Source organism: Staphylococcus sp. EG-SA-10 (assembly GCF_017151945.1).
In the GTDB taxonomy this organism is placed as follows: Bacteria; Bacillota; Bacilli; order Staphylococcales; family Staphylococcaceae; genus Staphylococcus; species Staphylococcus aureus.
This window is the reverse complement of record NZ_JACVZJ010000003.1, coordinates 173,015-218,943: the sequence shown is the minus strand read 5'-3', so window position 1 is coordinate 218,943 and position 45,929 is coordinate 173,015. Positions and strand designations below refer to the sequence as shown.

At 30.7% G+C, this 45,929-nt stretch carries 51 protein-coding genes (1 of these 51 cut by a window edge); 44 read left to right on the top strand and 7 right to left on the bottom strand.

Translation table 11 applies throughout. The annotated features are described in order from the left end of the window. The first annotated feature begins 189 nt into the window (after nt 1-189). The 31 genes from IDG45_RS04565 (at nt 190) to IDG45_RS04420 (ending at nt 26,940) form a co-directional block, all read left to right on the top strand. Nucleotides 190-381, top strand: a complete 192-nt coding sequence (locus IDG45_RS04565) for a hypothetical protein (RefSeq protein ID WP_000584491.1) — start codon at nt 190-192, stop codon at nt 379-381. 31 nt (nt 382-412) lie between these two features. Beyond that, entirely contained in the window at nt 413-2,287 is a 1,875-nt protein-coding gene (locus IDG45_RS04560) for a DNA primase family protein (protein WP_000276481.1), read from the top strand. A 304-nt stretch (nt 2,288-2,591) separates the two neighbouring features. Beyond that, entirely contained in the window at nt 2,592-3,083 is a 492-nt protein-coding gene (locus IDG45_RS04555) for a sigma factor-like helix-turn-helix DNA-binding protein (protein ID WP_000933402.1), read from the top strand. A 432-nt stretch (nt 3,084-3,515) separates the two neighbouring features. After that, nucleotides 3,516-3,806: an HNH endonuclease gene (locus tag IDG45_RS04550; protein ID WP_000870118.1), complete on the top strand. Its 291-nt coding sequence runs from the start codon at nt 3,516-3,518 to the stop codon at nt 3,804-3,806. Nucleotides 3,807-4,124: 318 nt separating this feature from the next. Beyond that, the gene (locus IDG45_RS04545; RefSeq protein ID WP_000868798.1) at nt 4,125-4,457 is read left to right on the top strand and encodes a hypothetical protein; all 333 of its coding nucleotides are present in this window, start codon (nt 4,125-4,127) and stop codon (nt 4,455-4,457) included. Next, a complete protein-coding gene (locus tag IDG45_RS04540) occupies nt 4,441-6,084 on the top strand; it encodes a terminase TerL endonuclease subunit (protein ID WP_046463075.1) in 1,644 nt (547 codons plus the stop codon). Before IDG45_RS04545 ends, IDG45_RS04540 begins: the two co-directional genes overlap by 17 nt. 15 nt (nt 6,085-6,099) lie before the next feature. Beyond that, nucleotides 6,100-7,236, top strand: a complete 1,137-nt coding sequence (locus IDG45_RS04535) for a phage portal protein (RefSeq protein ID WP_000523761.1) — start codon at nt 6,100-6,102, stop codon at nt 7,234-7,236. Further along, nucleotides 7,236-7,922 carry a head maturation protease, ClpP-related gene (locus IDG45_RS04530; RefSeq protein WP_000394245.1) on the top strand — a complete coding sequence of 229 codons (687 nt, stop codon included), beginning with the start codon at nt 7,236-7,238 and terminating at the stop codon, nt 7,920-7,922. The genes IDG45_RS04535 and IDG45_RS04530 overlap by 1 nt, the downstream gene beginning before the upstream one ends. 26 nt (nt 7,923-7,948) lie before the next feature. After that, a complete protein-coding gene (locus IDG45_RS04525) occupies nt 7,949-9,118 on the top strand; it encodes a phage major capsid family protein (RefSeq protein WP_000152780.1) in 1,170 nt (389 codons plus the stop codon). A gap of 21 nt (nt 9,119-9,139) precedes the next feature. Further along, nucleotides 9,140-9,445 carry a hypothetical protein gene (locus IDG45_RS04520; RefSeq protein WP_000406284.1) on the top strand — a complete coding sequence of 102 codons (306 nt, stop codon included), beginning with the start codon at nt 9,140-9,142 and terminating at the stop codon, nt 9,443-9,445. Then, nucleotides 9,420-9,764, top strand: coding sequence for a phage head closure protein (locus IDG45_RS04515; RefSeq protein ID WP_000744618.1), 345 nt, complete (start codon nt 9,420-9,422; stop codon nt 9,762-9,764). The genes IDG45_RS04520 and IDG45_RS04515 overlap by 26 nt, the downstream gene beginning before the upstream one ends. Then, nucleotides 9,748-10,086, top strand: coding sequence for a hypothetical protein (locus IDG45_RS04510; RefSeq protein ID WP_000114215.1), 339 nt, complete (start codon nt 9,748-9,750; stop codon nt 10,084-10,086). The genes IDG45_RS04515 and IDG45_RS04510 overlap by 17 nt, the downstream gene beginning before the upstream one ends. Continuing rightward, complete coding sequence (locus IDG45_RS04505) at nt 10,086-10,523, top strand: hypothetical protein (RefSeq protein ID WP_000072314.1); 438 nt, start codon at nt 10,086-10,088, stop codon at nt 10,521-10,523. Before IDG45_RS04510 ends, IDG45_RS04505 begins: the two co-directional genes overlap by 1 nt. 5 nt (nt 10,524-10,528) lie before the next feature. Beyond that, nucleotides 10,529-11,212, top strand: coding sequence for a hypothetical protein (locus IDG45_RS04500; RefSeq protein WP_000213868.1), 684 nt, complete (start codon nt 10,529-10,531; stop codon nt 11,210-11,212). A 27-nt stretch (nt 11,213-11,239) separates the two neighbouring features. Next, nucleotides 11,240-11,590, top strand: coding sequence for a hypothetical protein (locus IDG45_RS04495; protein WP_000021684.1), 351 nt, complete (start codon nt 11,240-11,242; stop codon nt 11,588-11,590). A 47-nt stretch (nt 11,591-11,637) separates the two neighbouring features. Continuing rightward, nucleotides 11,638-11,862 (top strand): hypothetical protein, encoded by a 225-nt coding sequence (locus IDG45_RS04490; RefSeq protein WP_000159313.1) that lies wholly within the window; start codon nt 11,638-11,640, stop codon nt 11,860-11,862. Nucleotides 11,863-11,919: 57 nt separating this feature from the next. After that, nucleotides 11,920-16,101 carry a phage tail tape measure protein gene (locus IDG45_RS04485; protein WP_031927625.1) on the top strand — a complete coding sequence of 1,394 codons (4,182 nt, stop codon included), beginning with the start codon at nt 11,920-11,922 and terminating at the stop codon, nt 16,099-16,101. A 2-nt stretch (nt 16,102-16,103) separates the two neighbouring features. After that, a complete protein-coding gene (locus tag IDG45_RS04480; protein ID WP_000571592.1) occupies nt 16,104-16,862 on the top strand; it encodes a phage tail family protein in 759 nt (252 codons plus the stop codon). Next, the gene (locus tag IDG45_RS14060) at nt 16,859-18,388 is read left to right on the top strand and encodes a phage tail spike protein (protein ID WP_000639777.1); all 1,530 of its coding nucleotides are present in this window, start codon (nt 16,859-16,861) and stop codon (nt 18,386-18,388) included. Before IDG45_RS04480 ends, IDG45_RS14060 begins: the two co-directional genes overlap by 4 nt. A gap of 63 nt (nt 18,389-18,451) precedes the next feature. Beyond that, a complete protein-coding gene (locus tag IDG45_RS13850) occupies nt 18,452-20,260 on the top strand; it encodes a gp58-like family protein (protein ID WP_078098684.1) in 1,809 nt (602 codons plus the stop codon). 29 nt (nt 20,261-20,289) lie between these two features. Further along, the gene (locus IDG45_RS04470; protein ID WP_000569801.1) at nt 20,290-20,700 is read left to right on the top strand and encodes a hypothetical protein; all 411 of its coding nucleotides are present in this window, start codon (nt 20,290-20,292) and stop codon (nt 20,698-20,700) included. A gap of 34 nt (nt 20,701-20,734) precedes the next feature. Then, nucleotides 20,735-21,049, top strand: a complete 315-nt coding sequence (locus tag IDG45_RS04465; protein ID WP_000665466.1) for a hypothetical protein — start codon at nt 20,735-20,737, stop codon at nt 21,047-21,049. Next, the gene (locus IDG45_RS04460; RefSeq protein WP_000435147.1) at nt 21,033-21,416 is read left to right on the top strand and encodes a phage holin family protein, TcdE/UtxA-related; all 384 of its coding nucleotides are present in this window, start codon (nt 21,033-21,035) and stop codon (nt 21,414-21,416) included. Before IDG45_RS04465 ends, IDG45_RS04460 begins: the two co-directional genes overlap by 17 nt. A 64-nt stretch (nt 21,417-21,480) precedes the next feature. Beyond that, a complete protein-coding gene (locus IDG45_RS04455; RefSeq protein WP_001140245.1) occupies nt 21,481-22,401 on the top strand; it encodes a peptidoglycan recognition protein family protein in 921 nt (306 codons plus the stop codon). A 476-nt stretch (nt 22,402-22,877) separates the two neighbouring features. Continuing rightward, complete coding sequence (locus IDG45_RS04450) at nt 22,878-23,075, top strand: helix-turn-helix domain-containing protein (protein ID WP_001793526.1); 198 nt, start codon at nt 22,878-22,880, stop codon at nt 23,073-23,075. A gap of 193 nt (nt 23,076-23,268) precedes the next feature. Then, on the top strand, nt 23,269-23,772 hold the full coding sequence (locus IDG45_RS04445; protein WP_001019311.1) for a hypothetical protein: 504 nt from the start codon (nt 23,269-23,271) through the stop codon (nt 23,770-23,772). Nucleotides 23,773-23,784: 12 nt separating this feature from the next. After that, nucleotides 23,785-24,099, top strand: coding sequence for a hypothetical protein (locus IDG45_RS04440; RefSeq protein ID WP_000459699.1), 315 nt, complete (start codon nt 23,785-23,787; stop codon nt 24,097-24,099). After that, complete coding sequence (locus IDG45_RS04435; RefSeq protein ID WP_000907423.1) at nt 24,099-24,527, top strand: protein-export chaperone SecB; 429 nt, start codon at nt 24,099-24,101, stop codon at nt 24,525-24,527. Before IDG45_RS04440 ends, IDG45_RS04435 begins: the two co-directional genes overlap by 1 nt. 403 nt (nt 24,528-24,930) lie before the next feature. After that, nucleotides 24,931-25,140 carry a helix-turn-helix domain-containing protein gene (locus IDG45_RS04430; RefSeq protein ID WP_000997672.1) on the top strand — a complete coding sequence of 70 codons (210 nt, stop codon included), beginning with the start codon at nt 24,931-24,933 and terminating at the stop codon, nt 25,138-25,140. A gap of 254 nt (nt 25,141-25,394) precedes the next feature. Then, on the top strand, nt 25,395-26,735 hold the full coding sequence (locus IDG45_RS04425) for a minor capsid protein (RefSeq protein WP_001065796.1): 1,341 nt from the start codon (nt 25,395-25,397) through the stop codon (nt 26,733-26,735). A 10-nt stretch (nt 26,736-26,745) separates the two neighbouring features. Continuing rightward, nucleotides 26,746-26,940 (top strand): hypothetical protein, encoded by a 195-nt coding sequence (locus IDG45_RS04420; RefSeq protein WP_001217295.1) that lies wholly within the window; start codon nt 26,746-26,748, stop codon nt 26,938-26,940. Between the two features lie 561 nt (nt 26,941-27,501). Here IDG45_RS04420 and IDG45_RS04415 read toward each other — a convergent pair. Continuing rightward, nucleotides 27,502-28,527, bottom strand: a complete 1,026-nt coding sequence (locus IDG45_RS04415) for a threonine aldolase family protein (protein WP_000622699.1) — start codon at nt 28,525-28,527, stop codon at nt 27,502-27,504. A gap of 268 nt (nt 28,528-28,795) precedes the next feature. Between IDG45_RS04415 and IDG45_RS04410 the strand changes: the two genes are divergently transcribed. From IDG45_RS04410 to IDG45_RS04385, 6 genes are all read left to right on the top strand, one after another. Then, on the top strand, nt 28,796-28,993 hold the full coding sequence (locus IDG45_RS04410; RefSeq protein WP_000435070.1) for a hypothetical protein: 198 nt from the start codon (nt 28,796-28,798) through the stop codon (nt 28,991-28,993). 57 nt (nt 28,994-29,050) lie between these two features. After that, a complete protein-coding gene (gene cls / locus IDG45_RS04405; protein ID WP_001160610.1) occupies nt 29,051-30,532 on the top strand; it encodes a cardiolipin synthase in 1,482 nt (493 codons plus the stop codon). A gap of 171 nt (nt 30,533-30,703) precedes the next feature. Beyond that, nucleotides 30,704-31,606: an ABC transporter ATP-binding protein gene (locus IDG45_RS04400; RefSeq protein ID WP_072433387.1), complete on the top strand. Its 903-nt coding sequence runs from the start codon at nt 30,704-30,706 to the stop codon at nt 31,604-31,606. Then, nucleotides 31,581-32,312 (top strand): ABC transporter permease, encoded by a 732-nt coding sequence (locus tag IDG45_RS04395; RefSeq protein ID WP_042907942.1) that lies wholly within the window; start codon nt 31,581-31,583, stop codon nt 32,310-32,312. Before IDG45_RS04400 ends, IDG45_RS04395 begins: the two co-directional genes overlap by 26 nt. A gap of 3 nt (nt 32,313-32,315) precedes the next feature. Continuing rightward, complete coding sequence (locus IDG45_RS04390) at nt 32,316-33,407, top strand: sensor histidine kinase (protein WP_000670291.1); 1,092 nt, start codon at nt 32,316-32,318, stop codon at nt 33,405-33,407. Further along, entirely contained in the window at nt 33,404-34,006 is a 603-nt protein-coding gene (locus IDG45_RS04385) for a response regulator transcription factor (protein ID WP_000623461.1), read from the top strand. The genes IDG45_RS04390 and IDG45_RS04385 overlap by 4 nt, the downstream gene beginning before the upstream one ends. A gap of 112 nt (nt 34,007-34,118) precedes the next feature. Here the strand turns inward: IDG45_RS04385 and IDG45_RS04380 are convergent, their stop codons facing one another. Beyond that, nucleotides 34,119-34,307, bottom strand: a complete 189-nt coding sequence (locus IDG45_RS04380; protein WP_001027143.1) for a hypothetical protein — start codon at nt 34,305-34,307, stop codon at nt 34,119-34,121. Between the two features lie 138 nt (nt 34,308-34,445). Here IDG45_RS04380 and nucI point away from each other — a divergent pair, with 138 nt between their 5' ends. Further along, complete coding sequence (gene nucI, locus IDG45_RS04375; RefSeq protein ID WP_000841351.1) at nt 34,446-34,979, top strand: thermonuclease NucI; 534 nt, start codon at nt 34,446-34,448, stop codon at nt 34,977-34,979. 140 nt (nt 34,980-35,119) lie between these two features. Here the strand turns inward: nucI and IDG45_RS04370 are convergent, their stop codons facing one another. Next, on the bottom strand, nt 35,120-35,974 hold the full coding sequence (locus tag IDG45_RS04370; protein WP_000011833.1) for a hypothetical protein: 855 nt from the start codon (nt 35,972-35,974) through the stop codon (nt 35,120-35,122). Between the two features lie 330 nt (nt 35,975-36,304). Here IDG45_RS04370 and IDG45_RS04365 point away from each other — a divergent pair, with 330 nt between their 5' ends. After that, the gene (locus tag IDG45_RS04365; protein WP_001803470.1) at nt 36,305-36,880 is read left to right on the top strand and encodes a hypothetical protein; all 576 of its coding nucleotides are present in this window, start codon (nt 36,305-36,307) and stop codon (nt 36,878-36,880) included. A gap of 53 nt (nt 36,881-36,933) precedes the next feature. Here the strand turns inward: IDG45_RS04365 and IDG45_RS04360 are convergent, their stop codons facing one another. Next, a complete protein-coding gene (locus tag IDG45_RS04360; RefSeq protein ID WP_000868645.1) occupies nt 36,934-38,316 on the bottom strand; it encodes an aspartate kinase in 1,383 nt (460 codons plus the stop codon). A 190-nt stretch (nt 38,317-38,506) separates the two neighbouring features. Between IDG45_RS04360 and IDG45_RS04355 the strand changes: the two genes are divergently transcribed. The 4 genes from IDG45_RS04355 to IDG45_RS04340 are packed head-to-tail and all read left to right on the top strand — an operon-like array spanning nt 38,507 to nt 42,631. Continuing rightward, entirely contained in the window at nt 38,507-39,787 is a 1,281-nt protein-coding gene (locus IDG45_RS04355) for a homoserine dehydrogenase (protein WP_000735864.1), read from the top strand. 5 nt (nt 39,788-39,792) lie between these two features. Continuing rightward, nucleotides 39,793-40,854, top strand: coding sequence for a threonine synthase (thrC, locus tag IDG45_RS04350; protein WP_001255462.1), 1,062 nt, complete (start codon nt 39,793-39,795; stop codon nt 40,852-40,854). Between the two features lies 1 nt (nt 40,855). Beyond that, nucleotides 40,856-41,770, top strand: coding sequence for a homoserine kinase (gene thrB, locus IDG45_RS04345; protein ID WP_000073175.1), 915 nt, complete (start codon nt 40,856-40,858; stop codon nt 41,768-41,770). A gap of 57 nt (nt 41,771-41,827) precedes the next feature. Beyond that, nucleotides 41,828-42,631 (top strand): Cof-type HAD-IIB family hydrolase, encoded by an 804-nt coding sequence (locus tag IDG45_RS04340; RefSeq protein ID WP_000186308.1) that lies wholly within the window; start codon nt 41,828-41,830, stop codon nt 42,629-42,631. A 327-nt stretch (nt 42,632-42,958) separates the two neighbouring features. Here IDG45_RS04340 and IDG45_RS04335 read toward each other — a convergent pair whose 3' ends face one another. The 3 genes from IDG45_RS04335 to IDG45_RS04325 all read right to left on the bottom strand — a co-directional run bounded on the left by IDG45_RS04335 (nt 42,959) and on the right by IDG45_RS04325 (nt 44,945). After that, entirely contained in the window at nt 42,959-43,273 is a 315-nt protein-coding gene (locus IDG45_RS04335; protein WP_000580201.1) for a hypothetical protein, read from the bottom strand. Further along, entirely contained in the window at nt 43,248-43,352 is a 105-nt protein-coding gene (locus IDG45_RS04330) for a hypothetical protein (RefSeq protein WP_001791424.1), read from the bottom strand. Before IDG45_RS04330 ends, IDG45_RS04335 begins: the two co-directional genes overlap by 26 nt. A 138-nt stretch (nt 43,353-43,490) precedes the next feature. After that, nucleotides 43,491-44,945, bottom strand: a complete 1,455-nt coding sequence (locus IDG45_RS04325; RefSeq protein ID WP_031927632.1) for an amino acid permease — start codon at nt 44,943-44,945, stop codon at nt 43,491-43,493. Between the two features lie 203 nt (nt 44,946-45,148). On the opposite strand from IDG45_RS04325, the gene IDG45_RS04320 reads away from it, so the two are divergent. Next, nucleotides 45,149-45,929: the 5' portion of a catalase gene (locus IDG45_RS04320; RefSeq protein ID WP_000082539.1), read on the top strand. Its footprint extends 737 nt past the window's final position; the window shows 781 of its 1,518 coding nt (coding positions 1-781); its start codon is at nt 45,149-45,151; its stop codon lies beyond the right edge, outside the window.

The following is a 45,929-nucleotide window of genomic DNA, read 5'->3' as shown; positions in this document are numbered from 1 at the left end:
AGGCTATATCGTCTGTTTTTTGATAGTAATAATAAATTAATAAAAGTATTTAAAAAAGATTAATGAAAAGTTTTTGCAATTTTTAAAAATATTAGAGATAAGTATATTTAACGATATGGACTACAACATTATTAATTCTTTAAAGCTAGTGTAAAAGCTAGCTTTTATTTAGGAAGAAGTGAACATCAAATGATCATTAAGAATTTTAATGAAGCAACAATAACGGCAGATGCTGTTGATAAATTAAAAGAATTTCATAAAGAAATAGATAATAAATTAACAGTTCATGAATTTAATGAGCTATTAAAATTTTACCAAAATGTTTTATTACGAATTGAGAATGAAACAATTACAGAAGTAGATCATAGAATGAGTGAATAAGAAGTTAATAAGTAATGAAAGGAGGGAACACATGTATAAAGGTTATTTAAAATCAAAAGGAAAACGTACGATTACTAAATTTAAAAAGAATACAGATGTATTACTAAATTATAAGCAAGCACGATCATTAAAAAGTTTCGTTGGTGTATTAGATGATGACTATATCATGATTGATGTCGATGATAAAAATGAAGCAGAAATTTTATTAAATATTATTGAAGATGAACAAATTCATTGTAATATTTTAGACACTGATAACGGTATGCATTTTTATTTTAAAGGTTATAACATGACTACCAATAAAACTAAAAATTATACTGCCATTGGAATCCTGTGTGATTTTAAATTAGGTTGTAGAAATAGTTGCGACCCTTTAAAAATAGATGGCCAATTTAGAAAATGGATAAAAAGAGTTGAAGATGACCAATTAGATGAATTGCCAAAATGGTTAGAGGCTTCGTTTAAAACAGATCCAGGATTTTCAGAACTTGGAGAAGGTGATGGACGTAATCAAACACTGTTCAACTATATTCTGAAACTCCAACAAATCGCTTTTAGTAAAGAAGAAATTAGAAATACAATTCGCATTATTAATAAACATGTTTTATACGAACCGATTTCAGATAAAGAATTAGATATTGTGTTAAGAGATGATGCATTCTTAAAAGAATCATTCTTCATAAAAGGTAAATTTCAACATGACTTATTCGCTAAATATTTAATATCGGAGTATCACATTATTAGAATATCTGATATTTTACATATTTATTTAGATGGCGTTTATTCTGATAAACAAGCTGATTTAGAAAGAGTGATGATTAAACATATTCCAGGACTTAAAAAGATGCAACGTCAAGAAACGTTAGCCTATTTACAATTGCAAGCTGAAACAAAAGAGTTATCATCAGTAAACTATATCACTGTCGCAAATGGCATTTATGATTTATACACAGACACAGTACAACCTTTCACACCTGAAATTATTGTTAAAAATAAAATACCTGTGCCATTTATACCAAATAGTTATTCTCAAGTAACTGATAAAACATTTAATAAGTTGGCAGTGAATGATACTGAACTAAGAGATTTGTTTGAAGAAATATTAGGATATGCTTTATTTAGAAGGAATGAATACGGTAAATTTTTTATTCTTACAGGTGGGGGGAGTAATGGTAAATCCTCATTTTTGAAAATTTTACGTGCGTTAGTTGGAGAAAATAACACATCAAGTGTAGCACTTAAAGATTTAAATGGTCGTTTTAAGACTGCAGAATTATTTGGTAAGTTGGTTAACTTAGGTGATGACATTGGTAAAGGTTTCATCAAAGATAGTGCAGAACTCAAAAATTTAGCGACTGGTGAAACGTTAGTAGTTGAACGTAAAGGTAAAGATCCATTTGATTTACGTAATTATGCAAAGCTAATATTTAGTGCGAATGAAGTACCTAGAATTGATGATAAAACTGATGGATTGAACAGACGACTAATGATTGTACCTTTCAAAGCAAGATTTACGAATACAGATATTGATTATGATCCATTCATCATAGATAAGCTATTGTCTCAAGAATCATTACAATATTGTTTGGTTATGGCTATTAATGGACTAAAAAGATTAATTAAAAATAACCGCTTCACCAAGCCTAAATCAGTAACAGCAGAAATAGAAGCATATAAAGAGAGAAATAATCCTGTTTTAGCATTTTTAAATAATGAAGAACCTAAGTTAGAAAATGAATCAACTAGAGATATATTTGCACAATATAGTGAGTATTGTGTCGAATATGGCTATAAACCTGTAAGTAGAATAGTTTTTGCAAGAGAAGTTTGTAGTTTAAAAAAGATGACTACTAAGAGAATAAGGGTAGATGGTGAACGTAATTATATATTTGTCCCATTTATCTAGGACAAATATTAAGTATCTAGGACACTATCTGGGACGCCTGAAAACCTATTTATATCAAGGGTTTGAACGATTTAATTTAATAGTTGTCCTAGATGTCCTAGATGTTTTTAATTTCTTTTATAGGAAAGAGTTATATAAATAATATATAAATAAAAAGAAATACTATATATATCTGGGACACCTGAATTAGCTTAAAAGCTTGATATAATAACATTTTACCTGTCCTAGATGTTATTTTTATCTAGGACAAAACTAATAATCTTAGTATATAATTACACTATAAGTATAAAATGAGGTGCGTTTAATGTTAAATTTGTTGATGTCGTATCTTTTAAGTAAGAATAACGTGTTAAAACGAATACGAAATTTAATGCAGCACAATGTTATAGACATTAATGAACTTGCATTAAATAGACAAATGTTAAGTGATATAAATTATGTGATCGAATGGATAAGAGAAGGTCATGAACCAAATAAATATAGTGCTATAGACAAACGACAATGCTATTTAGTTAATCATGAAACTATAGAAAAAATGATAGATGTATCAATGTATCAGAAAAATGGAACAGAAGAATATCATGACTACATTCAAGATGTAAATCATAAAGCATATTATGCATTGATGAAACTGACTAAACAAGAATTAGAAATATTTTTAATGCACAAATGTGAGAATTTAAGTTTAAGTGAAATAGCGGATCTATTAAATATTAGTAAAAGTTCTACTCAAAGTTATTTAAAGAGAGCTTTAAATAAAATTGAAGGTGAAAAAGGACAAAATTTATTTTTATAAATTGTGCCATACGTTTGATACATTAGTGAGGTAGTTATTTTTAAACTATCTCACTAATGTGATTCTCATGTTTGATGTCCTCCTTTTTAAAAGGTGTTTTCTCCCTTGAACGTCCGATAGAAAAATCGGGCGTTCTAATTTTTTTAACTATGAGAATTATGGATGCTCGTAAAATTATACCTATTCAAAATTACCCATCAGATTTTTTATACGTCGTATAAAATATACTGGTGGTTTTTTATATACCTCAAAATTTAATAATGATAATTAAGAAAGATAATTTACATTGTTGAAAGATGTAATTAAATAATCTAAGTATATAGTTGATTAAGAATTAGATTAAATACATTTTAAGTCATGAGTACTTTAATCGTTTGTTTAATTACAAGTTTTAATATTTAAATTACTTATGTTGTGTGAGGTGATATGTGAATGAAGGTCTATGATACTAAAGATAAACGAAATAAGTTCTATCATAGTACAAGTTGGAATCAATTAAGAATGAAAGCTTACTTACGAGATAATCGTGAATGTCAACATTGTAAACGTGAGGGCAAGGTAGTGAAGGGACAGAACGTTCATCATATCAAGCCTATAGACCAAAGACCTGATTTAGCATTGGATATTAATAACTTAATAACTTTATGTATTGATTGTCATAATAAGGTTCATGGTCGTGTATATGGTGGAACACGTAAGCAATGGAATGATGAACAATGGTAATTAAGTAATTATCTCGTAAGTAACATCCAATGTATAGATAGCATTGAATATAGATCATCTAACAAATTGATTTTCTAAATTAATAATTGAAATTTAGATTTTGTTTTCTTTTGGAAACATTATTGTATTAACTTACTTGATTAATGATTAGATTTAATTATTTTTATTTTTTTAAAAAATATTTTTAGATAAAATATTCTAAATTTTAAGTAAGACCCCCCGGTCAAATTGATTTACGTTTTTGAATTTTTTCTTGAGCGGGCGTGGGGTCGTTTTTAGCACACGAAGACAATTTTTGAATTTTAAGGGGGGGTCACATTGAAGGTAAGTCTAAAAACTTTAAAAGAAAGTATGCTGAAAGACGTTGATGAAACTGACTTGTTTACAATTGAAAAGATTGACCGATATATAACCTTAATTCAAAAATATCGCCAATTAATAACTGCAATTAACAAGGAAGGCATAACAATTACTGTTAATAATGCTTCTCAAAAATTTACTAAAACACATCCTGGAATTTCTGACCTAATTAATTTAAATAAAAACTTGATTATGTTAGAGGAGTCAATAAGAACACGTTCCATTAATAAAGTTTCTAATGCTAAGCCACAAATTAAATCATTGAGGGATAGAATTGCTGGAAGTAAATAAATACGTAAAGCACTACATTGATTTATTCAAAGAGGGCAAAGTATTATTTAATAAAGAACGTATTCAACTTATAGATTATTTAGAGAAATATATTTTTCCTAGAGATGATATTTACTTTGACGATGAAGCAATTGAAAATTTGTGTAATTTCGCAAGAGAATTCTATTTTGAATTAGACGATTTTCAAAAATTTATTAGTGCTTTTTTATTTCTATACTACAAGGAAGATAATGAAAATTTTTACGACCAATTTTTTATAATGGGTGGTCGTGGTGTTGGTAAGAATGGCCTTGTATCTGTATGGGCACACTATTTTTTAAGTGACTATAATCCAATTAATGAGTATGATATTTCTATTGTAGCTAACACTGAAAAGCAAGCTAAAACCTCATTTATGGAGATATACAATTGTATAGAACGTAATAATCTAGATGAATATTTTAGAAAAAATTTAAAAGAAATAACAGGAAGAGCAACCAACAGTAAACTGCAATACCATACTTCTGCGCCAAAAAGTAAAGATGGATTAAAAGATGGTATGGTTGTTTATGATGAAATTCATAGAATGGAAGGCTATTACGTTATAAACGTTTTTGGTTCTGGATTAGGTAAAAAAGATAATGCTCGAGAAATCTTTATAGGTTCTAATGGACATGTTAGAGGTGGCGTCATTGATGATATGTTAGAAAGAGCTAGTAAAATTTTAAGTGGGGAAGTACTAGATGATAACATGTTTTGTTTCTTGTGTAAGATAGATGATGCTAAAGAAGCAGATGATCCAAATGCATGGGAAAAAGCTAACCCACAATTTTCTGAACCGATGACACCATATGCTAAAAGATTATTTAAACGAGTGAAGAAAGAACATCAAAAGCTTTCTAACAATTTAAAATATCGAGCTGAATTCATGGCGAAACGAATGAATTTTCCAGAAACAGACTTGACTGAATCTGTAGCAACTGCAGATGAAATATATCATGCAAATGAAGATATACCTGACCTCTTACATAAAACATGTGTAGGAGGTTTAGATTTTGGGTCTGTCCGTGACTTTACTGCTGTCGGTTTATTATTTAGAAAAGGTGATGATTATTTTTGGTTAACACATTCATTTGCTAGAAAAGAATACTTAGATAAAGCAAACTTGAAACCACCTATACAAGAATGGGCTGAAAAAGGATTATTAACAATTGTTGATGAACCTACTATAGATCCAAGGCATGTTGTTAACTGGTTTGTTAAGATGCGAGAATTATATAACATTGAAATAATTGTTGCTGATATGTATAAGTTGGATATTCTTCGTCCGTTATTAGAAGCGGAAGGATTTGAAGTGTATGGAATAAGAAGACCATCGTCTATTCATGGTTTGCTTGCGCCACGTGTTGAATCACTATTTGCTAATAATAATCTTTATTGGGGAATCAATCCATTAATGAATTGGTATACGTTTAATGTATTTAAGAAAGTTACTAAAGATGGCTCGATTCAATATTTGAAAAAAGATGAGCATCGTAGAAAAACTGATGGTTTTCAAGCATTAATTCATGCCTTATATAAAGCGTCAGAAATACTCACGGATGACATTGATTTCTTTTTAGATGAAATTGAATTTACAAATTATTAGAAAGAAGCGGGAGTAATGGGATTGTTAAGTGATTTATTTAAATCCAATCGTAAAACTGCAGAGCAATTAGGTTTATCGATAGTTTCAGCAAGTAAAAAAACGCATATTAAACGTTTAGCAATAAATAGTTGTATTGAATTAATTGCTAAAACTGTTAGTCAAGTAGAATTTAAAATTAAAGATAATAATAAATACACTAAAGATTCGATGTACTATAAGTTAAACGTAAAGCCGAATATTAATGAATCTGCTACTCAATTTTGGCAAAAAGCAATATATAAATTACTTTATGATAATGAATTATTAATTATTCAAAATGATTCAGAAGACTTATTAGTTGCAGATTCTTATCAAGTTACTGAGTATGCGCATGTCCCAAACATTTATAGTCAAGTACGAATTGGTGACTTTGAATATACTAGAACATTTAATTCTAATGATGTAATTCATATTAAATATAATAATGAAAATTCAGAGTCGATTTTGAATGAACTATATGGTGATTATGGTGATTTATTTGCTAGATTTATAGAGTTCCAAATGAGGAAATCTCAAGTACGTTCAATTGTTAAGATTGATAGTAAATGGGGGAACGATAAAGAACGAAGAGCGAAAGTAAATAAATTCATTCAAGATATCTATCAGAATTTTAAAGATAAATCATTTGCAATTGTTCCTGAGCAAGAAGGTATTCAATATAAAGAACAAACTTTGTCACAGGCAGCTAATAGTGTTGATGATGTTGATAAAGTTGGTAAACAGTTTTTAAATAACTGTGCTATTAAATTTGGTATACCAGTCCAATTATTAACAGGAGATATTGCAGAAGTAGATCAGAACATGAAGCGATTTATTAAAATGACTATAAAGCCACTACTGCAACTAATAGTTACAGAATTAAATGCTAAATTATTTGATGAAAAACAATACTTAAATGATTCGAAAATTATAGCAAATACGTTACCAATAACGTTTGACAGTATTTTTGATATGGCTAATCAAATTGATAAATTAGTCGCTAGTAGTGTATTTGTTGGTAATGAAATAAGACGTGAATTAGGATATGAAGAAAGTAAAGATGAATTAATGAATGAACATCTAGTAACTAAAAACTATCAAACTTTAAAACAATTGAGAGAAGGTGTGAGTTAATGGAATTTGGTAAATTTGAGCATGCTTTTTTTAATCAAACTAATGAAAGCAAGGATGAACATATATTAGTCATTTCTGGTGCCATTGGAGAAAGTAATTATTTCTATGATGCGACAAGTGCAAAAGATGTAAGAAATGCGCTTAAGAATGTAGAAGCTAAGACAATTCGAATTAAATTGAATTCACCAGGTGGTGATGCATTCCAAGGTTTAGAAATTTACAACTACATTAAGGATTTAGATGCACATGTTATCGTAGAGGTTACTGCATTAGCAGCAAGTGCAGGATCTATCATTGCAATGGGGGCTGATGAAATTATCATGAGGACTGGTTCAACAATGATGATTCACAATGCTTCAACGTTTTGCTATGGAGATAAAGAAGAAATGCAAACTACTTATGATAGGTTAGAGAAAATAGATTCATCAATTGTTGATGTCTATGTTTCTAGAACAGGATTAAGTAAAGAAGAAGTTAAGGAGTTGTTAGATAATGAAACATGGTTTACAGCATCTGAAGCAGTTGAAAAAGGCTTTGCAAACTCTTATGAGACTAAAGAGAAAGATAATGGCATGAAGGTAAAACAAGATTTAAACACAAATATTAATAATGAATTAGTAAATCAAGAAGTGAAAGATGAGTCTAATGTGAATACAAAAGACTATCTTAAAACACTTCTTTTTTAATATAAATTTTTAGGAGGTTATGTATTATGACTATTAAATTTAATAAGTCTGAAAAATTTATTAATGCTAAAAAAGCATTTGTTGCGTCATTAACGAATAGCGAGTTAAAAGAAGAAGAGAGAGAGGAAATTGTTTCTAATTACGTGCAAGCTTTGTCGGATGATGTAGCTAAAACGATTCAAAATGATGTTAATACACAAATAGCAGATAATGCAATTTTAGCAGCACGTGGACAATCAACTTTAACATCTGAAGAAGTAAGATACTTTAATCAAGTTGCTCAAGAAGGTTTATTTAAAGAAGAAAGAGCTTTACCGGTAACATTTATTGATAAAGTATTTGAAGGATTAATTAAAGAACATCCGTTTTTAAATGCATTAGGTATTACAAACATGGGCGCTGTTACTGAAATTATTACTGTAGATCCAAAAGGCGCGTCAGTATGGGGTGATTTATTTGGTGACATTAAAGGTCAAGTAAATGCAGCATTCGGTAAAAAACGTTTTAATATTCTAAAGTTAACAGCGTTTGGTGCTATTCCAAAAGACATGTTAGTTTTAGGTCCTAATTACATTGCAAACTATATGGAAAAACTTTTGGCAGAGGTAATGGCTACAGGTTTAGAATGGGGCTACATTAATGGTAACGGTTCTGCACAACATCAGCCAGTTGGTTTACTTAAAGATGTTGCTGAAAATGGTGGCGTAACTGATAAGGTTTCTAAAGGGACGTTAACATTTGCACCTGGACAAACAGTTGTTAATGAAATTAAGGATGTAAAGAAAGTACTTTCTAAAAATGCTAATGATGTTAATCGAAAAATTGATGGTAAGGTAGTTCTAGTTTTAAATCCATCAGATAAAGCAGATGTTGATGCTACTTCAACAGTTTTAACAGCAAATGGTACATATGTAACAGTAATCCCAGGTGGATTAGATATTGTTGAGAGTGAAGTATTAGCTGAAAATAAAGCTTTATTCTTTGTTAAAGGACAATATATTGCTGGTGCAGGTGGAAAAGCAAGTTTACAAGCTTATGATGAGGTATTAGCAATGGAAGATGCACGACTTTATATCATTAAACAGTATGCGAACGGTTTACCTTTAGATAACAATGCAGCCGCTGTATATGATTTGAACATTAATACAACTGGCGCAAGCACAACAACTTCGAGAAGAAGTAATTCAGCATCATAATAACAAAGGTGGTTTCACGCGATGGAGATTTCAAATGACATATTAGAAAAGCTAAAAAATCGATTGCATATTTTGGATGAAGAATCAGATGAAAATTTAATTGAGATGATTGTTTCCTCAATAGTTAAATTAAAAAATACATGTGGTGAATTTGATATTAATTCAAATGAACAAGCGAGAGAGTTAGTGTTTGAGCGTGTGAGATACATTTATAATGACGTTCTTGAACATTTTGAAAGAAACTTTGCGCGTGAAATTACTGATTTACAAATGCGATTGTTTTTTGAAAGTAGTGAAGAGAATGAAGAAACAAAATCAGACGTATAATGATGGAATTTTAGAACTTTTAGTACAACAAACACTGTATGATCGTTATCATACAAAAATTGGAAGTGACTATTCAACATTTAAAAGATTTTGGTTCAGAAAACTAGGTATTACTTCTGAAGAGCAATATTTTGCTATGCAAGTAGATACAGTTGTGATAATGCGTGTAGCGATTTCTAAAACTACAGATATTAATAGTCATATGAAAGTGAAAATTAATGGGAAAGTTTATGGCATCTCTCGTGTTTATCATAATTATAATAAAAATGAAACTGAATTAAGTTTGTTTGAGGTGGTTAAAGATGAGCGTAAAAAGTAGAATTTTTGAAGCATTAGAACCACTAAATATTAATATTGCTCATGGCTATTCGGATGACATGACATTACCCAAAATCATTACAAATGTCATCAGTCATAGAGCAATTCGTTTATCAGATAGAAAACATTATAGACATGTTAAATATCAGATTAGTTATTTTGACAAGGTACCTAGAGATGTTGAAGATGATGAAATATTAATTTCTATAATGAATGCACTTGAGAATGCTAATCTTGTTACGAATGAATGGACTGAAATTGTTGAACCAGATGAAGATACAGAAGAAACTATTTTCCATTACATTTTAGAGGTATGTATTTAATGAGTAATACATTTGGTTTTGAAGATGCAATTATAGATTTAGAACGTTTGTCTACTAGAGTAGATTCAATTCAAAAGAAAATATATGAAGAAGCTATAGAAATTCGAGATGACGCACGGAATATTGCTACTGGATTAGGATTGCATAAAAGTGGTAAAGGTGTGTCAGGTATTGAAATAGAAAAAGTAAGTAACGGTGTTGAAATTGGATGGATGAATCGTCCAAATTTCCATCTTTATTTTCATGAATTTGGATTTCATGCAACAGGAAGAAAGAGTGGCAAACGATATTCTTCACGTAGCAGTAAAGGTAAGCGTAAAAGAAATTATAAAAAAGGTACAACATATATTCCACCTAAACCGCATTTAAGGCCGGCATTTGATAGAGGCAAAGAAAAATTTGAAAATAACATTAAAAAATTTGTAGAAGGAGAATGATAATTATGACTACAACTTTTGAAAAGAAAGCATTATTAACTGGTATTGGAAATGGGTTTTTTCAAATTATGACAACTGAAGAAACACCAACTACTGCACCAGTGTATGATAGTAGAGTTTTTGAGGTTCCCTCATTAGATAAGTTGAAAACAAAACTTGAATATAAATCTAAAGACATTTATTTATCTAGTGCGTTACATAGTGTTTTAGGAAAAGCATCTAAAGCGACGATTACGTTGGACGCAGGATATTTACCTGATGGATTTGAAGAAGAAGTATCAGGAGCAACAAAGTTAGCTGATGGTGTATATGGTATGGGCGGTAAAGGCACTAAAAAATACTTTCGCTTCGCATTTCCAATGATTGATGAAAATGGCGAAAAAATTATTATTAACTTCCCTAAATGTCAAATTCAACCTACCGATTTAAACGTTGAATCTCAAGCTGAAGACAAAAAAGAACAAATGCAACAATTTGACATTATTGCTATGCCATTAGCAACAGGAAAAGAAGAAGAGTCTAACATCTATTACAAAGCTGATTTACGTAAAAACAAAACATTAGATGAACGTAAGTTGTTAGAAAAAGGATTCTATAACAAAGCAGGTTTAACAGAATTGAATAAAAATACTGATACCTCATCAACAACATCTGCATCAACGACAACATCAACAAATAGAGTTTCTTAATAACTTGGAAGGTAAGGAGTTAAATACATGAGTATCTTTAAAACAAAACTAAAAACTTTTGAATCTAGTATTACTGGAACAAAAACATCATACAACGTTAACACTGCATTTTGGTTATATCTTGAAGAAGATTTTGGAATTAAGCAAGGCGATCTATCGAATTTGTATGAAACTGAAAACAATCTTACTACTGCTAAAGTTGTTGTATGTATTCTTAAAGCAAACAAATTTGAAACAACATTAGAAGAAGTATTAGAGAATACAAATGAGATTGAACTAGCTCAATTTATTATTGATTTCCAAACAGCATTATATGATGTTGATGATAATCAAACAAAAGAAGCAAAAAACAAAAGTGAGGGAAAGTCAGACCAATAATTCATAATTGGGACTTTCTTTTTTATTGCGCGAAAACATACTTCCATATGACAAAAGAAGAGTTTTTATATGAGTATGATTTAGCGACTATTTATATGCTGATAAACCAGCATAATGAACAACAATATAAAAATAAATTGGTCGGAAGAGTCTTCTTATCAGATGAATCATTTGAAGAGTTTGAAAGAAATCTGAGGGAAGCAAAACAAGAAAATGACAATATAGAATCTAATTCAGAATACAAGGAAGTGAGGGCTGTAGAATTTTTATAGTAAGTGCTATAGATATTTTATAGCCCTTTTTATTTTCAAAGAAAGGAGGATGAAAAGATGCCAGAATTAAAAAGAGCAGGTGTTAAATTAACAGCTGATGGCACAGCGCAATATAAAGCTGATTTAAAAAGTGCTACTGCTGCATTGAGACAAATGGCTGAAGAATCAAAAAGGAATGTTGTGGCATTAGGTAACAATGCATCAGCATCTAAAAAATATGGTTTAGCTATTAAAGATTTAGGAAATACAGCAAAGCTAGCACAAGCTAAATTAAATGTATTGCAAGATAGGCAAAAACAATTATCAGAATCATCTCGTATTTTTGCTAGTGAAATTAATAAGTTAGAAAATAAAATGAAAACTGCTAAGGGAGATACTACAGAACTAAGTAATGCTTTAGCCGAATTACGTTCAAAAGAATCACTGAATAATGCAGAACTTCATAAATTAAATGCAACAATCGCTAGAACTGAAACACAAATGATTAAAGCTAAAAATGCAGCAAGTCAAATGATAGATGAATATCGTAATGCGGGTGGTCGTTTTGCAGATGTATCTGAAAAATTAAAAACTGTAGGTAATAAATTTGATGATGCTGGAAATAAAGCGACAAATTTAGGCAAGACTATGACGACAAGAGTAACGACGCCAATCGTTGCAGGTTTCGGTTATGCGACAAAGGCATATATTGATTTTGACAATCAAATGAACCAGATGAAAGTACAACTTGATGATGGTTCGCAATCTGCTAGTCAATTGAAATCTCAAGTTGAGGAATTAGGGAAATCATCTCAAAATATGGCTAAAGAATATGGTGTGGCTGGTGCGTCTATACGTAATGGTATGAATGAATTGATAAAGAAAGGTTTTACTTTTAATCAAGTTTCAGGAGCAATGCCTAGTATTTTAAAAGCTACAGTTGCATCTGGAGATGATTTTAATACTGTAATGAATGTATCTTCAAATGTGCTCGAGCAATTTGGTTTGAAAGTAGATGACACAAATCAAATGTTAACAAATACGGATAGAGTTACATCAGTATTAACATTTGCAGCAAATAAAACATCAGCCGGATTCAGTGATTTAGGTGAAGCAATGCAAAATGTAGGTCCTATGGCAGCAAATAATAATCAGTCACTAGAAGATATGGCATCAACATTAGGTATTTTGGCCAACCGCGGTATTGAGGGTGGCGAAGCGGGTACCTACTTGATGAATGCACTTCAAAATTTAGCTACACCAACTAAAGAACAATCTAAAGGATTAAAAGAATTAGGTGTTTCTGCTTTTGATGCTAACGGTAAAATGCGTGCATTCCCTGACATACTAAGTGACATTGAAAAAGCAACTGCGGGTATGAGTGATGAACAGAAAAATGCTGCGCTCAATACAATTTTTAATACACAAGCAATGAAAGGTATTAACCCCCTCATTCAAGCCGGTTCTAAATCTATTAAAGATTTATCTTCAAGTACAAAAGATGCATCTAAATATCAAGATGAATTAGCTAAAAAGATGGGTGAGTCTGCTTCGAAAAATGTCGATAAAATGAAAGAGTCATTTAAAGTATTGGCCGAAACAATTGGCGCTAAAGTTTTACCACATATCATACCTTTAATTAATAAAGCTACAGAATTAGCGAATAAATTTGGTGATTTAGATGGTAAAACAAAAGATACGATTGTTAAAATTGCAGCATTAGCGGCTGCAGTAGGACCTCTATCTTTAGGATTTGGGGGCATACTTAGAAGTATTGGTGGTGTGGTTCGAGGTGTTGGTAGTCTTGCACAAGGTTTTGGAAAGCTGACTTCTAGTACTGCTAAAATCACTAAAGGTGCAGGGAAAGCAACAACTGGTGTGAGTAAAATAGGTTCAATGGCTAAAAAAGTTGGCGCATTGGCACCATTATTAAGTAATCCATATGGATTAGCTTTTGGAGCAATTGTAGGTGCATCTGCAGGAGTAGGATATTTAATTTATAAAGAATTACATAAAGATGATGAAAATCATAAAACAGCTGTCAATCAAACTAAAGGTAAATATGAAGATTGGTATAAAACGATAACTAGTGGAGCAAAAGATGCGTCAGGTTCACAAAAACAAATACAAGATGCGACAAAGAAAACTGGAGAAACCTATAAAGAAGTAACTGAGCGTCTGAAAAAACAAAATACTGACGTGCAAGAAACAATGAAAAAAGGTTGGGATGGATACGAGAAAAAGATTGAAGGATCTAGCAAAATATTTATGGGCATTGCTAAAGATACTACTAAACATATCGAAGGTCTTAAAGAAAAATTAAAAGATTTAGGTTTAGATAAAAAAGATATTGACAATGCAAAACAAAATTATGAAAATTACGCCACAATGTTAGGCAATACATTTACAGAATTTGCTAAAACGGCTGAAAAAAGTAAAGTAGTTACTAGAGAAACAGCATCCGCAACTATTGAAGCTACAAAAAGAGTTACTGATGAAGTAGTCAATAGTTTGAATAAAGAGAAAGAAGAGAAATTAAACAAGCTTAAGCAGGACCAAGAATATGGAATTTTAACACAAGAACAGTATCAATCAGAAACACAAAAAATCAATGATGAGTATGGAAAACGTGTTAAAGCTTTACAAGATAATCAAGAGAAAATAAGAAATATTATGGCTAATGCTGCGCAAGAACATAGAAAATTAACATCAGATGAAGTAGCTAGTGTTACACAAGCTTATTTAAAATTATCAGAATCAACAGGTCAGGCTATTACCGATAACACAGAAGCACAAAAATTCTTTAGTGAGAATTTACAACAAATGTTAACGGATAGTGGTTTAGCAGCACTCAAACATGCTGATATTATCAGTAGTAGTACTGAGGACAGTATTAAAAAGGCTAAAAGTACAGAAGAAGCCATGAAGATTTTAAAGAAAGCTTTAGAGGATTATGATAATAAAGATGTTAAAGAGAAAAAAATCAAAGCTAAAGATGAAACTAGTGAGGAAGTTAAAAAGGCTAGTGAAGCTGTTGATAAACATAATGAAAAAGAAGTTAAAGAAAAAGAGCTAAAAGCAAAAGATAAAACGACAGAAGAAGCGAATAAAGCAAATAAATCTTTAGATGAATATATTAATAAAAAAGTTGATGAAAAAGTATTAAAACTTAAAGATGAAACGAAAGAAGCTAAAGACAAAGCCAAAAAAGCTATTGAAGATTATAACAATATTAAAGCAGACATTAAGAAACTTAAAGCCAAAGACGAAGCGTCAGAAAAGACGATTAAAGCAAAAGAAAAAATTATAGACTACAATAAAAAACAAGCAGATAAAAAAATACTAAAAGCTGAAGATAAAGTAAGTGATTTAACAAAAAAAGTAAAGAAAGCTTTAGAACAAATAGATAAACTTGAGATACAAGTGAAAGAATTAAAAGCTAAAGATGAAGCGTCAGCAAAAGCGTTTGAAGCTAAAGGTAAGCTAGATGACTTCAATAACACAAAAATGGCCACGAAAAATTTAGAAGCATCCGGAAACGCTAGTCCTTTCACAGATGAAGCGCAGGATAAACTTAACATTTTTAATTCGACTGGAATTCCAACAAAAGTATTATCAGCAACCGGAAATGCTACACCTTTTACTGGTATAGCACAAAGTGCCATTAATTTATTTAATAGTACAGGTATACCAACCAAACATTTACCAGCTACAGGTAATGCGAAAGCATTTACTGATGATGCAAAGCATGCTGTAGATCGTTATAACTGGACTGATATTCCAGAAAAAAGCATCCATGTTTCATCAAATGCAGTTGAGCAATCTAATTCAGCAATAGGTGCTTTGAATTCCATCCCTCGTTTTATTAGATCTACAATTAACGTTGTGCGTAATTTCTTTAATAATGAACATGCGCAAGGTGGACATATAGATGCGTATGCTGAAGGTGGTAATATTCAATCTCATTCTGTACCAGGTACTTATACAGGAATTGTTGGAGAAGCAGGACCCGAAATATTTAGTGTTAACAGAGGGAATGTTACGATCACGCCATTAAACAGTAGGGAAAAAATGCGAGGTATTGAAGGTGTACTTCAAGATTACACGGGCGGTAAAAATTCAAACGCTGGCGTTGTTGTTAATATTAATTTGAATGACATGGTTGTTAAAGAAGAAGCGGATGAAAACAGATTAATTAATAAGATGGAACAACATTTAAAACGAACCCTTGCAGAACAGCAAATGATAGGAGGTGCATAATTTTGATTGAATTAAATGCTCTAGAATACAATGGCAGAAAAACGAGTGAATTTCCATTTAAAGTATTTGTTGAAGTGAATGATGGTATAAATATCCCTCAACGAAAAACAAAAATTATTACTACGGATCAAATGCATGGTGCATATGTAAAGACGAGTGATAATTACAGTACGATAGAGAAAAAGTATAAATTTTATGTATTAGCTGATTCTTTAATTGAAATTGCACCTCTTTTCAAATGGCTAAATTCTAGAATGAGTGAAAGTGATTCAAGTAGTAAAGTGAATTATCTAAAGCCATTTGACAACCCTGAACGGTATTACCGTGTTTTAAAAGTAGATGTTGGTCGTGCAGAAGTTGATGATTTTGGTGGATATGAATTTGATGTTGTTTTTACATGTCAACCATTTAGTTTTATTGATGAAGACACGAATGAAACAGCCCAAATTATTTTCCCAAATCAAAAAGTAATAGATAATCAAAGTGGCATTCATATGTACCCTCGCTTAATTATTGAAACTACCGATAATGAACGTGCAATTATTAGTATTGGTGATGAAAACATAACGATTAAAGCACCGAATTTATATCTAGAAGTTGAATGTTTTCCGGGGAGACAGAATGTAAGCGATAGATTCGGATTACAAAACGAGTGTATGATTGGAGAATTTTTTAAAATCCCACCAGGACGTTCGGGCATTAGCGCGACACCAAATGTCAGAAGTATAATTATAAATTGTAGATGGGGTGAATTAATGTGATTTACTTACAAAGTAATGATTTAAACTGGAATGGTTTACCCTTATCACAAAGTTATGATGATGTTATTGAACATGAGTTGAATGGTATTTATAAATTAACTTTTAAAATTCCAATTAATGAATCTGGCCAACATAAACTTATCGAAAAAAATAATTTAATCAAAGCGAGCGAACATTTCAGGGAAAATGGTTTTAATATTTTCAGAGTTAAATATATAGATAAAGAAGAGGATTATGTACAATATACGGCATATCAACTATTGTTTGATTTGTCTAAAAAGTACATTAATCCTCTTGTTGTTGAAAATACATTACCATTAGACGCCTTAAGGTTATGGGTTCAATCATTCAAAACGCCACCAAATTTATCAGTTAAATATTGGAGTAATGTAACTAATAAACAAGTACGTTATCAATCGTTTACTAAAGAAAATGACAAAGATCGTTATGCTTTAAATGTATTATTTGAAATGGCGAAGCAATCAAATTTAGATTTAGACTTTAATGTTGATAGAATTTCTTTTGGAAGATTAGGCACTGACACACAGTTTATTTATACGACAAATAAAAATATCACTTCATTTTCTCAAGAAGAAAATTATGATGACGTTATTACACGTGTTACAGTTACTTCTAAATTTAAACCAGATGTTGATAGAGAAAAAATAAAACAACAACAAACTAATGAATTGAATGCATTAAAAGAACAACAACAGGTATATAATAAACAAATTGCAAGTGAAAAGCGTAGACAACGTATGGAACGTGAAATTGAGTCTAAAATTCGTAAACAAGAACTTAAAAAGATGAATTTTGAAGCTCAAAAACATAAGAAGTACAAATCAATGGTTCATGAAGAATTTAAGAGTGCTGAGCAAATACGACAAGAAATTCAAGCTAAATATGATAACCAACAAGCTAAAATTGAACATGAAAAGCTGATTGCAAAACAACATGCGGATATGCAAAAAGCTGAAATCCAAAAATTGAAAGCAAAACACAAAGATGATTTATCTGCAATTAATGAGGATATTATTTTATCAGTTACGGTAGATAGTCCATTTATTAATGATTACCCTGAAATTTATGAAGAGATTATTGAAAATAATGAACTTAAAACAATTGATGAATTAACTAATTACGCAGAAGGTTATTTTAGTAAGCAACATGTTGATTTTCCTAAAATATCAATAAAAGTCGGGTTGGATGTGTTGCAAAATGAGCAGGTGCAATTAGGCGATACCGTTATTGTTAGATATCTAACACATGATGTTGACCAACGCCAAAGAGTAATTGCAACAAAATATAGTCCCATGAAAAAAGAATTCATTGAAGTAACTTTTGGAGATAAAACTGAAAGTTATGTATATCAAAGTAATACAGTTAGTTCAAATACGACACAATCGATTTTGCAAAATTATAAAACTTCAGATGACATTGAAGATGTTAAGAACGAAATGAACTATTATTATGTAGAGTTAATAAATAAAGAAAAAGAAAATTTTAACAATCATTTGGAATACTAAACGGGATTAATAAGAGACGATATAAATACTTATAAGCAGACGATAGACGGCAGAGTGAACGTGATGAGTGCTAATTTTGATGATCAATTTAATTCTCTTAATAGTACGCTTGAAACGAACTCAAATAATACAACGTTAGCTCTAAATCAATTACAACAAAATGTGAGTACACAATTTAGTCAAATGCAGTCTACAAATAACGCAAAGTTATTAGAAGTGAAAAGTGAATTACTTCAATATACTAATTCTAATTACAATCAAGCTAATGATAGAATTAATCAAATTAATCAAAAAGTTGATGATTTTAAAGTTGGTGCAGTTAATTTACTAAAAGGAACAGCAAATTATACGACGCCTTTTAATCATTCTATTATAGAAAATTCAGGGAGAATTGTAGACGGTTACTTATATTCTTCTGATTTTAGTAGTAGCGCCGGCCGTTTATGGCAAACGAATCAAGTTGTTAAATTACTGCCGAATACCGATTATGTACTTAGCTATGATGCTTTTTCAAAATCAAATATCGGGACAGCGTATACACCTATTGAAATTTTAAGTGAGGATGGCAGGGATTTAGTACCAAAACAGTATCTTCATACGATAGATACGTATAAACATGTTACTAATACTAAACAACGAATGACATTTAAATTCAACACAGGTAATAATATATATTTCCGCTTTCATTTCACGTCTGAAAGTGTTAATTCTGTTGTATACATTGGTAAAATCCAATTGGAAAAAGGTACAATTGCAACTGATTGGTCACCGAATATAAAAGATGTTGAGGCGGAAATAAAGGTTGTTGCGGATAGTATTACTACAAAAGCACTTGAAGCGGTTCGCGGAGATATCCAATATTTAAGAACAAATATTCTTGATACGAATACAATTGAGGCTAATATGCTAAAGGTTGATAATGCTTTTGTTAACAAGCTATTGTCAAATAATATTTTAGTTAATCGATTAACAGCTAATTCGATATTATCAAATGTGATTAAAACAAAAACTTTGGAATCAGTTTATCAAAATGTGGGTGAGTTGAGGTCTCGATTAATTACTACAAATAGTATTAGTGCAAATGCGATTAACGTTGATAGTGCATTAATCCATAAACTAGTGTCTGATGATCAATTTGTTAATATTTTGACAGCAAGAAGCGCATTTGTAGATTGGATTAAAGCAATTGACATTGATGCAGGACGTATTCGAGGTGGTTTGATTAGATCTAGAAACGAACGTATGTTTTGGGATTTAGAGCATAATAATTTTGATTTTTATGATGGCTCAGTTACTAACTATTACGGCTCTTCTAGAATAGTGTTTCATACTACGGATAACAGTATTTATCAAGGTTACAATGGCACGTGTGCATTTTTGAATTTTACTAAATCAGCTGGGGATAATTACCCATCTGTAGTAATGGGAACTAGTGGGGATTTAATTGCTAGTTCAACTACAGGGCATTTTTCAGGTATAAAATGTCACACAGCAAAAGCGGATAAGGTTTATAATTTATCAAAAGTTGATGTCATAGCTGACCAAGTATTATTCGACAGTCATGGGGGTAGTGCTGACACTGGCGGTTGGACTTTAGAAAATTTCAGAGTACCTTCTGTGCATAGTAATGTCAGAGCGTTTTATGGTAACAATCCTGCTAATTATAAATATGAATTAGGACAAAGAGAATATAAATTCAGAACTTTATGGACTGAAGGTATAAATGACACGTTAAGAGTGGTAACTTATCCCGGTACAATAACAGGGATAATGAGTGATAACGAGAGATATGGTATTCAAATAGCTAATTATGATGTCTACGTTTTAATTAATGGGCGTAGAGTATCATTAAAACAATTAGTTGATCGTTAATAATAATTCATTTTAAGGTGGTTAATTGAATGATTGAGATTAAGAATTCGGACTTAGTGAAAACTAGGTCTTTTTTATATGGATTAAAACTTAAACCGAAATTATCAAGACACAGAACAAAATTTATTAGATTGCTAGACAATAAAATTGAAGATTTGACCAATGCATCTAATGAATTAATTCAACAATTTGCTAAGAAGGATAATCAAGGTAATCCAATAGTTAAAGATAATTTAGTTGAATTTGATGATATAAATAAACGTATACAATTCGAAAAAGAAGATAGAATACTATTCAATGAAATTTCAAAAATTGATTTGAGTGAATATCCACTAGTAAAAGATGCGTTAAAACAATCATTAAACGAATTAGATATTGTTTTAGAGAAAGAAGAAGCTGAAACCTATGAACTATTATGCAATTTGTTTGATGTTGATTAATAGATTTTAAATTAAATGATGGAGTGTGAGTAACATGAAAGAAACAAGATTTTATTTAGTAAGAGTGTATGTTGGACAAAATGGGGAAAGGGAAAGTCAAAAATTAAGATATAGTGCTTACGCCTTTACTTTTAACGGTATACCAGAAGGCGAAACACCAACATTTTACGACACAGAAGCAGATGCAACGGCAATTGCAAATTCGTTAAATTTAATTTATCGACTATCAAATGTGAGCAGTTTTGTAGATGTGTACAAAGAAGAAGTTAAAGTTACAAAAGTTACAGATAATGACCCAGTTGCTAATAATCAAGTTGATGGAGGTGTAGAACATGGAACAAATCAATAATATAGAAATTGAAAGTTTTTCAAGTTTATTCTATACAGGTTCTTGGACAATTATTGATATATTAATTCTTTTAATCGCTTTGGATATTTTAAGTGGTGTAATAAAAGCAATGCGAAATCATAGCTTAAAAAGTTCAATTGCAAATTTAGGATTAGCAAAAAAGATTTCGATTTTTATTGTAATTATTGTTGCGAATATTGCAGATTTATTTTTTAAGGCAGACGGTGTGATTGTAAATGGAACAGTCTCATTTTATTTATTTGGTGAGGCGATTAGTGTTGTCGAAAATTGTGCAATTATTGGTGTACCAATTCCAGATGTTTTAAAAAAGCGTTTAGGTGTAATTGAAAATCAAAATGAAAAGTAAACAACGAAAACAAAGCGACTAAGTAAGTCGTATTTTTTATGTCAAAATTTAAGGAGTGATATTTATGGCAAAGTCATATTTAGGTAATTGGAATGGTGTTGACGTTTATACGGATTTTATTCCATTTGGAACAAGACGAACTGGGCAAGCTTTGGATACAGGTAAGCCAATTTTTGCGGTATATCATGATACGGGGAATCCGGGAAGTACTGCACAACAAAATGTGAATTATTACAAAAGTACCTACTTACAAGATTGGGCATCAACAGCATCTGCGCATTTCTTTGTAGATGATAAAGAATGTATTATTTGTGTACCATTAGATGAAAAGGCATGGCATGTGTTATATGATACACCGACAGATAATTATTACTTTGGTGACGATGCAAATGATGCAGCATTTGGTGGCGAATTATGTTATTTCGAAGATGATAGAGAGCGTTCATTAAAAGCATTAGATAATTTCGCAAGAGTATTTGCTACTTTAGTAGATTCATGGGGTATTAATCATTGGCATAAATGTCCAGGTCATCAGGACATTCAAGCTGATAAGCGTGACCCAGGTAACGCATTACAGGCATGTGGTTATGCTCGAGATGATATCGAGGTAATTGATAACTTAGTGCAACGTTATATTGATGGTCTAAATGAGGTTGATACAAATGAAGTTGTAAATCAACCAAGTGATGATGATATCATTGAAAAGAAACCAGTAGGATGTCAACGCATTAAAGTTTGGTCAGAAGAACCATATTACAGAGGTACAATTAAGTACGATGCTTCATTACGTCAACGTGCAGGCAATAGCTTTGATAATTATAGCTTTGCATACGAAAAAGATGTGCTTGAAGCGGGTTCAATTGTATATATTTATGAAGAAATTCAAGACCCACAAGGCAATATTTGGTGTAGAACTTATTCACCAAGTAATAATGGGTGGGTACATAAACATACGATTGAAGTAGATGAAGAATATAAAGATTAAATCAAAGTGCAGTCAGAAATGGCTGTCTTTTTTTATGTAAATTGATAATTTGTAGGTGCTTCAAATATGTTGTGTTGTAGTTGAAAAAATTTGTAATTTTCTGAAAAAATACTGAAATAGCTTTACTTTATAGTTCAAATGAGTTATAATGTTATTGTAGTTAATTTGAACTACAAAAAAATTACTGGAGGTGAAGAGATGAGGCGAAAAAAAGAATAAAAAAAGAACGTCGCGAAAATGTTGAGTACTATTTGAAAATAGGGACTTTCATACTACTACTCATTGAATTCATTCGCAGAACGTTCTAAGGTAAGACCCCGAAATGGGGTTCTTACCTCTCATTATAAAGGAGGTAACACTATATGAAAAGAGAAACAAAACAAAAAATATCTTTTTGTTTATCAATCGGTATTTTCATTTTAGTTATACTACTATTGATATTCTAAAAAATTAAAAATTTTCGCCTCATCTAATTTATGAATTGCTATGATGAAATATTCAATACAATCAAAAAGTTGATAGAAAACAAAGAGATATCGAGTTATCAAATTAATAAAGATACTGGGATAAGTTACGGTAATATTAATGCTATGCGCCGTGGAGAAAGAAGAATAGAAAATTTAAGCTTAAAGAATGCAAAGATCTTATATGAATATGCTAAAAAGGTATTATAATATAACTACTTTTCTGGTAACTAATCCCGCTATTTAGAGGATTTAATTTTAAAAAGTGGTAAAAAACTGACTACGTATATATAATAACCTTTTTATTATCGTTGGTTGTTTTTATACTAATTCTTATTGACTAATATAGATAGTAAGTATAATATTATTGTGTTTTATATCTTCAGAAAGATGGGGATGCAGTTTGAATATCGAAATAAAAGGCTATCACGGTACTACAAAAAGTGCGGCTAATCTAATAATTAAAAACTCTACCTTCAACAAATCGTCTAAAGTAAATGAATGGTTAGGACATGGTGTTTATTTTTATGAGTTAATTGAAAAAGCCCAGTGGTGGAGTAAAAATAAAAATGAACCAGTTATCATTGAAGCTCCTATATCGGTTCAAGAAGATAAATTAGTGAATTTAGATAAGCCTTCTGAAGAAGATAAATTTGGAAGCTTCATACAATCCATAGAAAAGCAAGGAGGTTTTGTTTTTAGTAGTGATAAAATAATTAGAAGATGTCAAATTACTACTATGTATATGCAATATGTAGAAGCTAAAGTTATTATGGCAACTCTTCCATCTACTAACAAAAAATATAAAGAAGAGTTTAGTAGAATTGGATATGAGAGAACAGAAAAACAAATTTGTGTGCATGATACAACATGTATAGTGTATAATAAATTAAGAGTCGTTGAGTAAGGAGGAATCATTATGTTTGATATTAATAAAGTAAAAAGAATTGCTAAAGAAGTAGGTGTGGAAGTAAATCCCTTAGAAGCAATGGGCAGAAAAGGTTTGTTTTTTAGAAATGAAAATGGTCAGCTAGAAAAATGGGACGCTATCACTGAATTAGGTTTAAAAGATAATAATACTCAACACTCAAATTATTATAGTAACTTTTTTGACAAAAGTTTTTATACTAATAAAGTACATGGATTTAATAAATCACCATATCGTAATACACAAAGTAATTATTCGATGAATGAAAAAATTAATAAACAAACACTTATCTCGGAGGCAGCATAATGGCAGGAATAAGTTTTATTAATTATATAGTGGACACTATGTATTACAAAACAAATCCTAATTTTGATGCAGAAAATACTATAGAAATTTCAATAAATGAAGAAGTTTTTGCGGACATTGATATTAGTAAAGAAGAAGATGTGGCGATTATAACGTTACAAGCTAAACTTAAAGAAACAAGTGATGTGCCTTTTTCATTTGATGCAAGTATAGTGGGGTATTTTGAATATAATTCTGAAGAATCAGATGGTATTCAATTTAAAGAATTTTTAAAAACTAATGCAATAGCGATATTATTTCCTTATTTAAGATCTATTGTAAGTGAGTTAACTGGCAAATCTAATAGATTTCCTAGTTATAATATGCCTGTAAGAAACATTGCACATGAAATCGCCGAGAAAGGTAATATAAATATTACAGAGGGTTAATAACTATTAACTTATATTTTGAAAAACCGTACCTAAAATGGTATGGTTTTTTATATTTTTTTACAATTATAGTAGATGTACGTATACTAATAGGTGTATAATGTATATATAAAGTTCAAGGAGGTGAAAGTGGTGACGAAAGTGAAGGGAATAAAAAAGCTCAAATGTACCAAATTGTTAATCTTAATAAATCTCTACTTTATAAAGATTGAATGGACATTCGAGCGTTAATGAGTCAGGAGGGACTTCCCCTCCTACAATTTAATAATAATACTTTCTTCACCACTGTACAATGAAAATTACTTTTAAAATACGTAAAACAAGTAAAAAAGAGAAAGCGGAGTTCATATTCGGAATATGCTTTGCTATTTTGGTAATTATAGTGTTTAAAATGGTGTTATAAATGAATGATTTTAAAGAAGTATACGTTACTATAAAAAAATTGCTTGATTCAGATATAACCGCTTATCAGATTGAAAAAGGAACAGGGGTTAGTAGAGCGAAAATAGGTAGACTGAAAAATGATAAAAATTCATTAAAAAATTTAACTTTAGAAACAGCGGAAAAACTCTATAATTATCAAAAACAATTAGAAATAATGAATGAAGATTAAAAAACAAGGCTCTATCTCTTGATACATAAGGGATAGAGCCTTATTAGTTGCCCAGTTTTTAAAAATGTCTAAATTGGGCAACAAAATGGGCAACAAAATAAAAAATTCATTAAATAACATATGAAGATAAAAGCCGTAATCATGGGATTTTACCATCACATAATACAATAAAACTCTATTTTTTGAGAACAGAACTCAAGTATCTGAATGGGAAAGAGATCAGTACCACTATTTAATTTTAGGTGGCCAATACAATGAATAATTCAAAATATTGGCTAGAACGAGCTCAAAATGTTATACAGAGTGAAATACAAGCGGATGCACAAGCAACAACTGAGATAGAACGAATTATTTTACAGATGTATGCAGAAATTGCTAAAGAATTATTGGCATTTTATGCCAAATATGCAACCACTGCTGGATTAACAATGTTAGAAGTTAAGAAAAATGCTGATGCGTTTGACGTAAAGGCATTTAGACATAAAGCTAAAATGTATGTTCGACGTAAAGACTTTAGTGAAGAAGCAAATCGTGTATTAAAGTTATATAACTTAACAATGAAGATTTCACGAGAGCAATTATTAAAGCAACAGCTTGACTTAATTGTCAGAGATACTGGATTGAATCTTCAAAGTAAACTAGAAGATGACTTAGTTGAAGCTGTGGATAGAGAAGTAGAAAGACAAGCGCATATTTTAGGTGAACATGTAAAGATAGATGATGCTGAAGTAAAAGCAGTGGTTAATAGTAACTTTAAAGGTGTGACATGGTCACAGAGATTATGGAAAGATATGGCATTGGTACAAAAAGAGGTAGAACAGGTAACTAGTCATGTACTGATTCGTGGTCGACATCCAAATGAATTTGTACCACTGTTTAAAAAGAAAACACAATCAACGACTTATAACGCCAGTAGATTGTTAGTCACTGAATCGGCAAGGGTTCAAGCAGAATCACAAAAGTTAACATATTTAAAAGAACTTGGTGAAGATGGCGAATATAAATATGTTGCCAAAATAGATAGTAAAACATCTAAATTATGTCATTCACTCAACGGAAAAATATTTAAAGTTAAAGATATGATACCAGGTGTGAATGCGCCACCTATGCATCCTTGGTGTAGAAGTATCACAGTGCCAGATGTCGGCAATTGGCGAGACAAGTTCTTTAAAGAGCGTGAAGGTAAATATCAAGTAGAAGTAAAAGAAGCAAAATTACAGGAAAAAGCTAAAAATCAGATGAAAGAAATGATTGAAAGTGGTAAAATAAAAATAGAAATAAATTGCGAAAAACAAAATAGACATATGTTAGGTCATCATCTATATAATGAAAATAAAAAAAGAGCCATTTTAAATAATAAGAAATTGCCTAGCTATACAATACTTTCTATAGATTTATTGAATGAATTGTTAAGAGAAAAAATGTCAACAGGCAATCTAATATTAAGTGATGAGCTATTTGATATGAAAGAGATTATTAATTTTAATCAAATTATTGGAAAAGTACATATCGATAATGTGTATATTGAAACCAGAAAAGGAAAAGTGCATTATTCGAAGACAGGTGCTCATATAGTACCTTATATTGATAAGTAGGTGAAAAGTATTGAGAATTGAAGATGCATATCGTAAAGATGTTATTATCACGCTTTTGAATAATGAAGAATACGAAGGGTTTGTAACTGACTATGAAAATGAATTTGAGAGTGAAACAGGAAATCTTGTTGTAGATATACAGACTGATTTTGCTGTTTATTCGTTTGATGAAACTGAGATAAAAAGTATTAGATTATTAAAATAATTACAAATTAGCATCCTTTCTACACAGATAAAGAGAAAGCGGTGCTATTTTTATACACTTTTTTAACAACTAAGGATACAAGACACATACCTTCAACAATATCCTCATCTAAACCTATCGATTTCCTAAGCTCAATTTTAAACACAAAGTTTATTTGAAAAGATGCACACCTATAAAAATCTTAATCATCGAAAAGTCACAAACATCTCCATATTAAAAACTTAAATAGTGCATTTCATTTAAACTAAACATCGATATTCCTACCAATATAGACTTAGTAATTCGATTGTTAATACATCACTTTCATAAAATAACTAAAACTATCATAATACTTCTCAAATCTCGTCAAATTAAAGTAAATACAGCACAAATTAACATTTTTAAATATATAAATAAAATAAAACAAGATACTCAATAATCTGTAGTACCTTGTTTTGGAATAATGTAATTTTATATCATCAACGGCTACAAATGAGCAGTTTCATATATAAATAAACACAACTACTCAACTGATCTTGATTAATTAATAAATGATTTGCCAGATGACATATAACAGCATTATTAGATTAATTCTAATAGTTTATTTAAATTTTCTTCGGTTGTCGCCCAACTGGTTGCGAATCTAACAACACGATGTTGATCATCGTATTTTTCCCAAACAGCAAATTTAACTTTTCGTTCTAACTCTGCTATTTTCTCGTTACTTAAAATAAAAAATTGTTGATTGGTTGGAGAATCAAAGTAAAGACGATAGCCTTTATTTATAAACCCGTCTTTCATCTTATTTGCCATTTCGATAGCATGTCTGCTTATATTAAAATATAAATTGTCCGTAAATAATTCTAAAAATTGTATGCCTGTTAACCGTCCTTTTGCTAAAAGGGCACCGTGATGTTTGATTCGAGTGGTAAATTGTTTCGGTTCATTATTCTTCGTAAAAACAATTGCTTCTCCGCATAATGCACCTATCTTCGTACCACCTATATAAAATACATCACAATATTTAGCGATGTCTTTAATGGTCATATCTGATTGATCACTCATCAATCCATACCCTAATCGTGCACCATCCATAAATAATGGAAGCTGATATTGCTTACATACTTTGCATAACTCTTCCAATTCTGATTTAGAGTATAATGTGCCATATTCTGTAGGATGAGAAATATATACCATCCCTGGGAATACCATATGGTCCTTTTTAAAATCACTTTTAAATGTCTCCATGTAAGTTTCAACATCTGAAGCACTAACTTTTCCTTCCTTAGAGGGTATAGTAATTACTTTATGTCCACTATATTCAATTGCACCGCCCTCATGCACAGCAACATGACCAGTGTCTGCTGAAATGACCCCTTCGTAACTTTCTAACATTGAATTAATAACAACCTGATTGGTTTGTGTTCCACCTACTAAAAAACGAATAGTAGCATTTGGACAATCAATTGTATCTTTAATCTTTTCAATTGCCTGAGCTGTGAATTGATCAAAACCATATCCCGAAGCTTGTACAAGATTTGTATCTACTAATCGTTTTAATACTTTTTCATGAGCACCTTCTAAATAATCATTTTCAAATGAAATCACTACATTTCCCCCTAAAACTAATACAACATTTTAATAAGATAAACCAATTTCAAAACTAGTTCGATATTTAAAATGTATTATGAATGGTTAAAGTTTGTATCGCATTATCGCGAAGTTGAATAAATATATTATACATCAAACAATACATTATGAAAATTAATTAATTTTTTACCACAATTACTTTGCATGCCGAAACACATATATTAATGATTGAATTTTACTGTTAAAAGTTCTATGATTTAGGAAATAGAGAAAAGAGGGGATTTAAATGGAACAAATTAAACTTAAAACTTTTACTGCTGAGACTTTAGAATTATTAGAATCAAATATCAATGAATTTTTAGGTTCTGAAGAAGCTGCAAATTTGAAATTAGTAAATATTACAATAAAAGAAATTGAAGAAAGAACATTTCCAAATAATGAAGAAGAGTTTAATGCAATATTAACTCTATCTGTAAATAAATAATCTGGAACGAAAGGTACAAAAGTTTTTTTGTGCCTTTCTTTATAGGAGAAATAAACTATGCAATTTTCATTTTCAAATGATTTAGGAACACTTTTTACCATTATTTTAGCAATTGCCTTTATCATTAATTTGGTACTAGCGTTTATTATTATTTTTTTAGAAAGAAATAGACGTACAGCCAGTTCAACATGGGCGTGGTTATTTGTACTTTTTGTATTACCATTAATTGGTTTTATCCTTTATCTATTTTTTGGAAGAACGGTTTCTGCGCGTAAACTAAATAAAAATAATGGGAACGTGTTAACAGATTTTGATGCGCTTTTAAAGCAGCAAATTGAAAGCTTTGATAAAGGTAATTATGGTACAGATAATAAACAAGTTCAAAAGCACCATGATTTGGTACGTATGTTGTTAATGGATCAAGATGGCTTTTTAACTGAAAACAATAAAATTAATCATTTTATTGATGGAAATGATTTATATGATCAAGTTTTACAAGATATTAAAAATGCTAAAGAATACATCCATTTAGAGTATTATACATTCGCTCTAGATGGCTTAGGCCAAAGAATTTTAAAAGCGTTAGAAGAGAAATTGAAACAAGGTCTAGAAGTGAAAATTTTATATGATGACGTTGGTTCAAAGAAAGTTAAGATGGCTAATTTTGATCATTTTAAATTGTTAGGTGGAGAAGTTGAAGCATTTTTTGCTTCTAAATTACCGTTATTGAATTTCAGAATGAATAATAGAAATCATAGAAAAATCATCGTAATCGATGGTCAACTAGGTTATGTCGGAGGATTTAACATTGGTGATGAATATCTAGGTTTAGGAAAATTAGGGTATTGGAGAGATACGCATTTACGTATACAAGGGGATGCGGTTGATGCACTGCAGTTGCGATTTATTTTAGACTGGAATTCGCAAGCACATCGACCTCAATTTGAATATGATGAAAAATATTTTCCTAAAAAGAATAAATCATTCGGTAATGCGCCAATCCAGATTGCTGCAAGTGGTCCCGCCAGTGACTGGCATCAAATTGAATATGGATATACAAAAATGATTATGAGCGCTAAGAAGTCGGTATATTTGCAATCGCCTTATTTCATTCCGGATAACTCATATATAAATGCCATTAAAATTGCAGCTAAATCAGGGGTAGATGTTCATCTAATGATTCCATGTAAGCCAGATCATCCTTTAGTTTATTGGGCGACATTTTCAAATGCTTCTGACTTATTATCCAGTGGTGTTAAAATTTATACGTATGAAAATGGATTTATTCATTCTAAAATGTGTTTAATTGATGATGAAATCGTATCAGTGGGCACAGCAAATATGGACTTTAGAAGTTTTGAATTAAATTTTGAGGTAAATGCCTTTGTATATGATGAAAATCTTGCTAAAGATTTAAGAGCAGCTTATGAACATGATATTACAAAATCAAAACAACTTACTGAAGAATCTTATGCTAATAGACCATTGTCTGTTAAGTTTAAAGAATCGTTAGCTAAATTAGTTTCGCCAATTTTATAAAGAATAATTTCAAGTCTCATTTTAATGAGGCTTTTTTTATTTCTGCAATTAATAACTATAACAATATTATGTAAACCAATGAAGTGACAAATGTCATTTTGAACCAATGACAAAGTATCCTATTTTAAATCGAATAAATTTACTAATCTTAAATTAATAAAATATTAAGAGGTGATTCATTTGATTCAAATATCTAATATTAATAAATCATTTAAGAAAAAGCGTGTTTTAAAAAACATTTCATTTGATATTGAAAAAGGTACATGTATCGCATTAATCGGAAAAAATGGTGCTGGAAAATCAACATTAGTTGATATTTTAAGCAATAAAATAATTGCTGATGATGGCGTGATTTTGGATACAGATAAATTATTGCAAAGTGAAAATCGCAGTATAATGTTTCAAAAAACGATGTTTCCAGATCAATTGAAGGTAATTGAAATTATCAAATTATATCAATCATTTTATGAAAATCCATTAACATTGGACGTAATAATAGAACTAACAAAGTTTAATTCTAATCAATTGAATCAATTTGCAAATAAATTATCTGGAGGTCAACAACGATTACTTGATTTTGTAATATCTTTAATAGGACAACCACAGCTTATTTTGTTAGATGAACCAACGTCAAATATGGATATTGAAATGAGAGAATATTTTTGGTCAATAATAGCTAAGTTAAAAGAAGAAAATCGGACGATTCTTTATACATCGCACTATATAGAAGAAGTAGAGCGCATGTCCGACAAAATTATTTTGATAGAAAATGGTGAGGTCAAACTAAATGATGATACGTCACATTTTAAAGTAAATCAGCAATCTGAGATTACGCTATCCGATGAGTATCTATCAAAGTTAAAACAAGACGCAAATGAATTAAAAATACTAATGAATCATAATGGTACGATTAAAATTCTTACTTCAAATGTAAGTGATACTATTTTATATCTACTGCAACATCATATTAATTTAAATGATATTGAAATACATAAAGTATCTATTATCGATACTTACTTTAACAATAAAAAGCAAAGGGGTTCTATATATGGTCCTAAATTACTTGAAATTTGAGTTTAAAGTTTTGTTTCGTAAAAAAACTGCTTTATTTTTATCAATATTTTTCCCAGCAATATTTTATATCTTGTTTACTTCAATATTAGATTTACCAAGCGATGTCAAACTTAGATTCTATAAAGAATACATGTATAGTATGACGGTTTATAGTTTGATAAGTTTTAGTTTAATGGCCTTTCCAATAGATATTATTAATGAAAAACAAAATGGATGGCGTCAAAAACTAATGGCGACACCATTAACACCTGCTAGTTACTATATTTCTAAAATAGTTAAAACAATGGCACAATTTGCAATTGCAATTATAGTGATTTTTATGATAGGACATTTTTATAAAGGTGTTGAAATGAGTGCAGTTCAATGGTTAGAGTCAGGAATATTTTTATGGTTAGGTGCGTCTCTATTAATAACTTTTGGCATATTATTTTCTTTGTTAAATGATATTCAAAAAACAAGTGCTTTAGCCAATATCGTAACAATTGGATTAGCAGTATTAGGTGGATTGTGGTTTCCGATAAACACATTTCCGAATTGGCTTCAACATGTTGCTCATGTTTTACCGAGCTATCATTTGCGTAAACTAGGTGTAGATATTGCTTCAAATCATCATATCAGTTTAATATCAATTGTTATAATACTCTTGTATGCTTTAGGGAGTATTATAGCAGTATATTGTATTAGACATTTTAAAAGGGCGGAATAAAATATGAAATTTTTAAAAGATACTTCAATTGCTGAAATATCGTCTATACTTTATCTGATTTTTCCTATTGCCGGTATATTTTTTAATGAAGTGTATGGTCCCAAATGGTTGTATATTATATCAGTCATTGTCTTTTCGTTGTCGTATCTTATATTAGTTATAGTAAATAATAGACTTAATACATTAATGTTTTACATTTTGTTTATTATTCATTATTTTATTATTTGTTATTTTGTTTTCAGTGTACATCCAATGCTAAGTTTGTTTTTCTTTTATAGTGCTTTTGCCATTCCATTTACTTTTAAAAATAATGTTAAAAAAATGGCAACTAATCTTTTCATTTTAACGATGATTATATGTTTAACAATTACTTACTTAGTACATAACGACTATTTTGTTGCAATGACGATTTATTATGTTGTTATTTTGTTAATCGTGTTTGATAATTTAAAAAAAGTGAAAGATCGTGAATATAAAAAAGAAATAGAAGAAAAAAATCGATATATTAATACGTTAATAACTGAACAAGAGCGTCATAGAATAGGTCAAGATTTACATGATACGCTTGGTCATGTGTTTGCAAGTTTATCATTAAAATCAGAATTAGCTTATAAAATTATTGATTCTGATACTGAAAATGCAAAAGCTGAATTGTTAGCGATTAATAAGTTGTCGCGGGAATCATTAAACAAAGTTCGCGAAATTATCGATGATATAAGATTACCATCATTTATTGAAGAAATTGAGAGTATCTGTAAAATTTTAAAAGATGCTGACATTCAGTTTACGTTTGAAAATAAAGAATTGGCACAATTATTGAGTCCTACAAAACAATCCATTTTAGTAATGATTGCTCGTGAAGCGATAAACAATGTGATTAAGCATGCAAATGCTTCAAAAGTTCATGGTCAATTACGATCTATGAATGAACATAAATTACAGTTCATTATACAGGATAATGGAGAAGGTATTGACAGCGGCTGTGAAATAAAGAGTATTTCACAACGAGTACAACATTTAAATGGAACATTAGAAGTTGAATCGAATAAAGGTACTAAATTAATTATCGAAATGCCTACAGGGGGAATAGCATGATTTCTATAATTATTGCAGAAGATCAAAATATGTTACGACAGGCAATGGTTCAATTAATTAAACTACATGGTGATTTTGAAATTTTAGCCGATGTAGATAATGGTCTCGATGCAATAAAAATTATTGAGGCACACCATCCTGATGTAGTTATTTTAGATATTGAAATGTCAGGCATGACTGGACTTGAAGTTTTAGCAGAAATTAGAAAGAAGCATTTGAATATTAAAGTGATTATTGTAACAACTTTTAAAAGGCCGGGGTATTTTGAAAAAGCTGTTGTAAATGATGTGGATGCATATGTTTTAAAAGAACGTTCTATAGAAGAATTAGTGGAAACAATTTATAAAGTGTATAACGGTAAGAAAGAATATAGTGCTTCTCTTATGACTTCATTTTTCACAGATAAAAACCCATTAACACCAAAAGAACAAATTGTATTAAGGGAAATCGGCAATGGTTTAAGTAGTAAAGAAATAAGTGAAAAATTATTTTTGACAGATGGAACAGTTAGAAATTATACATCTGTTATAATTGATAAATTATTTGCAGATAATCGTTTTGATGCTTGGAAAAAGGCGAATGAAAAAGGCTGGATCTAAATATAAACAAAAAAGTATTGAGTGTTTTGATTTAAGAGACTTTGAAAGTGAGTCAATAATCAAAATCTTACTCAATACTTTTATTTTGGTACTCGCAAGTTAGATTTGTTAACTAATTTTTTCGTTTATTATAAAACGAAACAATCAGGTATACGATAAAGCCTACAAAGATACCCAATAAAATAGATAGTACTGCTGTCACTATTAATGGTAATTTGAAAAATATTTGTAGGAAAATACCAATGATAATTGCGATAATTACTGCAATTAATGTGACTGTATTTTCATTTGAAATGTTCATTCATTTTCACTCCTTAACAATAACATTATATCATGCTATAGCTTTCCAAAATATTGAAATATGTAGATATGGCTATTGACGATATTTCTTAACTTTTATATGATTAATCGGAATGAAAAAAGAGAAGTAGGTGGCAAAATGAAGTCAAATAAATCGCTTGCTATGATTGTGGTAGCCATCATTATTGTAGGTGTATTAGCATTTCAATTTATGAATCATACGGGTCCTTTTAAAAAGGGAACAAATCATGAAACTGTACAAGATTTAAATGGTAAAGATAAAGTACATGTTCAAAGAGTTGTGGATGGTGATACATTTATTGCAAATCAAAATGGTAAAGAAATTAAAGTTAGGCTTATAGGGGTTGATACGCCAGAAACGGTGAAACCGAATACGCCTGTACAACCATTTGGCAAAGAAGCATCAAATTATAGTAAGAAGACATTAACAAATCAAGATGTTTATTTAGAATATGATAAGGAAAAGCAAGACCGCTATGGTAGAACATTGGCGTATGTATGGATAAGTAAAGATCGTATGTACAATAAGGAATTAGTGGAAAAGGGACTTGCTAGAGAGAAGTATTTTTCACCAAATGGCAAATATAGAAATGTATTTATAGAAGCACAAAATAAAGCTAAACAACAGAAATTAAATATTTGGAGTAAATAATTAAATAGGTGATTATATATTAAAGTAAAATATACTTGAAGCATCGATTTATTATTACCTTAAATTTATATATAGAAATAATTTAAAGGCATAATAACCATAGTGCGTATCGAGCGTAATGGATTATTATGCCTTTGATTTTACTTGAATATAGCTGTGATTTGATCAACCTGTTCTTTATTTAAAGGGTGTTTAGATAGCTCTATGGCTTCGCTAATAATACGTCGTAACGAAGATTTTGTTGAAACTGTATCAACATATTTATCTCTTTCTTCAGAACCTTGAATGATATTAACTGTACCATCACTAAAGTAAATAACACCGGTACTTTGGACTTTAAAGTTAAAGTTTTGTTCAATATGATCCTTTAATGCTTTAGCATTATTTGCTGCTAATTGATACGGATCATAATCATAAAAATCATAAATAACACGATTTGGTTGAACTGTTTCTGTAAAAGTATAGATAGACTTTCTTGATGAATTAAACTGATCATGATATTGCTGGCTAATGTAATGACCGACAACTTTTTCAATATTACTATTGCTCATTTCTGTATCATGCTCATCAGGTACATCAAAGTGATAAAATGTTTTTTCACCCCAGCTTTTTACATCAACGTTTATTAAAACGATATCTGAAACAATGATAAAATCAAATGAACGTGCATACTCGAAAAACGGATGTTTAGTAGCTAAATTGCTTGTAACGATAATATCGTAATATTTTAATTTACCATTTTCGAGATAGCTATCTAAAATCTTGCGTAATTCTCTTTTAGCATTTTTGTATGCATGGTGGCCAACATCATTATTAGAACTCAGCATTTGACTTCTTAATTCAGCATTTTCTGCACTTAATGCTTTGTTCTTTTTAATAAGTTGCTTTCTTGCATAAACTTCGGTATCTATTTTACTATTACTATACCTTTGATTTAAAACTAATATACCAATTAATGCTACAATGATAATGATAAGTACAACATAAAAAGACATTTTTTCACCAATCCTTTTTGACTTCTTTAACTTTGTATACAATAATAATTAATAAAGATTAATTGTTATTCAATTTCCCACATTTTTATTAGTTGATTTTAGTTCATCATTGTTATAATCAAATTATAAACTGACAGATATTGATGTTCAATGAATATGACGTGAAAGATTCGTGAATTCAAGTTTATGTCGAATTTATGTTATAACGGTCATTTAAATGACAGAATTAGGTCACTCATAGTATTTTGAAGATTGAATTCATTAATTTTAAAATGTATAATGATATTTGTGAAAGCGCTTGCTTAGGAGGTGTATTTGAGAGTGAATGAAATGAATGCTAAAGAACAATTAGTGGACAATTTAATGAAAACATCATCGCAATTATTTAAATTTCACGGTGAAGTTGCCATGCAGCTTTTCTTAAATGATGAATTAAAATTACCTTCTATTGTTGAAATATGCGTGGAACGTAAGCGTTTAAGTGATATTGTGAAAGTTATTCCGCAATCATATGCGTTACTATACATAGATAAGCAAGATCAAGCAATAGCTAAAGAAGATTTATCACTTTCAAAAATTGCAAAAGTTTATGTGCAATATGATGATACAACAATAATGAGTATTTTCGTTTATGATGTTGTAAACGATGAATGGATTTTTAGATTGGATCCGAATATACGTATACCTAAGAGTAACATTTACTTCCATAGTTTAAATTGGGATGTAGATTATATTAAACCGGAAATCGTTCTAATGTATGATCTAATGCAACACCATCAGTATCATCATTATTCCAATTATAAACGAGTCATAGATGCATTAAGCTACTATCAATTTTTTATTTTAAAATTTGTAGTAGGTGAGCAACGTATTAAGGATGCAATACAGAGAACAATAAATAATTAAGAAAAAGCAATTCATAACGCAGTTGAATACATGTGTTACGAATTGCTTTTATATTAGTTTTTATCACACAAGTTTTTTAATGCAACCCCGTGATAGCAAAACTCATATGTAGATAATACAGCTTTTTCAGCATCATCTACATGAATTCCAAACATCATCGAGATTTCCGAAGCACCTTGGTTAATCATTTTTAAGTTAATTTTTGATTCAGCTAAGGCATGTGTAATTTTATTTGCAGTACCGATGACTTTATTCATACCTTCGCCGACAATCATTAAAATTGCTAAATCATGCTCAATACTTAGCTCATCAACATCACATTTTTGACGAATTTCATTTAATACTTTTGTTTCTTTATTTTGAATTTGTTTTGAACGCATAACGATACTGATAGTATCAATACCTGAAGGCATATGATCAAATGAAATATTATTATCCTCTAAGACACCTAATATCTTTCTAGTAAAGCCGACTTGTCTATTCATTAAATACTTTTTGATATTAATGACAGTAAAATCTTTATCACAACTTATACCGCTAATCACATTTTTCGCATTTATTTCTCTATCATGCACTATAAATGTACCTTTATCTTGAGGGCGGTTCGTATTTTTAATCACCACAGGTATGCGATCTTTATAAAGTGGTTGTAATGCTTCATCATGGAAAACACTAAAACCAGCATAAGATAATTCACGCATTTCTCGATAAGTGATTTCTTCGATTAATTCAGGATCTTTGATGATATTTGGATTAGCTTTATAAATACCAGACACATCGGTGAAATTTTCATAAATTGTAGCTCTAACACCACTTGATATGATGGCGCCAGTTATATCTGATCCGCCACGAGGAAATGTAACTATATATCCCTCATGAGATACGCCAAAAAATCCTGGGATAATTAGTTTCTCATCATAATCTCTTAATTTTTTAATTTCAGAGTAAGCACTATCTAATATTTGTGCTTCTTGTGGGACGTCAGTAACAAAAATACCCGCTTCCTTCGGTGATATATATTTTGTTGGTATACCTTGACTATTATTATATAGAGCTATCAATTGCGCATTAAAATCTTCACCACAAGAAAGTAATGCATCTAATAGTCTCTTCGGTTCATTTTTTAATTGATTAATATAATGTTCCAAAGTCACATCTATCGTCCGTAAAATACTTTCATCCATTTGCAATTCTTTTACAATATCATCATAACGCTGAATAATTTCTCTTTTTTTATCATGATAATCAAGATGATTAATGACCTTTTCATATAATCTGATTAACAAATCAGTTGTTTTAATATCATTATCATGTCTTTTACCTGGAGCAGAAACGATAACAATCTTTCGCTCTGGATCAGAATTAACAATATTTAAAACCTTTTTAATTTGAGTAGCATTGGAGACGGAGCTACCACCGAATTTGGAAACTTTCATAGTGCATGCCAACCTTTCTAAAAAATCAGAAAATTGTATTCAGTTTTGTAAGTAAGAATGATATTATGTATTTATATTTTGAATATTACGAACTTTACAAAAATAAAGAATAATTCTATACTATACTATCATCTAGTGTTTTTCAATAATACATTTGTTTTTCTCAAAAGCACAAACGGAGGTACATAAAATGAAAAAATTAAATATAGCATTATTAGGATTAGGTACTGTCGGATCTGGTGTTGTTAAAATCATCGAAGAGAACCGACAGCAAATTCAAGATACATTAAATAAAGATATCGTCATAAAGCATATTCTTGTTCGAGATAAATCTAAAAAGAGACCGCTAAATATTAGCCAATATCATTTAACTGAAGATGTTAATGAAATTTTAAATGATGATTCATTAGATATTATCGTTGAAGTCATGGGAGGAATTGAACCAACTGTAGATTGGTTAAGAACAGCACTTAAAAATAAAAAACATGTTATTACCGCAAATAAAGATTTATTAGCAGTACATCTTAAACTTTTAGAAGATTTAGCAGAAGAAAATGGTGTAGCTTTAAAGTTTGAAGCGAGTGTAGCAGGTGGTATTCCGATCGTAAATGCCATAAATAATGGTTTGAATGCGAATAATATTTCAAAATTTATGGGAATTTTAAATGGTACCTCTAATTTTATTTTATCTAAAATGACTAAAGAGCAAACGACATTTGAGGAAGCACTTGATGAAGCGAAAAGACTTGGTTTTGCTGAAGCGGATCCAACTGATGATGTAGAAGGGGTAGATGCAGCGCGTAAAGTTGTCATTACATCATATTTATCATTTAACCAAGTCATTAAATTAAACGACGTTAAACGAAGAGGAATTAGTGGTGTAACTTTAACTGATATTAATGTAGCCGATCAACTGGGGTATAAAATTAAATTGATTGGTAAGGGAATATATGAAAATGGCAAAGTTAATGCATCAGTAGAACCAACGTTAATTGATAAAAAGCATCAATTAGCAGCTGTAGAGGATGAATATAACGCGATTTATGTCATTGGTGATGCCGTTGGTGACACGATGTTTTATGGAAAAGGAGCAGGCAGTTTAGCAACAGGTAGTGCCGTTGTCAGTGATTTATTGAATGTAGCATTATTCTTTGAATCAGATTTACACACATTGCCACCACATTTTGAATTAAAGACAGATAAAACAAGGGAAATGATGGATTCTGATGCAGAAATTAATATTAAAGAAAAATCCAATTTCTTTGTAGTAGTGAATCATGTCAAAGGTTCAATTGAAAATTTTGAAAATGAGTTAAAGGCAATATTACCATTCCACCGATCATTAAGAGTTGCAAATTACGATAATCAATCATATGCCGCTGTTATAGTTGGATTGGAATCATCACCAGAAGAATTAATCACTAAGCATGGATACGAAGTTGACAAAGTATACCCAGTAGAAGGAGTTTAATTATAATGAGAAGATGGCAAGGATTAGTAGAAGAGTTTAAAGCACATTTACCAGTAAATGAAAATACACCAAAATTAACATTGAACGAGGGAAATACACCACTCATTCATTGTGAAAATATGTCTAAAATACTAGGTATAGATTTATATGTGAAGTATGAAGGTGCCAATCCGACAGGTTCATTTAAAGATCGCGGTATGGTAATGGCTGTGACAAAAGCAAAAGAGCAAGGTAAGAAAATTGTAATATGCGCTTCGACTGGAAATACATCAGCGTCTGCAGCAGCATATGCAGCTAGAGCAGGTTTAAAAGCTATCGTCGTAATACCAGAAGGTAAAATTGCGTTAGGTAAACTGTCGCAAGCAGTAATGTATGGTGCAGAAATCGTTTCTATTGAAGGAAACTTTGATGAAGCTTTAGAAATTGTAAAAGAAATTGCAAAAAGTGGCGAAATCGAGCTTGTAAACTCTGTCAATCCATTTAGAATCGAAGGGCAAAAGACAGGCTCATTTGAAATTGTGCAACAATTAGACGGTGAAGCACCTGATATTTTAGCGATTCCTGTAGGTAATGCAGGTAATATTACTGCATATTGGAAAGGCTTTAAAGAATATCATGAAGCTAAAGGATCACAATTGCCGAAAATGTTTGGCTTCCAAGCTGAAGGCGCATCACCAATTGTTCAAAATAAAGTCATTAAAAATCCTGAAACGATTGCAACTGCTATTCGAATTGGTAATCCTGCTAGTTGGGAAAAGGCGACTAATGCTCTTAAAGAATCAAATGGATTAATAGATAGTGTTACTGATGATGAAATTCTAGAAGCATATCAGTTAATGACAACTAAAGAAGGTGTCTTTAGTGAACCAGCAAGTAATGCTTCTATTGCAGGTTTAATTAAATTGCATAGACAAGGTAAATTACCTCAAGGTAAAAAAGTAGTTGCGATTTTAACTGGTAATGGACTAAAAGATCCTGATACTGCTATTTCACTACTAGATAATCCGATAAAGCCATTGCCAAATGATAAAGATAGCATTATCGATTATATTAAAGGAGCTTTATAACATGTCGAATGTTTTGGAGTTAACAATTCCTGCATCAACAGCCAACCTTGGAGTTGGCTTTGATTCTATAGGTATGGCTTTAGATAAATTTTTGCATCTGTCTGTAAAAGAAACATCAGGGACAAAATGGGAATATATTTTCCATGATGATGCATCGAAGCAATTGCCTACTGACGAAACAAACTTTATTTATCATGTGGCACAACAAGTTGCTGCTAAATATAGTGTTGACTTGCCTAATTTATGTATCGAAATGAGAAGTGATATTCCATTGGCAAGAGGGTTAGGTTCGTCAGCTTCTGCTTTAGTAGGAGCTATATATATCGCAAATTATTTTGGTGATATCCAACTATCTAAACACGAGGTATTACAATTAGCGACTGAAATCGAAGGACATCCTGATAATGTTGCGCCGACCATTTATGGTGGTTTAATCGCTGGGTATTATAATGATGTCTCGAAAGAAACGTCAGTTGCACATATCGACATACCAGACGTGGATGTGATTGTAACGATACCAACTTATGAACTAAAAACAGAAGCATCAAGACGTGCTTTACCACAAAAATTAACACATAGTGAAGCGGTTAAAAGTAGTGCAATTAGTAATACAATGATTTGTGCATTAGCACAGCACAATTATGAATTAGCAGGTAAGCTCATGCAACAAGATGGCTTTCATGAACCGTATCGTCAGCATTTAATTGCTGAATTTGATGAAGTGAAAACAATTGCTAGTCAACATAATGCCTATGCAACTGTAATTAGTGGTGCTGGACCAACTATTTTAATATTTAGTCGCAAAGAAAATAGTGGCGAATTAGTTCGCGCTTTAAATAGAAATGTAGTTACATGTCATTCTGAATTAGTAGATATTAATGTTAGTGGTGTTAAAGAACGAATTGTATACCAATAGACACTTTATATTGTAAAATAGTATTGAATGTGAAATAGAGAGGAGATTTAATGCGATATGACAAATTATAAAGTTGTCGTTTTAGATATGGATGACACATTGCTAAATTCAGATAATGTGATATCAGAAGAAACTGCAAATTATTTAACAGCAATTCAAGATGAAGGTTATTATGTTGTTTTAGCATCTGGTAGACCTACTGAAGGTATGATTCCAACTGCTAGAGATTTAAAATTACCTGAACATCATAGCTATATTATTAGTTATAACGGCAGTAAAACGATTAACATGACTAATGAAGAAGTAGAAGTAAGTAAATCGATTGGTAAGCAGGATTTCGATGAAATTGTAGATTATTGTCGAGATAGAGGGTTTTTTGTTCTTACATATCATGATGGTCAAATTATTTACGACAGCGAACATGAATATATGAATATTGAAGCGGAATTAACTGGTTTACCGATGAAACGTGTTGATGATATCAAAGCATATATTCAAGGCGATGTACCCAAGGTCATGGGAGTTGATTATGTAGCGAATATTACTGAAGCTAGAATTGATTTGAATGGTGTGTTCAATGATAATGTAGATGCTACGACAAGTAAGCCATTCTTCTTAGAATTTATGGCCAAAGATGTTTCAAAAGGTAATGCAATTAAAGCGTTATGTCACAAATTGGGATATTCGGTGGATCAAGTCATTGCTTTTGGTGATAGTATGAATGATAAATCAATGTTTGAAGTCGCAGGTCTAGCTATTGCTATGGGGAATGCATCAGATGAACTTAAGCAATATGCAGATGAAATTACGTTGGACCATAATGAAAATGGTATTCCACATGCGCTCAAAAAATTGTTATAAATTTTAAAATAAGCCTAATCACAGGATATTTGAATAAGATTGAAATGCTCCCTTCAAAGTAGACATTGAAAAAATGAAAGCTTTGAAGGGAGCTTTATTTATGTGAAAATGACTTCAGTTATACTATGGAGGATTTGAAATTCATATTTTAGATTAGTAATGATATCTAACGAATAGAGTAGATGTATATTTTTAAAATAAATCAAGTATTAACTAGTCACGGAGGTAGATAAATAAATTTGAATCATTCTGAATAATAACGAATGTATTAAAAAATGCAGTGACAATCTAACATTAATTGTTAAAATCACTGCAAGCATCTTGATTTTATTTAGCTGTTTGTGTCCAGTCATGCTTTCCTCTGAAGCGTTTTACATGAGCATATATTTGGTCAGCAGTATAATCTAAATTTGTATAAACTGTAATACTGAACGCTGATTGGTTTTCAGCAAAAGATTCTTCGGAAAATAATTCCTTTAAGTGCGTAAATAAATCATTCATTTGTTTATGGTTTAAACCGGGATATTCCCTTAAAGTTCTCTTTAATAATTGTCCGTTCTTTTCTTCTAATGCTTGAACTACAATAACAAATCTCTCATCTTGCTTTAGTACATCATCAAATAAATTTGTTTGTCCAATCATTGAATTTCACCCCTGAAAAGTTATTGTTATCTATATTATACACGATATGCAAAATATCTAAAATAAAGAATGGTAACATGGTCATAATAAAATATAAACAGAATACTAGTTAATACACTTTATACTAGAAAAAGATATTAAAGTATATCTGCTTTACACCATTAAAAAGCGGCAAATGCTATAGATAATCTAAAGCATCTGCCGTGTGGGAATTTATTTATTTTTGATTGTCATAATCGTGTGGTTTTAAATTAATTGTTTCTAGCTTTACAAATTTTGTTTTGTGAATGATTTTATGAATAAAGTAAATCAACGCTAGAATGATTAAAGGTAAAAAGTTTTTAAAAGCATTTAACCATTGATCTTTTAAAATATATTCAACTGAACCACCAAATAGCAAGAATAATAGCGTAGCGATGACAATGATTGGTCCTAATGGATAAAAAGGTGCTTTATATGGTAGGACCTTATTAGGATCTTGACCTTGTTTTTTAATAGCTTGTCGCAATCGTATTTGTGACCAAATGCTTGATCCCCAAACAACTATAATCATTGAACCAATAATTTCAAGTAAATTAAAAACGGCATTTGAATTAAAGTTTGCATAAATAATAACAATAACAACGACTGCATAAGTAGTTAATAATGCTCTTAAAGGTAACTTTGTTGTCTTGTTTAATTTACTTAAAAATTGGGGTGCTTTTTTGTCTGAACTTAAGGAATACAACATTCTTCCTGTTGTATAAACACCTGAATTTGCAGCGGATAATAATGAAGTTAAAATAACCGCGTTGATTACTGATGCTGCAAAGGCTATGCCTACTCTATCGAATACAATTGTAAATGGGCTTTGACTTATTGAACTACTTGCTCTTAATAATGATGGATCTGTGTACGGAATAATTGCACCAATTACTGCAATTGATAAGACATAGAATAAAAGAATACGCCAAAATACTTGTTTAATTGCCTTAGGCATAGACTTTTTAGGGTCATCTGATTCACCAGCAGTTACTGCTACTACTTCTGTACCACCAACTGAGAATCCGGCGACTAATAATACGCCTAAGAAACCAGAGATACCACCAACAAACGGTGCTTGGCCTTTTGTATAGTTTTCAAATCCATATGCATGACCACCTAAGATACCGAAAATCATTAAAAAGCCAAAAATAACGAATACGATAATTGTTAACACTTTAATCAATGATAACCAAAACTCAGTTTCTCCAAATGATTTTACAGAAAAAATGTTTAATAATAGTAAAATTGTAATAAAGATTAAGCTCCAAGTAATGGGGTGGAAAAATTTAAATGTGTCCCAGAAATAAAGCACATTTGACGCTACTATGACATCAACACTTGTAACTAATGACCACAATGCCCAATACAACCATCCCATGGTAAAGCCTAGAGATGAGTCAATAAAGCGTGTTGAATAAGAGCTGAATGAACCTGATACTGGATAAAATGTTGCCAACTCTCCAATTGATGACATTAAGAAATATAGCATGACACCAATAACAAGATAAGCGAGTATAGCGCCTCCAGGACCAGCTTGAGAAATGATATTACCAGTAGCTACAAATAGACCAGTCCCAATTGCACCACCTATAGCAATCATGGAAATGTGTCTTGAGTTAAGACTACGGTTCATTTTATTATCTTCCATATTTAGTCTCCCATCTATTTAAATACACCCATTATTGTAAGCTTTTTAAGTGTACTATTCAATAACTATTTAGCACTGTAAAGCGAAAAAATTAAAATTTTCTGATTTTTTAATCATCTTGAGCATGTTTAATTGTAATTCTGATGGGGTTAAATTATAATATGTATTAAATTATAATTATTATAAATTGTGGAGGGATGACTATGTCACAACAAGACAAAAAGTTAACTGGTGTTTTTGGGCATCCAGTATCAGATCGAGAAAATAGTATGACAGCAGGGCCTAGGGGACCTCTTTTAATGCAAGATATTTACTTTTTAGAGCAAATGTCTCAATTTGATAGAGAAGTAATACCAGAACGTCGAATGCATGCCAAAGGTTCTGGTGCATTTGGGACATTTACTGTAACTAAAGATATAACAAAATATACGAATGCTAAAATATTCTCTGAAATAGGTAAGCAAACCGAAATGTTTGCCCGTTTTTCTACTGTAGCAGGAGAACGTGGTGCTGCTGATGCGGAGCGTGACATTCGAGGATTTGCGTTAAAGTTCTACACTGAAGAAGGAAACTGGGATTTAGTAGGGAATAACACACCAGTATTCTTCTTTAGAGATCCAAAGTTATTTGTTAGTTTAAATCGTGCGGTGAAACGAGATCCTAGAACAAATATGAGAGATGCACAAAATAACTGGGATTTCTGGACGGGGCTTCCAGAAGCATTGCACCAAGTTACGATCTTAATGTCAGATAGAGGGATTCCTAAAGATTTACGTCATATGCATGGGTTTGGTTCACACACATACTCTATGTATAATGATTCTGGTGAACGTGTTTGGGTTAAATTCCATTTTAGAACTCAACAAGGTATTGAAAACTTAACTGATGAAGAAGCTGCTGAAATTATAGCTACAGATCGCGATTCATCTCAACGCGATTTATTCGAAGCCATTGAAAAAGGTGATTATCCAAAATGGACAATGT

Coding starts and splice junctions, on each gene's coding strand:
- IDG45_RS04510 (WP_000114215.1), top strand. CDS start 9,748: ATGAGCGTAAAAAGTAGAATTTTTGAAGCATTAGAACCACTAAATATT.
- IDG45_RS04410 (WP_000435070.1), top strand. CDS start 28,796: ATGGAACAAATTAAACTTAAAACTTTTACTGCTGAGACTTTAGAATTA.
- IDG45_RS04470 (WP_000569801.1), top strand. CDS start 20,290: ATGATTGAGATTAAGAATTCGGACTTAGTGAAAACTAGGTCTTTTTTA.
- IDG45_RS04435 (WP_000907423.1), top strand. CDS start 24,099: ATGGCAGGAATAAGTTTTATTAATTATATAGTGGACACTATGTATTAC.
- IDG45_RS04390 (WP_000670291.1), top strand. CDS start 32,316: ATGAAATTTTTAAAAGATACTTCAATTGCTGAAATATCGTCTATACTT.
- IDG45_RS04380 (WP_001027143.1), bottom strand. CDS start 34,307: ATGAACATTTCAAATGAAAATACAGTCACATTAATTGCAGTAATTATC.
- nucI (WP_000841351.1), top strand. CDS start 34,446: ATGAAGTCAAATAAATCGCTTGCTATGATTGTGGTAGCCATCATTATT.
- IDG45_RS04560 (WP_000276481.1), top strand. CDS start 413: ATGTATAAAGGTTATTTAAAATCAAAAGGAAAACGTACGATTACTAAA.
- IDG45_RS04385 (WP_000623461.1), top strand. CDS start 33,404: ATGATTTCTATAATTATTGCAGAAGATCAAAATATGTTACGACAGGCA.
- IDG45_RS04565 (WP_000584491.1), top strand. CDS start 190: ATGATCATTAAGAATTTTAATGAAGCAACAATAACGGCAGATGCTGTT.
- IDG45_RS04440 (WP_000459699.1), top strand. CDS start 23,785: ATGTTTGATATTAATAAAGTAAAAAGAATTGCTAAAGAAGTAGGTGTG.
- IDG45_RS04500 (WP_000213868.1), top strand. CDS start 10,529: ATGACTACAACTTTTGAAAAGAAAGCATTATTAACTGGTATTGGAAAT.
- IDG45_RS04530 (WP_000394245.1), top strand. CDS start 7,236: ATGGAATTTGGTAAATTTGAGCATGCTTTTTTTAATCAAACTAATGAA.
- IDG45_RS04535 (WP_000523761.1), top strand. CDS start 6,100: ATGGGATTGTTAAGTGATTTATTTAAATCCAATCGTAAAACTGCAGAG.
- cls (WP_001160610.1), top strand. CDS start 29,051: ATGCAATTTTCATTTTCAAATGATTTAGGAACACTTTTTACCATTATT.
- IDG45_RS04340 (WP_000186308.1), top strand. CDS start 41,828: ATGACAAATTATAAAGTTGTCGTTTTAGATATGGATGACACATTGCTA.
- IDG45_RS04325 (WP_031927632.1), bottom strand. CDS start 44,945: ATGGAAGATAATAAAATGAACCGTAGTCTTAACTCAAGACACATTTCC.
- IDG45_RS04465 (WP_000665466.1), top strand. CDS start 20,735: ATGAAAGAAACAAGATTTTATTTAGTAAGAGTGTATGTTGGACAAAAT.
- IDG45_RS04525 (WP_000152780.1), top strand. CDS start 7,949: ATGACTATTAAATTTAATAAGTCTGAAAAATTTATTAATGCTAAAAAA.
- IDG45_RS04455 (WP_001140245.1), top strand. CDS start 21,481: ATGGCAAAGTCATATTTAGGTAATTGGAATGGTGTTGACGTTTATACG.
- IDG45_RS04360 (WP_000868645.1), bottom strand. CDS start 38,316: ATGAAAGTTTCCAAATTCGGTGGTAGCTCCGTCTCCAATGCTACTCAA.
- IDG45_RS04355 (WP_000735864.1), top strand. CDS start 38,507: ATGAAAAAATTAAATATAGCATTATTAGGATTAGGTACTGTCGGATCT.
- IDG45_RS04495 (WP_000021684.1), top strand. CDS start 11,240: ATGAGTATCTTTAAAACAAAACTAAAAACTTTTGAATCTAGTATTACT.
- thrC (WP_001255462.1), top strand. CDS start 39,793: ATGAGAAGATGGCAAGGATTAGTAGAAGAGTTTAAAGCACATTTACCA.
- IDG45_RS04485 (WP_031927625.1), top strand. CDS start 11,920: ATGCCAGAATTAAAAAGAGCAGGTGTTAAATTAACAGCTGATGGCACA.
- IDG45_RS04330 (WP_001791424.1), bottom strand. CDS start 43,352: ATGTTACCATTCTTTATTTTAGATATTTTGCATATCGTGTATAATATA.
- IDG45_RS04550 (WP_000870118.1), top strand. CDS start 3,516: ATGAAGGTCTATGATACTAAAGATAAACGAAATAAGTTCTATCATAGT.
- IDG45_RS04460 (WP_000435147.1), top strand. CDS start 21,033: ATGGAACAAATCAATAATATAGAAATTGAAAGTTTTTCAAGTTTATTC.
- IDG45_RS04515 (WP_000744618.1), top strand. CDS start 9,420: ATGAAGAAACAAAATCAGACGTATAATGATGGAATTTTAGAACTTTTA.
- IDG45_RS04365 (WP_001803470.1), top strand. CDS start 36,305: ATGAATGCTAAAGAACAATTAGTGGACAATTTAATGAAAACATCATCG.
- IDG45_RS04395 (WP_042907942.1), top strand. CDS start 31,581: ATGGTCCTAAATTACTTGAAATTTGAGTTTAAAGTTTTGTTTCGTAAA.
- IDG45_RS04555 (WP_000933402.1), top strand. CDS start 2,592: ATGTTAAATTTGTTGATGTCGTATCTTTTAAGTAAGAATAACGTGTTA.
- IDG45_RS04370 (WP_000011833.1), bottom strand. CDS start 35,974: ATGTCTTTTTATGTTGTACTTATCATTATCATTGTAGCATTAATTGGT.
- IDG45_RS04505 (WP_000072314.1), top strand. CDS start 10,086: ATGAGTAATACATTTGGTTTTGAAGATGCAATTATAGATTTAGAACGT.
- thrB (WP_000073175.1), top strand. CDS start 40,856: ATGTCGAATGTTTTGGAGTTAACAATTCCTGCATCAACAGCCAACCTT.
- IDG45_RS13850 (WP_078098684.1), top strand. CDS start 18,452: ATGAGTGCTAATTTTGATGATCAATTTAATTCTCTTAATAGTACGCTT.
- IDG45_RS04520 (WP_000406284.1), top strand. CDS start 9,140: ATGGAGATTTCAAATGACATATTAGAAAAGCTAAAAAATCGATTGCAT.
- IDG45_RS04490 (WP_000159313.1), top strand. CDS start 11,638: ATGACAAAAGAAGAGTTTTTATATGAGTATGATTTAGCGACTATTTAT.
- IDG45_RS04425 (WP_001065796.1), top strand. CDS start 25,395: ATGAATAATTCAAAATATTGGCTAGAACGAGCTCAAAATGTTATACAG.
- IDG45_RS04430 (WP_000997672.1), top strand. CDS start 24,931: ATGAATGATTTTAAAGAAGTATACGTTACTATAAAAAAATTGCTTGAT.
- IDG45_RS04450 (WP_001793526.1), top strand. CDS start 22,878: ATGAATTGCTATGATGAAATATTCAATACAATCAAAAAGTTGATAGAA.
- IDG45_RS04335 (WP_000580201.1), bottom strand. CDS start 43,273: ATGATTGGACAAACAAATTTATTTGATGATGTACTAAAGCAAGATGAG.